This window comes from Streptomyces beihaiensis, from assembly GCF_026274175.1.
Lineage (GTDB): Bacteria > Actinomycetota > Actinomycetes > Streptomycetales > Streptomycetaceae > Streptomyces > Streptomyces beihaiensis.
On the sequence record NZ_JAPHNL010000271.1, the window covers coordinates 1 to 44,091 of the forward strand.

The 44,091-nt window shown below is 70.5% G+C and carries 30 protein-coding genes and 5 pseudogenes; 11 read left to right on the forward strand and 24 right to left on the reverse strand.

Annotated elements, in window-relative coordinates:
* Positions 1 to 62: 62 nt before the first annotated feature.
* The 14 genes and pseudogenes from OFY01_RS21955 to OFY01_RS22020 all read right to left on the reverse strand — a co-directional run.
* Positions 63 to 227: pseudogene (locus tag OFY01_RS21955) on the reverse strand (pilus assembly protein TadG-related protein); the annotation flags it as partial.
* 8 nt (positions 228 to 235) lie between these two features.
* The gene (locus OFY01_RS21960; RefSeq protein WP_266602565.1) at positions 236 to 466 is read right to left on the reverse strand and encodes a hypothetical protein; all 231 of its coding nucleotides are present in this window, start codon (positions 464 to 466) and stop codon (positions 236 to 238) included.
* Positions 467 to 843: 377 nt separating this feature from the next.
* Entirely contained in the window at positions 844 to 1,746 is a 903-nt protein-coding gene (locus OFY01_RS21965; protein ID WP_266602567.1) for a DUF5936 domain-containing protein, read from the reverse strand.
* 5 nt (positions 1,747 to 1,751) lie between these two features.
* Positions 1,752 to 2,717, reverse strand: a complete 966-nt coding sequence (locus OFY01_RS21970; RefSeq protein ID WP_407700400.1) for a type II secretion system F family protein — start codon at positions 2,715 to 2,717, stop codon at positions 1,752 to 1,754.
* Between the two features lie 14 nt (positions 2,718 to 2,731).
* A complete protein-coding gene (locus OFY01_RS21975; protein ID WP_266602569.1) occupies positions 2,732 to 4,135 on the reverse strand; it encodes a CpaF family protein in 1,404 nt (467 codons plus the stop codon).
* A 10-nt stretch (positions 4,136 to 4,145) separates the two neighbouring features.
* On the reverse strand, positions 4,146 to 4,472 hold the full coding sequence (locus tag OFY01_RS21980) for a TadE/TadG family type IV pilus assembly protein (RefSeq protein ID WP_266602571.1): 327 nt from the start codon (positions 4,470 to 4,472) through the stop codon (positions 4,146 to 4,148).
* A gap of 233 nt (positions 4,473 to 4,705) precedes the next feature.
* Entirely contained in the window at positions 4,706 to 6,343 is a 1,638-nt protein-coding gene (locus OFY01_RS21985) for an AAA family ATPase (protein WP_266602573.1), read from the reverse strand.
* A 130-nt stretch (positions 6,344 to 6,473) separates the two neighbouring features.
* The gene (gene cpaB / locus OFY01_RS21990) at positions 6,474 to 7,202 is read right to left on the reverse strand and encodes a Flp pilus assembly protein CpaB (RefSeq protein ID WP_266602575.1); all 729 of its coding nucleotides are present in this window, start codon (positions 7,200 to 7,202) and stop codon (positions 6,474 to 6,476) included.
* Positions 7,199 to 8,185 (reverse strand): hypothetical protein, encoded by a 987-nt coding sequence (locus OFY01_RS21995; protein ID WP_266602577.1) that lies wholly within the window; start codon positions 8,183 to 8,185, stop codon positions 7,199 to 7,201. Before OFY01_RS21995 ends, cpaB begins: the two co-directional genes overlap by 4 nt.
* Before the next feature lie 573 nt (positions 8,186 to 8,758).
* A complete protein-coding gene (locus OFY01_RS22000; protein WP_266602579.1) occupies positions 8,759 to 9,310 on the reverse strand; it encodes a hypothetical protein in 552 nt (183 codons plus the stop codon).
* Positions 9,311 to 9,489: 179 nt separating this feature from the next.
* The gene (locus OFY01_RS22005) at positions 9,490 to 9,672 is read right to left on the reverse strand and encodes a Scr1 family TA system antitoxin-like transcriptional regulator (RefSeq protein WP_323135540.1); all 183 of its coding nucleotides are present in this window, start codon (positions 9,670 to 9,672) and stop codon (positions 9,490 to 9,492) included.
* 111 nt (positions 9,673 to 9,783) lie between these two features.
* Positions 9,784 to 10,194 carry a RidA family protein gene (locus OFY01_RS22010; protein WP_266602581.1) on the reverse strand — a complete coding sequence of 137 codons (411 nt, stop codon included), beginning with the start codon at positions 10,192 to 10,194 and terminating at the stop codon, positions 9,784 to 9,786.
* The gene (locus OFY01_RS22015) at positions 10,191 to 11,012 is read right to left on the reverse strand and encodes an IclR family transcriptional regulator (protein WP_266602583.1); all 822 of its coding nucleotides are present in this window, start codon (positions 11,010 to 11,012) and stop codon (positions 10,191 to 10,193) included. Before OFY01_RS22015 ends, OFY01_RS22010 begins: the two co-directional genes overlap by 4 nt.
* Positions 11,009 to 12,169, reverse strand: a complete 1,161-nt coding sequence (locus tag OFY01_RS22020) for a sugar kinase (protein ID WP_266602585.1) — start codon at positions 12,167 to 12,169, stop codon at positions 11,009 to 11,011. Before OFY01_RS22020 ends, OFY01_RS22015 begins: the two co-directional genes overlap by 4 nt.
* 125 nt (positions 12,170 to 12,294) lie before the next feature.
* Here OFY01_RS22020 and OFY01_RS22025 point away from each other — a divergent pair, with 125 nt between their 5' ends.
* Positions 12,295 to 13,599, forward strand: coding sequence for an amino acid deaminase (locus OFY01_RS22025; RefSeq protein WP_266602587.1), 1,305 nt, complete (start codon positions 12,295 to 12,297; stop codon positions 13,597 to 13,599).
* A gap of 59 nt (positions 13,600 to 13,658) precedes the next feature.
* Positions 13,659 to 15,281 carry an N-acyl-D-amino-acid deacylase family protein gene (locus OFY01_RS22030; protein WP_266602589.1) on the forward strand — a complete coding sequence of 541 codons (1,623 nt, stop codon included), beginning with the start codon at positions 13,659 to 13,661 and terminating at the stop codon, positions 15,279 to 15,281.
* 12 nt (positions 15,282 to 15,293) lie between these two features.
* On the opposite strand, the gene OFY01_RS22035 is transcribed toward OFY01_RS22030, so the two are convergent.
* Positions 15,294 to 17,942, reverse strand: coding sequence for a WD40/YVTN/BNR-like repeat-containing protein (locus OFY01_RS22035; RefSeq protein WP_266602591.1), 2,649 nt, complete (start codon positions 17,940 to 17,942; stop codon positions 15,294 to 15,296).
* Between the two features lie 158 nt (positions 17,943 to 18,100).
* On the reverse strand, positions 18,101 to 18,904 hold the full coding sequence (locus OFY01_RS22040) for a hypothetical protein (RefSeq protein ID WP_266602593.1): 804 nt from the start codon (positions 18,902 to 18,904) through the stop codon (positions 18,101 to 18,103).
* A 124-nt stretch (positions 18,905 to 19,028) separates the two neighbouring features.
* On the opposite strand from OFY01_RS22040, the gene OFY01_RS22045 reads away from it, so the two are divergent.
* Positions 19,029 to 20,240: a pyridoxal phosphate-dependent aminotransferase gene (locus tag OFY01_RS22045; RefSeq protein ID WP_266602595.1), complete on the forward strand. Its 1,212-nt coding sequence runs from the start codon at positions 19,029 to 19,031 to the stop codon at positions 20,238 to 20,240.
* 72 nt (positions 20,241 to 20,312) lie between these two features.
* A complete protein-coding gene (locus OFY01_RS22050; RefSeq protein ID WP_266602597.1) occupies positions 20,313 to 20,750 on the forward strand; it encodes an SCO4983 family protein in 438 nt (145 codons plus the stop codon).
* Here the strand turns inward: OFY01_RS22050 and OFY01_RS22055 are convergent.
* Positions 20,740 to 22,470 carry a WD40 repeat domain-containing protein gene (locus tag OFY01_RS22055; protein WP_266602599.1) on the reverse strand — a complete coding sequence of 577 codons (1,731 nt, stop codon included), beginning with the start codon at positions 22,468 to 22,470 and terminating at the stop codon, positions 20,740 to 20,742. The genes OFY01_RS22050 and OFY01_RS22055 overlap by 11 nt on opposite strands.
* A 215-nt stretch (positions 22,471 to 22,685) precedes the next feature.
* A complete protein-coding gene (locus OFY01_RS22060) occupies positions 22,686 to 24,554 on the reverse strand; it encodes a phosphoenolpyruvate carboxykinase (GTP) (RefSeq protein WP_266602601.1) in 1,869 nt (622 codons plus the stop codon).
* Positions 24,555 to 24,816: 262 nt separating this feature from the next.
* Between OFY01_RS22060 and trhA the strand changes: the two genes are divergently transcribed.
* Positions 24,817 to 25,512, forward strand: coding sequence for a PAQR family membrane homeostasis protein TrhA (gene trhA / locus OFY01_RS22065; RefSeq protein WP_266602603.1), 696 nt, complete (start codon positions 24,817 to 24,819; stop codon positions 25,510 to 25,512).
* A 4-nt stretch (positions 25,513 to 25,516) separates the two neighbouring features.
* Positions 25,517 to 26,125, forward strand: coding sequence for a TetR/AcrR family transcriptional regulator (locus OFY01_RS22070; protein ID WP_266602604.1), 609 nt, complete (start codon positions 25,517 to 25,519; stop codon positions 26,123 to 26,125).
* Positions 26,126 to 26,543: 418 nt separating this feature from the next.
* Here the strand turns inward: OFY01_RS22070 and OFY01_RS22075 are convergent, their stop codons facing one another.
* Complete coding sequence (locus tag OFY01_RS22075) at positions 26,544 to 26,813, reverse strand: hypothetical protein (RefSeq protein ID WP_266602605.1); 270 nt, start codon at positions 26,811 to 26,813, stop codon at positions 26,544 to 26,546.
* 95 nt (positions 26,814 to 26,908) lie between these two features.
* Between OFY01_RS22075 and OFY01_RS22080 the strand changes: the two are divergent.
* Positions 26,909 to 27,121, forward strand: a pseudogene (locus OFY01_RS22080) (site-specific integrase); the annotation flags it as partial.
* A 90-nt stretch (positions 27,122 to 27,211) separates the two neighbouring features.
* Here OFY01_RS22080 and OFY01_RS22085 read toward each other — a convergent pair.
* Together OFY01_RS22085 and OFY01_RS22090 are read right to left on the reverse strand one after the other, a co-directional pair.
* On the reverse strand, positions 27,212 to 27,697 hold the full coding sequence (locus OFY01_RS22085; RefSeq protein ID WP_266602607.1) for a DUF4265 domain-containing protein: 486 nt from the start codon (positions 27,695 to 27,697) through the stop codon (positions 27,212 to 27,214).
* 156 nt (positions 27,698 to 27,853) lie between these two features.
* A complete protein-coding gene (locus OFY01_RS22090; RefSeq protein ID WP_266602609.1) occupies positions 27,854 to 35,593 on the reverse strand; it encodes a ricin-type beta-trefoil lectin domain protein in 7,740 nt (2,579 codons plus the stop codon).
* Between the two features lie 575 nt (positions 35,594 to 36,168).
* On the opposite strand from OFY01_RS22090, the gene OFY01_RS22095 reads away from it, so the two are divergent.
* The gene (locus OFY01_RS22095) at positions 36,169 to 39,387 is read left to right on the forward strand and encodes a DNRLRE domain-containing protein (RefSeq protein ID WP_266602619.1); all 3,219 of its coding nucleotides are present in this window, start codon (positions 36,169 to 36,171) and stop codon (positions 39,385 to 39,387) included.
* 77 nt (positions 39,388 to 39,464) lie between these two features.
* On the opposite strand, the gene OFY01_RS22100 is transcribed toward OFY01_RS22095, so the two are convergent.
* Complete coding sequence (locus tag OFY01_RS22100) at positions 39,465 to 41,507, reverse strand: thioredoxin domain-containing protein (RefSeq protein WP_266602611.1); 2,043 nt, start codon at positions 41,505 to 41,507, stop codon at positions 39,465 to 39,467.
* Between the two features lie 87 nt (positions 41,508 to 41,594).
* Between OFY01_RS22100 and OFY01_RS22105 the strand changes: the two are divergent.
* Positions 41,595 to 41,696 (forward strand): annotated as a pseudogene (locus OFY01_RS22105) (Uma2 family endonuclease); the annotation flags it as partial.
* A 357-nt stretch (positions 41,697 to 42,053) separates the two neighbouring features.
* Here the strand turns inward: OFY01_RS22105 and OFY01_RS22110 are convergent.
* Positions 42,054 to 42,296 carry a hypothetical protein gene (locus tag OFY01_RS22110; RefSeq protein ID WP_266602613.1) on the reverse strand — a complete coding sequence of 81 codons (243 nt, stop codon included), beginning with the start codon at positions 42,294 to 42,296 and terminating at the stop codon, positions 42,054 to 42,056.
* 524 nt (positions 42,297 to 42,820) lie between these two features.
* Between OFY01_RS22110 and OFY01_RS22115 the strand changes: the two are divergent.
* Both OFY01_RS22115 and OFY01_RS22120 read left to right on the forward strand, forming a co-directional pair.
* Positions 42,821 to 43,037 (forward strand): annotated as a pseudogene (locus tag OFY01_RS22115) (IS1380 family transposase); the annotation flags it as partial.
* A 40-nt stretch (positions 43,038 to 43,077) separates the two neighbouring features.
* Positions 43,078 to 43,353: pseudogene (locus tag OFY01_RS22120) on the forward strand (FAD-binding domain-containing protein); the annotation flags it as partial.
* Positions 43,354 to 43,388: 35 nt separating this feature from the next.
* On the opposite strand, the gene OFY01_RS22125 reads toward OFY01_RS22120, so the two are convergent.
* A partial coding sequence (locus OFY01_RS22125; protein ID WP_323135541.1) for a zinc ribbon domain-containing protein occupies positions 43,389 to 44,091 on the reverse strand: 703 nt, incomplete at its 5' end.

Sequence of the window (44,091 nt, forward strand, 5' to 3'; positions counted from 1 at the left end):
CTCCGGGTCGTCCTCGAACGCAAGGTCGGCGCCCTTCAACTGCCGCAGGGCGTGAGAATCGTGGCGGCGGCCAGCGCGGCGGCGTCGGCGGCGGTCTGGGCGCCGTTGCGGGCGGAGGCGGCCTGCGCGAAGGCGAAGAACGCGAACGCGGCGAAGAGGAGGATTCCGGTCAGCCAGATGTAAAGGGGCAGGGTCGACCCCCGGTCGCCGCGCAGCGCTCTCCGCACCGTGGTTCTCAGCCGCCGGTCACCTGGGTCACGGCGTTGCGGATGGCCCCGGAGATCAGGCCGTCCAGACCGATCTGGTCGATCAGCGTGAAGATCCCGGCGATGAGGATCATCAGCCCGGCGTACTCCACGAATCCGGCGCCCGCGTCGCGCCGGTCCCCGCGAACCCGCTCCGCCACGGCACTCGTCCACGTCACCCACGCCCCGAGCAGTCGGTCCTTGACACGGTCCTTGGTCATGGGCCCACCCTTCCTCCACGGCCATCGAGCCACTACACGCAACGTACGGGAAGAGCGACCCTGAGCACACGGTTTCGGCGATTAACGGTCGCCGCTTGACCGGAAGTTGGCTCCGTGTCGTCCCGCGCGCCATCCCGCCCCCGCCACCGCGTTCGCAGCTGCCAACCCTGGTGCGGGATCACTGTAGCCATACCGGCCGCGCGCCAGAAGACCTCCGTCGCATGTCGGCCCACCAGCCCACCGGTCCACCCGCTCACCGGACCGCCCGCCCACCGACCCCCACCGACCCCCACCAGCCCACCAACTCACCAACTCACCAACTCACCAACTCACCAACTCAGCGGCTCACCGGCTCACCGGCTCACCGGCTCACCGGCTCACCGCCCCAGGATCGACGTGAAGTCCGTGCCGGAGCCGAGGAACATGCCTGTCGCGATCAGGATCATTGTCGCGGGCAGCATGAAGACCAGGGTCACCATCGTCGCCTTCGGGATCGTCTTCGCCGCGCGGCGCCGGGAGTTCTGGGCGTCCGTGCGGCGCATGTCGGTGGCGAGCTGGATCAGGGTGTCGGCGATGGGGGCGCCGAGTTCCTCGCCCTGTTGCAGCGCCGAGACGAACTGGGCCACCTGCTCGGAGGCGTTGCGGCGGCGGAGGTCGGCGAATGCCTGACGGCGAGGGACGCCCATGTCCATCTGGCGCAGGGTGATGCGCAGTTCGTCGGACCAGGGGCCCTCGTAGCGTTCCGCGACCCTGTCCAGGGCCTGGCGGAAGCCGAGGCCCGCCGAGACGACCACCGCCAGCACGTCCAGGAAGTCGGGAAGGGTGCGGTCGATGACCTCCTTGCGTTCCCGCGTCGCCTGCCAGATGTGCGCGTCGGCCGCCAGCGCGCCGAACGCCAGGGTCAGCAGGGCGAGCAGCAGCGCGCCGTTGGTGAGGAAGATCAGGGCCATCAGTACGCCGAAGGCGCCGTAGACCGCCCTGCGGGCCGCGTAGCGGTCGATGGTCAGACCGTCCGGGTTGCCCGCCATGTCGATCTTCCGGCGCTTGGCCGCCACGCGACGGCGGCCCATCAGGCGCAGTACCAGGGGCGCGAAGCGCATGCCCAGGCGGTCGACGGCCGAGCCCGCCACCGAGACGCGGGTCGCGCCGACCTCCAGGGCCAGCGCCAGGTCGCTGGGGACCTTCGCCTCCGCCCGGTACATGCGGATGCCCACCGCGGCTCCGAACACCGCCAGCGCCGCCAGTGCCGCGAGCAGCAGTGCCACCTGCGTCGTCGCCATCCCGCTCACACCTCGATCTTGCCCAGGCGGCGGATCACGAAGAAGCCGATCGCGTACAGGCCGAGGGCCACCAGGACGAGGGTCTGGCCCAGCGGGGACGCCGTCACGCGGGCCAGGGCGCCGTCGTTCGCCGTGTTGACCAGGAGCAGGGAGCCGACGCCGAGCAGCGGTACCGTGAACGCCGTCGCGTTGACCTCCGACAGCATCGTGCGGATCTCGCGGCGCGTCTCCTTCCGGTCCTCCAGCGTGCGGGTCAGGTTGCGCAGCGACGACACCACCGAGCCGCCCGCCTTGTTCGACAGGATCAGGGTCGTCACCAGGACCACCAGCTCGCGCGACGGCAGGCGTTCCGCCAGTTCGCCCAGCGCGTCCTCCACCGTGTGGCCCAGCGACAACTGGTCGGCCACCCGGGAGAGTTCCTCGCCCGCCGGGGCCTCCAGCTCCTCCGCCGCCATCGCCAGTGACGTGCGCAGGGCCAGGCCGGCCGCCGTGGCGTTGGCCAGGAGGCGCGCCACGTCGGGGAGTTGGGCGATGAACGCCTCGATGCGCTTCTGCCGCTGCCAGTTGAGAAAGATCGTCGCTGCCCACACCGCTACCACGCCCGCGATCGGGCCGAAGAACGGGGCCAGGGTCGTCGCCGCGAGGGCCCACAGGACGACCACCGTCACCGCCGCGTACACGCAGAACTCGCCCGCCGTCACGTCCAGGCCCGTCGCCGACAGGCGCAGGTGGACGGTGCGGCCGAGGCGGGTGCGGCGTACGCGGCGGTCGAGGGACACGAACCGGCGGGTTCTTCCCCGGGCCCCGCCGCGTTCTTCCCGTGCCGCGCCGCCGCCCGGAGCGTACGCGTCGAGGCTGTTTTCGAGCGCGCGCCGGCGCGCCCGGCCCGACGCGTAGACCTGCACGGCCACGATCGCCGCGACGCATGCCGCGGCCGTGCCGCCCAGGGCGATGAGCAGGGCGGGGGTCACCGGGGACATCGCGCTCATCCGGTCGCCTCTCTCGTGTTGCGTACGTCGACGGCCTCCACGACGCCGAACGCCGGGGGGACCGCCTCCCCCGCCACGTACAGCCGGTCGGCCACGCGGCGCGGCAGGGGCAGGTGTTCGTAGGAGCCGTGGACGCGTCGGTCCTGGTCGGCCGCCGCCCCCGACACGTACGGCCGCGCCACGAAGCGGGTCACCGTGGCGATGGTGAACTGCTCGCGGCCGTGCGAGACCAGCAGGGCGATCTCGCTGACGCGACGGGAGCCGTCGGCGTGCCGGGTCAGCTGGACGAGGACGTCCACCGCCGAGTTGATCTGGTCGCGCAGCGCCTCGAAGGGGACGTCCACCTCCGACATCGAGCCGAGCGTCTGGAGGCGGGTCAGGGCGTCCTCCGCCGTGTTGGCGTGGACGGTGGCGAGAGAGCCGTCGTGGCCCGTCGACATCGCCTGGAGCATGTCGAGCGTCTCGCCGCCGCGGACCTCGCCGACGATGATGCGGTCGGGGCGCATGCGCAGGCTGTTGCGGACCAGGTCGCGGATGGTGACCTGCCCCTTGCCCTCGACGTTCGGGGGGCGTGACTCCAGGCGGATCACGTGGTCCTGCTGGAGCTGGAGTTCCGCCGAGTCCTCGATCGTGATGATGCGTTCCGTGGGCGGGATCAGGGCCGACAGGGCGTTGAGGAGGGTGGTCTTGCCGGAGCCGGTGCCTCCGCTCACGATGATGTTGAAGCGGGCTCGGACGCACGCCGCGAGCAGCATCACCATGTGTTCGTCGAGCGAGCCGAGGCCGATCAGCTCGTTGAGCGTGTACGCGCGCGGGAAGCGGCGGATGGTGAGTGTCGCGCCGGTGAGGGCCAGTGGCGGGAGGATCACGTTGACGCGTTCACCGCTGGGCAGGCGGGCGTCGACCATCGGGTTCGACTCGTCGACCCTGCGGTTGACCGTCGAGACGATCCGTTCGATGGTCTGCATGAGCTGGTCGTGGGAGGCGAAGCGGAGCGGGAGCTGTTCGACCCTGCCCGCTCGTTCCACGAAAATGGCGTCCGGGCCGTTGACCATGATCTCGGTGATCGACGCGTCCGCGAGGAGCGGCTCCAGGATGCCGAGTCCGAGCGCCTCGTCGACGACGCGGCGGATCAGCTGGGTGCGTTCGGAGGAGGAGAGGACGGGGCCCTCGCGGCTGATGATGTGGCCCAGGACCCGTTCGAGGCGGACGCGGCGGTCCCCGGCCGTCAGCGAGGACATCTCCGCCAGGTCGATCTCCTCCAGGAGTTTGGCCCGGTAGACGGCCACCAGGCCCTCGTCGCGGGCCGGTGCGGGGGTACCCGTGCCTGTGCCCGTACCCGTGCCTGTGCCGGCGGCCTGCGGGTCTCGGGTGGCTGCGACTCGGGAGCGTAGGCTCATCGTCTCCTCCTCAACTCCCCAGAGCTGTACGGTCGTTGGGCATGGTCGCCGTGCGGCGCAGGTCCCAGCCGCCGAAGAGCGGGATGATCGCCGGTACGTGGACCGTGACCGTCGCGGTCACCGTGTCGCCCGTGCCGGTCGACGCGGCCGGGTGGAGCCAGGCGCTCGCCGCGTCGGACGCCGCGGCCTGGGCGGTGCCGGGGGTGAGGGATTCGGCTCGGGCCGCCGCGCGTGCGGCGCTGCCGGCCTGGTTCGCCGCGTAGCCCACCAGGCCGAGTTGGATCGTGGCCAGGCCGATCAGGAGGAGGAACGGCAGGAAGCCGGCGAACTCCAGCATGGAGACACCCGCGTCCGCCGTCCGGCGCTTCTGGCGGTTTCGGCCGCTTCGGTCGTTTCGGTCGCTGCGGTCGCTGCGGTCGCTGCGGTCGTTTCGGCGGATGTCTGCGGTGCGCCCAGGCGCCGTCGGGTGTCGCCGTGTCCGTCGCGCGTGCGCGCGTTCCCCCATTGCTCGCGCCCCGCGGCGGAGCCGCACATCGACACAGCCCCGCGCCCCTTTGCCGCGCCTCCCCCTCACCGGACCGGACCTGTCTGGGACTCCGTACCTGTCCGGGATTCCGTCGCCGCGCCCGCCTCGCCCGTCACCGTCCAGCCCGGGTCGACCCCCGGGAAGAACAGGGGGACGTCCACCCGGACCGTCGCCTTCGTGACCGTGCCGTCGTCCGAACAGCCGATCTGCGCGTCCTGCCACGCGCCCGGCAGGTGCCGTCGGCCCGCCGCGACGCAGGCGCCCTGGCCGTCGCCGCCGATGGCGTACGCGGCGGTGGCGGCGCGGGCCGCCTCGTCCGCGGCGTTTCCGGCGAGCGAGTACGTGTAGCCGTAGAGCACGCACTGCCACATCAGGGCGAGGACGGTGAGGACGATCGGGAACATCGCCGCGAATTCGAGGGTGACCGAGCCTCGGTCGCCGCCCCGGCGACGGGCCCTGCGGCCACCGTGACCGGCGCCCGAACCCGCGGAGTCCGGGGCCGGCGTGGCGACCAGGCCGAGCTCGCCCGCCAGGGCCCACAGGGCCTGCTTGACGGTGGAGCGGTTGTCGAGGTCCTGCATGCGCCCCGCGTCGACGGCCGCCCCCAGCTCCTTGTACGCGGCCGGGACCGATGTACGGGCCGTGCGCGTGCCGGTGACCCTTTCCACCAGCGGCGGCTGGATCTCCGCTGCGCGGGAGTGGCGGTTGACGACGGTCAGCGTCTCCTCCGCCTTGCGGATCTGGAGGCGGTCCCACAGGCGCACCATGCGCTTGGCGCCGCGGACCGCGATCACGTCCGGGGTGACCAGGAGGACGGCCTGGTCGGCGAGTTCGACGGCCGCCGCGTTGGCCGTGCTCATCTGTGTGCCGCAATCGACGACGACCGCGTCGTAGCGGGCGCGCAGCGTCTGGAGGACCTGGCGGGCCACGCGGTCCGTGACCTCCTCGCCGCGTTCGCCGTCGCCCGGGGCGAGGAGGAGGTCGACGCCGGTCTCGTGCGTGAAGACGGCGTCCTGGAGGACGCGGGGCGTGATGTCGCGGATCGCGGCGAGGTCGGCGACGGACCGGCGGAACTGTACGTCGAGGTAGGACGCCACGTCGCCGGACTGGAGGTCCAGGTCGAGCAGGGCGACCGTGCGGCCCGAGGCGTGGGCGGCCAGGGCCAGCTGGACGGCGGTGACGGTGGTGCCGACGCCGCCCTTGGCGCCGGCGACCGCGACGACGTGGCCGCCGCCGCCCGCCGGGGCGAGTTCGGCGCCGGCACCGCCCGCGAGGTGGCGGCGCATGCCGGTCGACCAGGAGGCGGCGGCCTGCACGCGTTCGGCGAGCGCGTCGTAGCCGAGCGGGAAGGCGACGATGCCGCGTGCCCCGCTGTCCATGGCGGCGGTGAGCAGGGCCGGGCTGGTGTCGGCGGTGACCAGGACGACGCCGACGGCCGGGAAGCGCAGGACGAGGTCGCGGATCAGGTCCAGCGGCGGTACCGGTCCGATGCGTTCGTGGACCAGGACGACTTCGGGCAGTTCGTCGAGCGACTCGGCGGCCAGCCGCGCGAGGGTGTCGAGCAGTTCGGTCGAGTCGGTGACGGGCGGAGCGGGCTCGGCGTCGGGCAGTTGGGAGAGGAGGGTGACCAGGGCGCGGGCGGCGTCCGGGTCGCCGACGGCCGGGAGAATGCGGAGGGTCATGCGGCGGCCGCCTTTCCGGGGTGCCGGTTACCGCGATCATTTCGGTCGGCCGGCGGCAAGGGCCCGGGGCTCCGCCCCACAAGCCGCCCCGCGGTCGCCGGAGAAGCTTGATCTTCCGCCTGGTTCGCCGTCACTTGTCCCCGTCCAGCGTGTACGTGCGGTCGGCAGGCGCCACCGTGGCGTCGCTGCCGGGCGCGACGAGGGCGAGACGCACATGGGTCGCGAACGACTCCGCGTACGCGACCCGTTGGGCGTCCTTGGTGTCGAGCGCGAAGGTGATCGGCACGGCCTCGCTCGCGCGGCGCGCGGCGTCGGCGCTGTTGCCGGAGCCGCCGGCGCCCTGCTGGTCGATCGGGGTGAGCTTGCCGACGGCGAGGACCTGGGCGTTCTCCACGATCAGCTTCGACTGGTCGTGTTCCTTCTGATTCTGCGCCTTGAAGGTGGCGTAGATGTTGACCTTCGCGCCCGGGGCGATCTTCCCGGCGACGCCGGTCTCCGCGTCGATCATGATGGCGATCTCCTGCTGGCCCGCCTTCAGCCGCGGGCGGTCCACGATCATGTCGGACTGGAGCAGCGACCCCTTTTCGAGGTGGGTCACGGCGATCTTGCCGCGGATCTGGTCGAGGCTGCGCACCGCGGTGGACGGCCGCCACCGCTTCGGCATCTCCACCTTCTCGAACTGCGCGCTCGTGAGCTCCTTGTACGGTGCCACGTTCTGTTTGAGCCGGTACGCGGTCACCTCCGGCCCCACCTTGGAGTTCACATTGCGTATCACCGCGAGCACACCGGCGAACGCGGCGATCGCGCACAGGGCCGACACGGCAAGGAGGATGACGCCGCGGCGCTGACGTGAGTTCATGGGGCGGGGAACCTCGTGGAGGACGGCAGGGCGGGGGTGAGGGCAGTGAGGGCCTTGCGGGCGGGCGCCGGTCCGACCGGGGACGACCGGGCGGAGGCGGCGGCCGGGGGCGGCGGTTCGGCGGGCAGCGGCGCCGTACAGAATCCGCAGCGGTCACCGATGAGTTCGAGTCCGCACCAGTGGCAGGTGTCACGGCGTACGGACGTCACGAGCTGGTAGAGGACGGACAGGTCGGGGATGGCCGCGGCGAACTCCACGATCCTGCCGGGCCCGCCGCCCCGCCCGGCCAGGCCGACCCGCCCCGTCGCCCACCAGCGCGGCGACTCTGCGGGCAGCGGCACCTCCGTGACGCCCTGCACGCGCCAGGCCGGGGCGAGGGTGCCGGTGACCCAGTCGGGGGGCTGCTGCCCGGCCGCGTAGAACATCCTCGTGCCGAAGGCGGGCCCGGTCGGTGTCTCGCCGTCGTCCGTGAGGCGCTGGAGCTGCGGCTGCGGGGTGGCCACCACCGCGAACTGGGCGTTCGGCGACCACGACTTGGCGTGGGCGGTGAGCGGGACGGGGACACGGTCCAGTTTGGCGAGGGAGCCGAGCACGGCGCCCGCGTGGATGTAGTGGGCGAGCAGCCGGGCGGCCGAGGCGAGCACGCCGGGGCTGATGTCACAGACCGACAGCTGCCGCAGCTGCAACGCGAGCACGGCGAGGGCGAGCGGCGGCAGTTCGGGCCGCAGAATGGCGATCCGGTCGCTTTCGAGCACGGAACGGATCGCGTACAGCCGGTGGACGACCGAATCCGGCGCCGACTGCGGACACAGGGCGATCACATACCCGTGCTGCTCGATCATCGCGTGCACGTCGCCGATCGCGCGGTCCAGCGGATACGTGTCGGGCGGCGCGCCCACGGGCAGCACGGCGGCGGTAGGTGTGTGCCGGTCGGACGAGGTCAGCACCAGGTCGGGGTCGGTGACGGCTATCGCGGTCGGCACGCGTGAACCCCCCTGGTCGCGGTGTGCTCCTCCAGACACCGCGGTGGCTCCGGCACCGCGGTGGTCCCTGCGTGAGCACCATATCCACGCGGGCGCCCGGCAACACCCCACTTCGCACTGTTCACGAAGTGGTGGGGCGGGCGGGGCGGGTACGGGCGGAGCGGTGCGGGCGGAGGTGGGCAGGGCCGGGTTGGGCTGGGCTGGGCGATTCCCTGGCGCTCGCGCGACGCGGACGAGAGGCACAGCGGGCGGCCGCCTGGATCGGCGACCAGCCGCACGTCAGCTTCGTACTGGCGGCGCTTGCGGAAGGAACCGGACCAGCCGTTGCGCGTCACCGACGGCGAGCGTGCCGTTCAGCGGAGGAAGTTCCCGAAGGACCGGCGCGACCTCCATGGCCGGCCGGTGCAACCGTTGACACTGCCGAGATCGGCCACTCCCTCGTAATGGGCGCGGATCGAACCGTTACTCCCGAACCGGACGCCGAGACGTGGAGGCTGGTTGCGAGACCACCGTGAAGTGATCCACGCGACCGCCTGGAAGTTCGGTCGGCAGAGCGAGTTACCCGGTCTTGGGTCAGTCCTCGAAGTACGCGTCCAGGGCCTTGTCGATGGCCTCCGCCCACTCCTGGGCCTGGGCCTTGTCCCGCGCCTCGACGTCGTTGGGGTACCAGCGGCTGTTGGGGGTGTGCACGGTGACCGTGAGGCGCTTGCGGGACGTGCCGACCTCGACCGCGCTGATCTCGTCCCAGGTGAACTCGGCCTCCTGGTCGTCGAGCGTGAAGCGGACGCCGGACGCGTCGACGACGATCGAGCCGCGGCGGTCCCTGGCCTCGACGGCCGGGGCGTCTTCGCTGTCCTTGGCGTCGTCGCTCTTCTCGGCGTCTTCGCTGTCCTTGGCGTCGTCGCTCTTCTCGGCGTCCTTGGCGTCCTCGGACTCGGCCTCCTCGGCTGCGTCCGCCTCGCCCCGAGACTCGGGTTCGGGCTCTGCCTCGGACTCGGACTCGGTCTGCTTCACCTCCTCCGACGTCTCCTCGTCCGCCGAAGACGCGACGGGAGGCGTCAGGCCGGGTACGTACGCCGGGTCGAATCCGGCGCCGGTGACGGGTGTGACTTTCTCAGTGTCCATACGCTGCTCCACGGGGCGAAGTATGGCGGACAAGGCTGTGTCCGGGAGTGGCAGGGCTCACTCCGTCGCCCGTACGGCCTCGATCAGGGCGGCGAGCTGCCGGGGGCCGGTGGTGAGGATCACGTCCGGCTCGCCGGTCTCCCGGAGGTGCAAGGTGCGCGGGGGTCCGGTGGACGCGGCTATGTAGACGCAGGCCGGCGCAGGGCGGCCTCATGAATGATCGCCGTGTACGTAAGAGGCTGCTCGCGGTGGAGGACCGCCTGGCGCTTGATCCGGTGGGAGATCCGGTACTCGATCTCGTGCGGGCGCAGCGTCGGCACCACCTCCCGGAAGAGCGACCGGGCATGCTCCGGGGTGTGCAAGAGGCCGGGGACGTTGATGACCTGTGCTGGGGCGGGGAGGGAAACTGCTCTGGTGCGAGCCGGGGCGGCACGCCGCGCAAGGGGCGGCCGCGTGAGTCGGGCCAGGACCGCTCAGTCCAGCACGGCGAGCGCGTCGATCTCGATGAGCACACCCGACGGAAGGCCGACGTAGACCGTGGTGCGCGCGGCGGGGGGCTGGGTGAGGCCCTGCTCCTCGAAGTACGCGTTGTAGATCTCGTTCATCTCGGCGAAGTGGTCGACGTCGGTGAGGTAGACGCGGATCATCATCGCGTCGTCCCAGGTGGCGCCGCCCTCTTCGAGGATCGCCTGGACGTTGGCGAATGCCTGCAGGGTCTGCTCGCGCAGGGTGGGGCCCGCCAGGGCGCGGGCGCGGCCGTCGACGGCCGGGAGGAAGCCGACCTGGCCGGCGGTCTGGAGGATGTTGCCCTTCTTGACGCCGTGCGAGAACTTCGCGGGCGGGGTGGTGTGGGTGGCGGGCGTGAGCGCGGTCTTGTCGGTCATCGTGGTCCAGTCTCTTCCGTATTCGTATTCGTATTCGTATGCGTATGCGTATGCGTATGCGTATGCGTATGCGTATGCGTAGTGCCTGAGTAGTCCCGGCTGACGGCTTCCGCCGTGCGGCGCACCAGCGGGAGCAGCGTGAGGAGTTCGTCGGCGGTGACGACGACGTTCGGCGCGGAGAGGGACACGGCGGCGGCGACGCGGCCGTCCGTACCGCGGACCGGGGCCGCGACGCAGTTGATGGACTCCTCGTGGCCACCGAGGTCGGTGGCCCAGCCCTGTTCGCGTACCGTCGCCAACTCCCTTAGGAGCGCTCGGGCGTTGGGCGTCGAACGGGGCGTGTACGTAGGGTAGTCGAGCTTCTCCGCCACGGCGCGGCGCTCGGCCTCCGGCAGGTCGGCCAGGAGGAGTTTCGCGACAGCGGCGACCGTGATGGCGACGGGTTTGCCGATGCGCGAGTACATGCGGACCGGGTAGCGGCTCTCGACCTTGTCGATGTAGAGGACCTCGCCGTCCTCGTACACGGCGAGGTGGACGGTGTGCCCGCACTGCTCGTTGAGCTCGACGAGGTGGGGGTGGGCGATCTCCCGTACGTCAAGGTTCTCCACGGCCTCCTGGGCGAGCGCGAAGAGGCGGGCGCCGAGGCGGTAGCGCTGGTCGGACTGGCGGTAGACCAGGCCGTGCTCGTTCAGGGTGCGCAGGAGGCGCAGGGCCGTGGACTTGTGGACGCCGAGGCGGTCGGCGACCTGGCCGAGGTCGGCTGGGCCCTCGGCGAGCAGCGGCAGAATGCTGAGTGCGCGGTCGACGGTCTGGCTCATGGCGTACGTACCTCCTCGGCGGCCCCTGCCTCGGTGCCGGTCCACCCGGGGCCGAGGTGCAGTGTCTCCCACGCGGCCGGGTCGAGAGCGGCCAAGCGGTCGGCGTGGGCGCGGCTCGGCGGCGTGGCGAGGTCGCCGGGCGCGGTGAGGGTGGCGGCGGCCCAGAGGTGGCCGGTGCGCAGGCGCTGCGCGGCGGGCAGCCCGCGCAGGGTGGCGGAGAGGAAACCGGCGGCGAAGGCGTCGCCCGCGCCGACAGCCGCGACGACGTCCACGCGCGGGGCGGGGACGAAGGTGACGGTGTCGTCGGCCTCGCCCCGCAGAGCGGCCCCGCCCGGCAAAGCGGCCTCGCCCCGCAGAGCGGCCTCGCCCTGCAAGGTGGCCCCGCCCGGCAAGGCGGCCTCCCGCAAGGTGGCCTCCCGCACGGCGGCTTGCGGTGTGCGCTCGAAGAGCGTCGCCCCGGTCTCGCCCTGCTTGACGACGAGTACGGCGGGCTCGGGCACGGCGTCGCGGATCGCCCGCGGCCCGCGCAGGCCCCAGACCGCTTCGGCCTCGTCCTCGCCGACGAAGACGAGGTCGGCGCCGCGCGCCAGGCCGAGCAGAACCTGGGCGGCTTCGTCGGGGCGGGACCACAGACCCGGGCGGTGGTTGACGTCGAAGGAGACGACCGGCGGCCGACCGGGGCGCGGCGCCGTGAGCTCGTGCAGCAGGTGGCGGCAGCCGTCGGACAGGGCGGCGGTGATCCCCGTCAGATGGAGGATACGGCCGCCGCGCGCGACCGCCGTATCCACCGTCGCGGTGGACATGGCGGAGGCGGCGGAGCCGGCACGGTAGTAGGCGACTTCGTGGGCGGCGGTGACCCGGTCCCCCGCCGTGCGGAAGTAGACGCCGGTGGGGCGGTGCGGGTCGCGCCGTACGGCGGTGACGTCGACGCCGTACGCGCCGACGGCCTCGACGAGGTGGTCGCCGAACCCGTCGGCGCCGACCCGGCCGACCCAGCGGGTGCGGTGGCCCGCCGCGGCGAGCCCGCACGCCACGTTCGACTCGGCGCCGCCGATGCCGCGCTCGAAGGCCGTCACCTCGGCGAGGCGCCCCGGCACGGCGGGCCGGAACGTGACCATGGACTCGCCGAGCGCGACGACGTCGAATGAGGTGGTCACGGTGGTGCTCGCCTCCTTCGTTGACCCGGCGTTGGCCCGGATGCTAGACAGCGCTGAGCACCAGACGCAATGGGTGTTGCAGATGATGCAACAGCCTTTCGCAGGACGCCCCGAGGAGGCTCTCCATGACCGCCGAGCACGCCGAGATCGCCGTCGAGCGCCTGAAGCGACTGGACGACGAGCGGGTGGACTTCCGGTTCAAGGGGCTGCCGCCGCAGGCGGACGGGCTGACGGTCGGCGAGCTCGCTGCCCGCCGCCTCAACCTGTTCACGGACGGCTTCACCACCCCGGTCCTGGCCCTGTCCGCCGAGCGCCTGGAGCACAACCTGGCGCTGATGGAGACGTACGCGGCCCGGCACGGGCTAGCCTTCGCGCCGCACGGCAAGACGTCGATGGCGCCAAGGCTCTTCCAGCGGCAGATCGAGCACGGGGCGTGGGGCATCACGCTGGCCGTGCCCCACCAGGTGCGGGTGGCACGGCACTTCGGCTTCGAGCGGATCTTCCTGGCCAACGAGCTGGTCGACCCGGCGGCGCTGCGCTGGCTCGCGGGTGAGCTGGACGCCTCGGACGACTTCCGCTTCGTCTGTTACGTCGACTCGGTCGCGGGCGTGCGCCGCATGGACGCCGCCCTCACGGAGGCGGGCGCCCGGCGCCGGGTGGACGTGGTGGTCGAGCTGGGGGCGGGGGACGGCGCGCGTACGGGGGTGCGTACGGAGGCGGAGTGCGCGGCGGTGGCGGACGCGGTGGCGGCCACGTCGACGCTGCGGCTCGTCGGCGTGGCCGGGTACGAGGGCGAGGTGCCGGAGGCCGACGGTGAGCGGGTGCGGGCGTTTGTGCGGCGGCTCGTCGCGCTGGCGGTGGAGTTCGACGCGGCGGGGCGGTTCGCGGGGCTCGACGAGATCGTGGTGAGCGCGGGCGGCTCCGCGTGGTTCGACGCGGTGGCGGACGTGTTCGCGCGGGTCCCCGAACTGAGCGGTCCGGTGCTGAAGTTGCTGCGGTCCGGTGCGTACGTGTCGCACGACGACGGGCGCTATCGGCGGGTGACCCCGTTCAACCGGGTCCCGGAGGAGGGCGCGCTGCGACCCGCCTTCCGGCTGTGGGCGCAGGTCGTCTCCAGGCCGGAGCCGGGGCGGGCCTTCACGAACGCGGGCAAGCGGGACGCCGCGTACGACCTCGATCTGCCCGAGGCGCAGGTCGTGCGCGAGTGGCGGTCGGGTTCGGTGCGGGCGGCGGACGGCGTGACGGTGACCGGCCTCTCGGACCAGCACGGGTGGCTGCGGCTCGCGGACGGGACCGGGGCCGGGGTCGAGGTGGGCGACTGGGTCGGGATGGGGCTTTCGCATCCGTGCACGTCGTTCGACAAGTGGCAGTTGATTCCGGTGGTGGAGGATGACGGGACGGTCGTGGAGTACGTGCGGACGTTCTTCTAGACGCGTAGACGCGTAGACGCGGTTCAGGGGGCCGGGCACGACGAAAGGAGCGGCCGGACATGGACCTGGTCGTCAAGGACGCCCGTGTGGTCGACGGCACCGGCGGTGCCTCCTACCGTGCCGACGTCAGGCTCGTCGGGGGCCGGATCGCCGAGATCCATCGGGAGGGCCGTACCCCCGGCCCCCGGCCGTCCGCCCGACGGGTCGTCGAGGCCGACGGCCTCGCCCTCTCCCCCGGCTTCATCGACATGCACGCCCACAGCGACCTCGCCCTGCTCCGCGACCCGGACCACGGCGCGAAGGCCGCGCAGGGCGTCACCCTGGAGGTCCTCGGCCAGGACGGCCTCTCCTACGCCCCGGTCGACGACCGCACCCTCGCCGACGTCCGCCAGGTCATCGCCGGCTGGAACGGCGGCGGCCCCGACGACACCTCCGTCGACTTCGACTGGCGCACCGTCGGCGAGTATCTCGACCGGCTCGACCGCGGCGTCGCCGTCAACGCCGCGTATCTCGTCCCCCAGGGCACCGTCCGCATGTACGCCGTCGGCTGGGAGGACCGGGGCGCCACCCCCGCCGAACTCGATCTCATGAAGCGGCTCGTCGCGCAGGGCATGGAGGACGGGGCCGTGGGGATGTCGTCGGGGCTGACCTACACGCCCGGCATGTACGCCGAGGACGCCGAGCTCACCGGACTGTGCCGCGTCGTCGCCGCGTACGGCGGCTACTACTGCCCGCACCACCGCAGTTACGGCGCGGGCGCCCTCGACGCGTACCGGGAGATGGTCGCGCTCACCCGCGATGCCCGCTGCGCGCTCCATCTCGCCCACGCCACCATGAACTTCGGGATCAACGAAGGCAAGGCGGACGAGCTGCTCGCCGTTGTCGACGACGCCGTCGCGACCGGCGCCGACATCAGTCTCGACAGCTACCCGTACACCCCCGGTTCCACCACCCTCGTCGCGCTGCTGCCCAGTTGGGCGGGTGAGGGCGGGCCGGAGGCGACCCTCGCGCGGCTCCGCGACGACGCCACCGCCGCGCGCATCCGGCATCACGTCGAGGAGCTCGGCTCGGACGGGTGTCACGGGGTGCCGGTCGAGTGGGACACCGTCGAGGTGTCGGGCGTCTGCCACACCTCCGCCCCCGGGCTTGCCGCCTGCGTCGGCAAGACCGTCGCCCGGGTCGCCGAGGAGCGCGGCGAGGCCCCCTGGGCCACCGCCCGGCGGCTGCTCCTCGCCGACCGGCTCGGCACGACGATCCTCCAGCACGTCGGCCACGAGGAGAACGTGCGGGCCATCATGCGGCACCCCGCGCACACCGGCGGCAGCGACGGCATTCTGCGGGGTGTCAAGCCGCATCCGCGCGCGTACGGCACGTTCCCGCGCTATCTCGGGCACTACGCGCGCGACCTCGGGGTGATGTCCCTGGAGGAGATGGTCGCGCATCTGACCTCGCGGCCCGCCGCCCGGCTGCGGCTGCCGGACAGGGGGCTGGTGCGCGAGGGACACCGGGCGGATCTGGTGCTCTTCGATCCGGAGACGGTCGCGGCGGGCGCCACCTTCGACGCGCCGCGCACCCCGCCCGTCGGCATTCCGTACGTCCTGATCGACGGGCGGTTCGTGATGAAAGACGGGCGCCGCACGGACGTGCTCGCGGGCAGGTCCGTGCGGCGCCACACCGTATGAGGCGTACGCGCGTTACGGCATCTGCGTCTTCCAGATGCCGCGGCCGTGCGTGGCCACGTACAGGCTCTTGCCGTCCGGGCTCGCGGTCAGGTAGACGGCGGGCGAGGTCGGCAGGTTCGTGCCCAGGCGCTTCCAGTGGCCCTCGGCGCCGGCCGCGCTGGTGAACACGCCCATGTCGGTGGCGACCACGAGGGTGCCGTCCGCCGTGATGTGCAGGGCGTTGGCGGGAGCGTCGGGCAGCGCGTCCGTGGCCGAGGCCGAACCGCTCAGGTCGGTCCAGGTCTTGCCGCCGTCGGTGGTGCGCCACACGTGGCCGTACCCGGCGCCCGCGCCCTCGTTCCAGTGCCGCGAGAAGCCGTTGACCACCGCGTACACCGTGCCGCCGCTCGCGTCCGACGGGTCGATCGCCAGGTCGGAGATGTAGCGGTTCGGGAAGTCGGACGGCAGGGTCACCTGGTGCCAGGTACCGCCGTAGTTGGTGACCATGCCGCGGCCGAACGCCGAGCCCGCGTTGCAGGAGCCGCACCAGGCGCCCCACACCACGTGGCCGGAGCTGGTGACGGCGGTCGTGGCGTGGCCCGCGCCGGTGTCGTACAGCTCGGTCCAGTCGGCGCCGCTGGTCGAGGCCCACGTCTTGCTGTTGCCCCAGATGTACTGGCCGCCCGCGACCCAGTAGCCGGAGTCCTTGACGTCGGCGCTGAACGGGGCGATGAAGCGGCCGCCGGTCGGGTCGGCGGGCGCGATGTCGGTGACCACGTCCTCCGCGCCGTCGTCGCTGGCCGTGTAGCCGCAGTTGCGGGTGATCTGGAGGGCGAGGTAGACGTACTCGCCGACCGTCTCGCAGCCGTTGGCCGGGTTGACGAGCTGGTCGCCGCCGTCACCGCCGTACGGGGAGACCATCTGGCCGTCGGGGTTGAGGTCCTGGCCCTGGTACGTGGCGCCCTTCGGGGCGAGCAGCGAGACGCCGTTGTCCTGGAGGCCGCCCCAGACCGCGTCGCCGCTGCCGTCCTGCATCGCGCCCGCGCCGACCGAGTAGTACTGGAGGTTGCGCAGCGTGCCGGACTCGTTGAGGTTGCGCCAGCCGTCCTTCGTCTGGCTCACCGGGCGGGCGTAGGCGCCGCCGTCGTTGCCGACGTACAGCTCGGGGCTGCTGCCCTTCCACTGCGAGAACGCGAGGGCGTGCTGGTCGGAGTGCATCACGTTGCCGTCGCAGGTGTTCTGCGAGGGCTCGTACGAGAAGCACGGCATGCCGAAGTTCCAGTAGCGGCCGATGGAGTTCCAGTTGCTGCCGCCGTCGCGGGTCTCGAACATCTCCTCCAGGCCGAGGTAGACGTGCTGCGGGTCGGCCGGGTCGACCTTGATGACCTGGTCGTACCAGGCCTGGGAGCCGGGCTGGTAGCCGGAGCCGATCTCGCTGATCTTCATGGCGGAGCCGGAGGCGGAGAGCTGCGCCGGGGTCGCGATCTGGTCGAACGGTCCTGTCGGGTCGCCGCTCTTGCTCACGAACACGCCGCCGAGGACCGAGTAGACCCCGGATCCCGACGTCTTGTTGAGGAGTTTGGGGGACTCCAGTGAGACGTAGAGGCGGGAGCCGTCGGCGGCGTAGGCGAAGGACGCGTTGCCGATGTCGTCGGGGTTGATCGCCCCGCTCGGCCGCTGCCGCTTCCAGGTGGTGCCCGCGTCGTTCGAGTAGTAGAAGCCGTTGTAGTCGGCTCCGCTGCGCCAGGCGACGTTGGCGATCAGTTGCTTGCCGTCGGTGCCGGGGCGGACCGCGATGTCGTTGGCGATGTCCGCGAAGTAGGAGCTGGTGCCGCAGGTGATGCCGGTGACACCGACTCCGGCGCACGGTGCGAGCACCTTCTGCCAGGCCGACGACCGGTCCGCGCCGAGCGAGCGGCGGAAGACACCGTGCGAGGTCGCGGCGAAGGCGTACCCGGCGGCCTTGTCGAAGGTCAGGGTGTGGATGGAGGTCCCGTCGAGCCCGGCGCCGCCGACCTTGTCGGACGGTGAGAAGGTGCCGGTGGTCGGGTCCGCGAGCCGGTAGACGCCGCTGCCCAGGTAGTTGTCGGAGGCGGTCGTGGCCTCACCCGTGGCCAGCCAGAGCGAGCCGTCGGGCGCGGTGGCCAGGGCGCCGACCGAGAGGGCGGGCAGGTGATCGGCTATCGGCGTCCACGTCTTGCCGTCGTCGGTGGAGCGGAAGACGCCGCCGCCCGCGGCGCCCGCGTAGACCACGCCCTTGTGGGTCGGGTCGGTGGCCAGGGCGGCTATGCGGCCCGCCGAGTGCCCGGCGCCGCCGCCGGAGTTGGAGGCGGACTGGTCGCGGTAGTGCAGGGCGTCCTCGTTGTACGGGGACGTGGTGACCTCGCTCCAGTTAGAGCCGGCCACCGGCATGTCGTTCACGTGGGCCCACGCGTCGGCGTAGGCGCCGGAACCGATCTGGCCGCTCGGGGAGAGCCGCGGCTCGTTGAACGACGCGATGGATTCCATCAGTTCGTGGGACTCGTCGCCCGCCACGTCGTGGCGGCCGTGCCCACCGTCACCCTCCGCACTGGCGCCGGTGACGGATCCCGTTCCGGCTATGAGGAGGGCTGCCGCGCCGACGACGAGAGCCGATCGGGCTCCCCTTCGTCTGCGCGTACGGTTCGCGGAAAGCAAGGGCATAGGTGCCTCCGGATCCTCGGCGGGAGCGGCGTCCGCCCCAAACGGACGCGCATGTTCTCCTGGGCCGAGCGCCGGAACCGTACAACTGTGCCAGGCGTCAACTCCCGTTGTTCACGAGCATGTTTACAAGCCCTTTACCTCGTGGTGGCCGAAACTCTTCAACCGGGGTTCTTGGTCCTGCCATGACCGGGCTTATCGCCGGAATTGCCCGGTCCGCTCTGCGTCTTGGTCGCGGTGGCGGTGGCGGACGCGGCGGCGGTGGGCGCGGGGCCCGCCGTCGGCCTGCCGCTCGTGGCCGTGCGGGAGGCGGGGGCGGACGGGGTCGCCGACGCGTCCGCGCGCCTGCCCGACGTCTTGCTCCCGTCGCCGCTCGCGGACGGCGAGGCGGAGGAGGTGGCGGTCGCGGCCCCCGACGACGCGGCGCCGCTCGGGCGGGGCGAGGTGCCGCGGGACGCCGAGACGGAGGGCGTGGCGCTCGTCGCGCCACCGCCAAGGCCGCCGCCCGCGGGGTCGGTGCCGGACGAGTCGGGCGCGAAGAACCACGCCCCGAGCGCGACGACCACGCCGATCACCGCGACGCCGCACACGACCAGCAGCAGATCGGCGCGCCGCTTGGGACGGCTCCTGCGGCGGCTGCCACGACGTGGCGACCGCTCGGCGTCGTACGGGGTGGGGCCGTGGCCCGGACGGCGGTTCGGACCGTGGTCCGTGCCCATGCCCGGTCCCGCGCCCGCGCCCGGTCCCACGACGGCACCCACGCCCACCTCCGGGCCCGCCCCGGGGTACGGCTCCGATTCCGGCTCGGGCCCCGGCCACGGCGGCGACTGCGGCTCGTCCTGCCAGCCGTGGACAGCGGCCGGATCGGCGTAGCCGTCGTACGCGCCGGCGGACTGCTGCGGGTCGTACACGACGCCGGGGACCGGGTCCGTGTCGCGCGGTTGCGGGTGGTGCTGCCAGGACATGACCGCGCATTGTAAGGAGGGGTGGGGCCCGGGAACCAGCGGTCACCGATATGCGGGCAAACAGCGCGGCCCGCGTGGCCAGTACCACAACCCGCGGCGCCCGGCGGGGCCGTAGGGTTTGGCCATGCAGCTCATCCAGTCGACCAAGCTCTCCAACGTCTGCTACGAGATCCGCGGCCCGGTTCTCGAGGAGGCGATGCGCCTTGAGTCGGCGGGCCATCGCATCCTGAAGCTCAACACGGGCAATCCGGCGGCGTTCGGCTTCGAGTGCCCGCCGGAGATCCTTGAGGACATGCTCCGCAACCTCGGCGACGCGCACGGCTACGGCGACGCCAAGGGGCTGCTCGCGGCCCGCCGCGCGGTGATGATGCACTACCAGACGCTGGGCGTGGAGACCGACGTCGAGCACGTCTTCATCGGCAACGGCGTCTCGGAACTCATCGTCATGGCCATGCAGGGCCTGCTCGACGACGGCGACGAGGTGCTGGTCCCCGCCCCCGACTACCCGCTGTGGACCGCGGCCGTCTCCCTCTCCGGCGGCACCGCCGTGCACTACCGCTGCGACGAGCAGTCGGACTGGATGCCGGACCTGGCCGACATCGAGCGCAAGGTGACCGACCGCACCAAGGCGATCGTCATCATCAACCCCAACAACCCCACCGGCGCCGTCTACAGCGACGAGGTGCTGCGCGGCCTCACCGACATCGCCCGCCGCCACAACCTCCTGGTCTGCTCCGACGAGATCTACGACAAGATCCTCTACGACGACGCCACCCACACCCCGACCGCCGCCCTGGCGCCCGACCTGATGACGCTGACCTTCAACGGCATGTCGAAGGCGTACCGGGTGGCCGGCTACCGGGTCGGCTGGATGGCGATCTCGGGGCCGCGCGCGCACGCGGAGTCGTACATCGAGGGCCTGACGATCCTGGCCAACATGCGCCTGTGCGCCAACATGCCGGGCCAGCACGGTGTCGTCGCGGCCCTGACCGGGCGCCAGAGCATCGAGGACCTGGTGCTGCCGGGCGGGCGGCTCAAGGAGCAGCGGGACGTGGCGTACGAGCTGCTGACGCGGATCCCGGGCGTCACGTGCGTCAAGCCGAAGGGCGCGCTGTATCTCTTCCCCCGGCTCGACCCGGACGTCTACAAGATCAAGGACGACCGGCAGCTGGTGCTCGACCTGCTGCGCAAGGAGAAGATCATGGTCGTCCAGGGCACCGGCTTCAACTGGCCGGACCCCGACCACTTCCGTGTCGTCACGCTGCCCACGACCCGCCAGCTGACCGAGGCGGTGACCCGGATCGGGCGGTTCCTCGACGGGTACCGGCAGGCTTAGTTTGGACAAGTTCTAAATTAGACAGTTTCCAAGGTACGATGGGGACCAAGTGTCTGTCCGCCTGGAGGCCCCATGTACGAGCCGATCCGCACGCCTTCACGTCGGTCCGTCCACTCGACGGCGGCCGACCCCGACACCGACGGCTTCCCGCGCCGCACGCGCGAGGAGGAGCTGGACATCCAGCTCGCCGGGCACCTCGCCGCGCTCCTCGCCCTCACCGACGAGCTGCGGCAGGCCCTGCCGGACGGCGGACAGGACCTGGCCGGCGCGGCCGACGCGCTGACCGAGCAGGTGGCCCGGCTGCGTGGCGGCCACCCGCCGGTCCGGGCCGAGGCCGCCGCGGCGGCGCCGGACGTCACCGCCCTGCACCGCCGCGCCCACGCCGTCGCGGGCCGCGCGCTCGTCGTGGCGGCGTCCCGGGCGGACACCGCCGCGGCGATCCTCGCGGCGCAGCGGATGGAAGCCCACGCGGCGGGGGCCGAGGCCGCCGCGGTGGCACTCACTTCGTGACGTACACCGTCGCCGAGGCCGACGATCCCTCGTGCAGGTCGTCGCCCGGCCAGCTGACCGTGTAGGTGACGTCCTTGCGTTCACGCGGCAGGTCCTTGATCGTGAACGTGCCGTCGGCGGCGACGGTCACCGACGTCAGGGCGCCGCTGCCGAGCTTGTCGGTGCGCTCCACGGAGAGCGTGGCCGGCTGTGCCAGGGCCTTGCCCTGAGCCGTGAACGTGCCGGTGATCTGCACCCCCGTCGCCTGGCTCGCCTCCGCGGGCGCCGTGAGCGTGATCGAGGTCGGCGCCTTGGCCACCGTGAGCGTGGTGGCGACGTCCTTGGCGGGCAGATGCGTCAGATCACCCAGGAACGACACCGTGTACGTGGCGTCGCCGACCAGATCGGGCTCGTCGAGCACGGTGAACGTGCCGTCGGAGGCGACCGTGGCCGTCCCCAGGTCGTGGGTGCCGTTCGCGTCGGTCCTGGTCGCCGACACCTTCAGCGGCTCGGTGGGCGTCGGGCCGTCGTAGGCCAGCGTGCCGTGCAGCGCGAGCGGCTCGCCCGCCACCGCCTGGGAGGGGCTGTGGGTGAGGCTTTCGGAGAAGCGGGTGGCGTACTGGGCGGCCGGCGGCTGGATGACGTGCAGCCAGTACTGGTTGCCGGTCGCGTTGGTGGTCACCGCGAAGAGCCGGGAACCGTCGGCCGTCCACTCCAGGCCGCGCGGCGCCACCCGGTCGCCGTCGAGGCTGCCCTCGAAGACGAACTCCAGCGGCGGCGTCGCGTCGCTCGGGTCGGCGGGCGAGAGCAGCAGGTCGGGCGTGGAGCCGGTGGCCGCGGCGCCGCGCGCCAGGTACTTGCCGTCGCCGCTGTACGCCACGGCCGAGGAGACCGCGCCTGCGGGCAGCGCCGGGTAGCCGACGGAGGCGTCGGACAGGTCGGAGGTGTTGAGCAGGCGGGTGCCGTAGGACGCGTCGGCGACGGCGACCTTGCCACCGTCGACGGAGAACGCCATGTCCTTGAGGTTCAGCGCCCCCGTGCCGTCGCTCGCGGCGAACCGGCGTTCGGCGCCGCGGACCAGGGTGCTGCCGCTGGTGTCGAAGACGGCGAGGTAGGGGTCGGTCGCGTCCGCGTTGCGCGGCTGGCCCATCAGCATCCGGTCGCCGGGCCCGGCCGCCAGCTTGAGCAGCCCGTAGTCGTTCCAGCCGGTGCGGGCGTACGCGCCGTCCGCGACGTCGTCGAGCTCGGTCCGGGCGGTGTCGCACCCGGACGCGGACAACGCGACCGGCGAGGTCATGTACACCCGGCCGCTGGAGGAGACGAGATCGCGGCCGCAGTAGTCGGCGCCGATCGCGACGGCGGCGACCGGCTGGTAGGTGGTGGTGGAGAACTCCTGGAGAGCGGTCCGTTCGCCGACGTAGAGAGTGGAACTGTCCGGGCTGAGCGCGAGCCCGGAGACGTAATGGTCGGTGCTGATGGTGCTGACGCGGTCACCGGCGAAGCTGTACACGACGACGGTGCCGGTGTAGTAGGTGCTGCCGACGTGCCTGTCGGCGACGTACACCCGCTGGTGCACGGAGTCGACGGCCATCGCGGAGTACGACGAGATCGGCAGCTTGGCCACGACGTCGGACGCGGCGGCGCTCGCCACGGGCGCGACGGCGACGCTGAGACCGGTCCCGGCGAGCGCGACGGCCAGCGCGGTGGCGGCGAGGCGTCCGGGACGGTGTGCGATATTCAACTGTGCCCCCCACAGGCTGTGTTGGGCCCGCCCGGCCGATGAAAGCGGCGGACCCGTCGTGGCTCCCATGTAACAGCCGTGAAGATCCCGTGGACAAGAGGCGCGACAACCGTCAGCGGCCCGACGACCGTCACCGACACCTCACCACCGCTACGGCACCCGGGCCCCGCACGCCGTTGTGCGGGGCCCGGGTGCCGTACGGGCGTCGGGTCGGGTCAGCCCAGGCGCTCCACCAGGGCGCGGTACTGGTCCCACAGCGCCTTCGGCGTGTGGTCGCCGAACTTCTCCAGGTGCTCGGGGATCAGCGCCGCCTCCTGGCGCCACACGTCCTTGTCGACCGTGAGCAGGAACTCCAGGTCGGCGTCGGACAGTTCGAGCCCGTCGGTGTCCAGGGCGTCGGGCGTCGGCAGGATGCCGATCGGCGTCTCGACCCCTTCCGCGCGGCCGTCGATACGGTCCACGATCCACTTCAGGACCCGGGAGTTCTCGCCGAAGCCGGGCCACACGAACCGACCGTCCGCGTCCTTGCGGAACCAGTTCACGTAGTAGATCTTCGGCAGTTTCGCCTGGTCCTTGTCGGCGCCGACCTCGATCCAGTGGCCCATGTAGTCGCCCATGTTGTAGCCGCAGAACGGCAGCATGGCGAACGGGTCCCGGCGCAGCTCGCCGACCTTGCCCTCGGCGGCGGCGGTCTTCTCGCTCGCCACGTTGGCGCCGAGGAACACCCCGTGGTTCCAGTCGAAGGACTCGGTGACCAGCGGGACGGCGCTGGCGCGGCGGCCCCCGAAGAGGATCGCCGAGATCGGCACGCCCTTGGGGTCCTCCCACTCGGGCGCGATGATCGGGCACTGCGCGGCCGGGGTGGTGAAGCGGGCGTTGGGGTGGGCGGCGGGGGTGTCGGACTCCGGGGTCCAGTCGTCGCCCCGCCAGTCGGTCAGGTGGGCCGGGGGCTCCTTGGTCATGCCCTCCCACCACACGTCGCCGTCGTCGGTGAGGGCGACGTTGGTGAAGACGGAGTTGCCCCACAGCGTCTTCATCGCGTTGGCGTTGGTGTCCTCGCCGGTGCCGGGCGCGACGCCGAAGAAGCCCGCCTCCGGGTTGATCGCGTAGAGGCGGCCGTCCTCACCGAACCGCATCCAGGCGATGTCGTCGCCGATGGTCTCGACGGTCCAGCCGCGGACGGTCGGCTCCAGCATGGCGAGGTTGGTCTTGCCGCACGCGGACGGGAAGGCGGCGGCGACGTACTTGGCCTCTCCCTGCGGCGGCGTCAGCTTGAGGATGAGCATGTGCTCGGCGAGCCAGCCCTCGTCGCGCGCCATGACGGAGGCGATGCGCAGGGCGTAGCACTTCTTGCCGAGCAGCGCGTTGCCGCCGTAGCCGGAGCCGTACGACCAGATCTCGCGGTCCTCGGGGAAGTGCGAGATGTACTTGGTGCTGTTGCACGGCCACGGCACGTCGGCCTGACCGGGCTCCAGCGGGGCGCCGACGGTGTGCACGGCCTTCACGAAGAAGCCGTCCTCGCCCAGCTCGTCCAGGACCGGCTGCCCCATCCTGGTCATGGTGCGCATGGAGACGGCGACGTACGCGGAGTCGGTGATCTCGACGCCGATCGCGGACAGCGGCGAGCCGAGCGGCCCCATGCAGAACGGGACGACGTACATGGTCCGGCCGCGCATCGAGCCGCGGAAGACGCCTCCCTTGCCGTCCTTGGCGCCGCCGGTGCCCCGGAAGATCTCCCGCATCTCGGCGGGGTCCTTCCAGTTGTTGGTCGGGCCCGCGTCCTCCTCCTTGGCGGAGCAGATGAACGTACGGTCCTCGACCCGGGCGACGTCGGTCGGGTCGGACGCGGCGTAGTAGGAGTTGGGCCGCTTGATCGGGTCGAGCTTCTTGAACGTTCCCTTGGCCACGAGCTCCTCGGCCAGACGCTCGTACTCGGCCTCGGAACCGTCGCACCAGACGACGCTGTCCGGCTGCGTCAGTTCGGCGATCTCATTGACCCACGAGATCAGATCCTTGTGCTGGGTCGGGAGGGTGTCCGGTGCTGCGCTCCCCTGGGAGGGGGGAGCGGCGATGTCGCTCGCCACGAATCGCTCCTAAATGAAAGCGGATGAGGGATTTTGAGATGTGTGCCCCGTGGGGGCCGCGACCCGGACGCTGCGCCTCCCTTTCCACTGAATTGCAGTGAGCGCTCATCCGGTGCCGACCGCACTCATTTGATCATCCGACCCTGACGCCCATCTGTCCAGAGGGCCTCACACTTGAGCGACGTGACCAACCCCACTTACCCCCACCTTGAGCCGAACCTCCCTATCCGTTACCTACGATCGCGTAGGTACGATGCCCGCCATGAGCGTCGCCGCGAAGCAGCCCGAGCCCGCCGAGGCAGAGCCGACAGCACAGCAGACCCCGCTGAAGCCGAGACTGCGCGGCTGGCTGCACGCGGGCATGTTCCCCGCCGTGCTGATCTCGGGGCTCTTCCTCACGGCGCTCGCCGACTCGACGCGCGGGCGCGTGGCCTGCGGCATCTACGTACTGACGGCGTGCCTGCTGTTCGGTATCAGCGCGCTCTACCACCGGGGCAACTGGGGACCGCGCGCGGGCGGCGTACTGCGCCGCCTCGACCACGCCAACATCTTCCTGATCATCGCCGGCACGTACACGCCCCTGACGATGCTGCTCCTGCCGGGCGCCAAGGGCGAGTGGCTGCTGTGGGGCATCTGGGGCGCGGCCGCGGCGGGCATCGTCTTCCGCGTCTTCTGGGTCGGCGCCCCGCGCTGGCTCTACACGCCGTGCTACATCGCGATGGGCTGGGCGGCGGTCTTCTTCCTCCCGGACTTCCTGCGCGCGGGTGGCATCGCGGTGCTCGTCCTGGTGATCGTGGGCGGCCTGCTCTACAGCGCGGGCGGCGTCATCTACGGGATCAAGCGCCCGAACCCGTCGCCGCGCTGGTTCGGCTTCCACGAGGTCTTCCACTCGTTCACGCTCGCGGCGTTCGTCGTGCACTACGTCGGGATCTCGCTGGTGGCGTATCAGCACGGGTGACTTCATGGCCGGCCGAGCACAGCCCTCACAGCCCCGGATCGGGCTCCGGGAGCGGAAGAAGATCAAGACACGGACGGCGATCCGTGACGCGACGTACCGGTTGATCATGGACCAGGGGTACGACGCGACGACGGTCGAGCAGATCGCCGAGGCCGCCGAGGTGTCGCCGTCCACGGTCTTCCGCTACTTCCCCGCCAAAGAGGACATCGTCATCATCGACGAGTTCGACCCGATCCTGGAGCGCGAGCTGCGCGCCCGCCCCTCGGACGAGTCACTCGTCGACTCGCTCCGGTACGTGATCGAGCACAGCCTCCACCTCGCGCTCGCCGCCGAGGACCCCGAAGTCTCCCTGCTGCGCGTGCGACTCCAGGCCGAGGTGCCCGCGGTGCGGTCGCGGATGGTGGAGTCGATGTCGGTCACCGGCCGGATGATCTGCCGGGTCCTCGCCGACCGCACCGGCCGCGACGCCGCTTCCCTGGAGGTCAGGATCTACGCGATGTCGCTGGTCGGCGCGCTGATGGAAGCCATGCGGTACTGGGCCGAACACGACCACGAGGACGACCTCCACGACGTGGTGATGCGCGCCCTGGACGCTGTCCAGAACGGGCTGTAGGCGGCCCGATTCCCAGGTCAGCCGCGACGGCCTTGTCGCAGCCCTGGCCTTCTCGATCAGGCAGAAACCCTCCGCCGCGCGGAGCCTGTCGAGATCCTCATCGATCAGCATGAGCGCCTCGAACGCGTAGGCCGCCGGCCTGCGATGCGCCTTGCATCACCTGTGCGTACAGAACCCGTCAACGACGTCCCCCAGACCCTGCCCCTAGTCAACGGCATCTCTCCCGTCGCCGGAAGGCCGGGCCGACCGCGCAGGCGCCGGACGCGTTTCTAGACGACAAGAGCGACGACAGCAACCCCAACCGGCGGAAGTTGCGCACCCGCCGCACCCTGCCGGTGATCTCCCGCAGGGGGCACCCTGGCATCAAGGGCCTGGGCAATCTCCGCTACGCCGTTGAGCGGAAACCGGTACTCAGTCGTCATGAAGCATCCTCGTGAGCGATGGCGCGGTTCCAGGCCACTTCGAACTCGGACACGGTGATGCAGTCCTCCTCGTCGAACTCGCCAGGCTGCAGTGGCTGGTCTGTCAGGAGTGGGCCGACGTCTTCGTCGTGGTCGCGCCGCGAGGACAGCCAGCGCTCGCCCACATGGGTGACCTGTCGAGTTAGTGTGCCGTCGATGAACTCGATGTACGCCGTTCCGTCGTGATAACGCCAGGTCTCGATCTGGATCTTGAAGTACTCAGGCATCAGAACGGTGTCTTCCCTGAGCGGACGATCCGGCCCGCACCGTAGCTGACAGTTGGCTGAACAAGGAGACGCCACCCAGGCCACGACGCCACGCGGTCCTGGAGCAAGGAGTGGAACTCGTTTTGATCAAGGAGTTGTTGGGCCACGCCCACATAGGCGTCACCGCCACCGTCTACGCCCACGTCCGGCTCCGCCTCCAGCGCGACGCCATCAACCTCCTCGGCCACGCCCTCCGCAACCCCGCCGAATCCGCCAAGTGGCCCGATAGCGGCAACGAACCACCTCCCTGCGCGGTCCCCGTCCGCTGACGTCGCCGTCAACTACTGCCGTCAGACACCACTACGGCCCCACCAGGCACATCCGGTGGGGCCGAATTGATTTCGCGCACAAGTAGAAATCTACACCTCGCCCGATGAGAACGAAACAGCATCAGCCCATTCCCAAAAAGCCCGAGATTCGGCCTCTTCTCGTTCGAAAAGGCAGATTAGGCTTGCAACGTCGGCGCCAATCGGAACGTCGATTGCCGCATGCCTACCACCGCTCCATTCACTCAATAGACCGAGCCGCGAAATCTCAGCATCAAACTCTCTCGCCACGCTTGAAAAGTCCGGTGTTTCCAACAGGAAAATCCGCAATACTCTCCGCCCCGACTTCCGGACCAATCGGGCAACTGTGGTGCCATCCTTAGAAAGAGCGACAATATCACCGAGAGAAATACCATAAGCCCGGAAAGGAATGCAGCACAGCTCAAGCGAACCATCTTCAAGCCTCTTAAGCCAAAGCTGTTCCACCTCCCCCTCCAAACCGAACGGCGCGAGATCAGCCCGTGCAATGTAGTCGCTGTCGCCCCGGCGAACCGGGCTCTCATGGACGATGAACTTCATGCGACGCTCCAGGTCAAAGCCAGATGGAAGGTGCCTACCGTCCTATGCAGTCTAGGCGGTCGGGCCAGGCAGCAACGACGCTCCCCACTAGCGAGGCGGCCCGCGCCGGCTGATCTTCCTATCAGCCGGCGCGGGCCACCTCTCACCTACTCACCCCTAGGGCGGTGTCATCCTCGAAGGCCACCATGGCGGCGGCCAGGAGCCGGTGTAATTGGGCGGGGGATTCATTGGCGCCAATCGATCCCTCTTCGAGCTATTGCAGAATGTGCAAGCCGGTGTGGTGTTTGCATCGGTTAGGTCACCGCCGCCAATCCTAGGCTCAACGTGGTCGATTGCCGTGGCCGGGTTCGTGCGGCAATACGAACACAGTGGGGTGATCGTCCCAGGAGCCGCATTCTTCCCGACATCGTAATCCTTGAGGAGGCTCGGCGGAATCCTCTTCCCAGCCCCAGCACCACCACTCGAACCAGCGGGGATGTCATAAATCGGCTCACCATTCACGCCGCAACCAATCGGAGAATTGGCGTTATGGACGAGAACAGGCGTGGTGCCAGCGAGCACATAGTACGTGTGGACGTCACTGACGGTGAGGTTGTGGACGGTGGTGTCCAGCACCGTCCACCGCTCGACCTTGCTGATCTGGACGTGGGTGCCCGCGCTCGTCCGCAGCCATTCGCCCGCCCTGAGGTCGGTGGCCTTGATCCACCGGCCCAGTTCGGGGACCCAGAAGGGGTGGCCGTCGGTCGCGGTGACCTGGGCGGTCTTGGTGCCCTTCTTGCCGTCGACGTCGATGGTGACCGTGACGAGGCGCTTCAGGCCCTGGCCCTTGATCTCGGCGGTGACCTTCTCGATCCGGGTCTCGCCCGTCCTCGGGTCGGTGGCCACCACCTTGTCGCCGGCCTTGACCTGCTCGATCGGCTTGGTGGTGCCGTCCGCCATCAAAACCTTGGTGCCCTTGGCGAAGCTGTTTACCGGGCAACTCCCGGCGCTCTCGCCGCTTCCGTCACTCGCGTGCTCGCCGGACTTGCCCTCGCCCCCGCTGCCGCTCGATCCGCCCTTGCTCCTGGACGAGGCGCCGGACTTGCCGCCCGGTTCTGAGCTGCCGCCGGACTTGTGGCCCGAGTGCTGCGACGAGGATTTCGGGGCCGCCTCGGACTGGGCCCGCTTCTGGCGGGGGTTACCGGTCTTCTTCGTGTGACTGACGGCCTCGTCGGATATGCGTTTGGCTTCCTCCGCCGCCTTCTTCTCGGCTCTTTGCGCGGCCTTCTTCTTGGCTCTCTCGATCACCAGTTTCTTGGCTCTCAAGGCCAGCTTCTCGGCCGCCTTGGCCAGCCGCAGGACGCGTGACGCCTCCTTCTCGGCCTTGCGGAACGCCTTGATCGCCGAGATGGTGCGTTTGACGGCCTTGATGATCTTCGGGAGTTTCCCGAGCTTGTACCAGGGGATCGCGTTGGCCACGACCGAGACACACGACCACATGTCACCGCCGAAGCAGGACAACGCGTCGTTGATACCGATGAAGTCCTTCAGCGTGTCCCAGGCCACGGCCAGGATGACCGACGTGAGCGACTTGCCCTGCATCGCCTGCGCCTGGGCGACCTGCGCCTCCGACAGACCCGCGCCCAACAGCGCCGCCGCCCGCTCCGAAGCGGACAGCGAGATGGCCAGACCCGACGGGTCCGACATCGTCACCGGGTTGTTGTCGGCGTAGGCGTAGCCGTTGGACTGCAGGACGTCGTTGAGGTCGAGGACCGGGTCCGCGGACAGGAAGCGTCCCACCGAAGGGTCGTACAGGCGCGCGCCCAGGCCGACGAACCCGGAGGCGTCGTCCCGTGTCGCGCCCAGGAACCCGGTGTGGTTCTGCTGGTTGCCGCCGATCGTGCCCGTGCCCCGCTGGTTGCCGAACGGATCCTGCTTGCGCATCCGCACCGGCATCTGGTCGCGCAGGCCGACCTCCACGAAGGCACTGCCCTGGTGGTCGCCGGCCAGAGCGACCAGGTGGTCCTCGCCGTTGCCGTAGGCGTAGCGCACGACCGAGCCGCCAGGGGCCGAATAGGTACGCTGCGTGTTGATCAGGACGCCGCCGGGCGCCACCGTCACCTCGGTGTCACCCAGGTTCAGCGTGGCCTGCTTGCCCTTGACGGTCAGCAGGGTCGAGCCGTCGGGACCGTAGATGTAGCGGGTGTCGTTCTGCGCCGCCCACTGCTGCTCCGCCTTCGTGCTGTCACACGTGGCCAGCACGATCGGGGTGGCGTTCGCCGAGTCGGCGCCCTTGACCGCCAGGCACAGGCCCGAGGCGACGTGCGTCAGCTGGCCGGAGGCGTTGCGCTTGAGCTGCTGGGCCGCCGAACCGTCGCACTTCTGGAGCTGGACGGCCGATCCGGCCGTCGTACCGGCCGGCTGCACGCACCAGTCGTCGTAGACGTTGAGCGTGCCGAGGTCAGGGTCGGTCTGGGTGGCGCCCGGGGCCGGGCTGAAGCGCCAGCTCTGCGCCACGGTGGAGTTGCAGGCGTAGAGCTGGATCGGCTGACCGGCGGCCGCCTTGCCGCTCTGGAGGTCCAGGCACTTGTCGGCCAGGCCGACGTACGGGGTCTTGCCGCCCGCGCCCGCGCCCTTGATCCGCTCGATCTTGCCGTCGTAGGTCCAGGTCAGGTCCTGCTTGTCGCCGTTCTGGACGGAGGTGACGGACTTGGTGTTGCCGGTCAGGTCGTACAGGCGCTCCGCCTCGGCCGTCACCTGCGCGCCGGCCGGGGTGGTGTAGTGCTTCGACACCTTGGTCAGCGTGCGTGGCTGGGTGCCGTCGGACTTGCCGTACGAGTAGGTGGTGACGGCGTCCTTGGCGGTGTTCCCCGTGAGGTCCTTCTCGGTGAGCTGGGTGCGGTTGCCCAGCAGGTCGTACTTGTACTCCTGCCAGTAGCCCGAGTTGTCGGCTCCGGCCGCCACGTTGAGCGTGCCGTCACTGAGCTTCGGGGTGGTACAGGAGGTCTGGTCCTTGGCGGTCCAGGCCGTCTTCAGCTCGCCCAGCGGGTCGTAGGTGAAGCACTGCCGTTCCGCGACCCCGGTGGCGTGTTCCCGGATCGAGGTGACGTTGCCGGCCGGGTCGTAGGTGTACGAGCGGTGGGAGACCAGATTGCCGCCGACGACGCTCTTGTCGCCGGTCTGCTCGCGGTAGACGGACCGGTCCTTGAGCTCACCGGTGGACTCGTCGTACGAGTTCTGCGTCCAGACGCGGTAGGGCTGTGCGCCCAGAGTGGAGCGCAGGACCTGCCCGTAGGGGTCATAGACCGTCTCGGCTCCGTACCAGTCCTTGCCGGAGACGGAGAGCGGCTTGCCGTCCTTGTTGTAGCGGACGACGACCTTCTCGGAGCCGAAGGCGCCCGCCGCCGGGAGCTGGGTCTCGGTCGGCATGCCCTGGTCGTTGTACTGGTAGTCGTACGTGTACGACGACTTCAGGCCCCAGGTGCTCGCCAGCGTCGACGGGAGGGTCAGCGTGGTGGAGGTCGGCTGGTAGTCCTTGGTGTAGCCGTCGACCTGCTGGGTGTACGCCTCGCCGTCGGTGTAGCGGATGGCGCTGGCCGGCATGCCCTTTCCGCCGGGGGCGGTGTCGTAGGTGAACCGGGCCAGCGGTGTGCCGGTGGAGTTGTCCAGGCGCTGCTCGGTCGGCCGGGACAGGGCGTCGTAGCCGTTCCAGACCGTGATGCCGCGGGCGTTGGTCGTGGTGAGCGGGCGGTCGAGGGTGTCGTAGGTGGTCTTCGTGGTGCCCGTGTCGGGGTCGGTGGACGTGATCTGGTGGCCGCGGTGGTCGTAGGACCAGGTCCACGGGTGGGTGGGGTCGACGGAGTTGGTGGCCTTCACCAGCTGGCCGGCCTTGTCGTACGCGTAGCGCGTGGACGTGTAGCCGTCCGGGGCGGCCGGGTTGAAGGTGTCGGTGCGCACGGTGCGGCCGAGGGCGTCGGTCCACACGCGGTAGGAGGAGGCTCCTTCCGGCTGGATGACCTTGGACCAGTCGCTGCCGTACTCGTAGCGGGTCGCCTTCTCCGGGACCTCCTGCGAGACGGTCTCGCCCGTCGTGGGGTCCTTGACCTTCAGGACCGGCGTCTCCTGCAGGACGCGGCCCTGGCCGTCGTAGGTGTAGCGGGTGATGTTCGGGACGGCGGTGTCCGCGAGCGGCGTGAACAGCTTGCCCGGGGTGACGTCGTCGGCCAGGTAGGCGTTGTTGGTCTGCCAGACCTCACCGGAGCTGTTGTACAGCGTGTCGGTGATCAGCCAGCCGCCGCCGTCGGCCTGCTCCTGTGTCTGCCGCTGCCGGCCGAGGCCGTCGTAGAGGGTGACGGAGGTGTCGAGATGATTGTCGAAGCCGCGGGCGTACGTGGTCACGTACGGGGGCTTGTGGTCGGTCTTGGACGGGTCGTTCGGGTCGTACTGCGGCACCGTGTACACGGCGCGGAAGTCCGGCACGGACGAGGATGACGGGGTGCGGCCCGGCGCCCAGGCCTCGCTGAGCCGGCCCAGCGGGTCGTACGTCGCCTGGCTGACGTTGCCGTTGGCGTCGGTGGTCTTCAGGGTCGTCGAGCGGCCCGGTTCCAGTTCCTGCTTCTGTGTCTGGCCGAGCGCGTTGGTGGTGGTGACGCTGAAGACCTGGCCCACGGACGGCGAGTAGGCGATCGTGCCGGAGTGGCCCTGCGGGTCGGTCGCCTTGACGACGCGGCCGACGGGGTCGAACTCGTGGGTGCCGTTGGACTGGAAGCCGGTACCCGCGCTGTTCAGCGACCAGGACTCGGTGGCCTCGCCCTGGGTGCCGGAGCCGAGGGCGGTGCCGTAGGCCTGGCCGTCGTAGGCGGTGCGGATGGCTCCGGTCAGTGTGGACAGGTCGGAGAAGTTGGCGGCCGCGCAGGTGGTCGGGGAGACCAGGGCCTGCTTGGTCAGGCCGATGATGTTCTTGTCGGGCCGGTTCAGGTATTCCAGCTTGGTGCAGGACTCGTCGCCGGACTTGCCGGTGTCGCCGAGGGACTCCACCTGGACGGGCAGGCCGTACGTCGAGTCATAGGTGGTATGGGTCTTGACGATCCGCTCGGTGCGGGTGTCGTCGCCGGTTCCGGAGGACCTGGTGTAGGCGATCTCGTCCGGTTCGGTGACCCGCCAGGCGATCAGCGGGCTCAGTCCGTCGTCCCGGTCCCGGTGGGCCAGTTCCGTGGCGGCGGGGACCGAGACGCTGCGGGAGAGCCAGTCGGTGTCCACGTCGTCGGCGCTGGAGTAGACGAGTTCCTCGGCGATGCGTCCGGCGAACGGCTTGCGGTCCTTGGCTATCTCGGTTCCGGTGATGTCCTTGACCGAGACCGTGTCTCCCATGCCGCGGAAGAAGCGGGTCACGGCCTTGGAGCGCTTGGAGCCGATGTTCTGGTCGTCGGCGCCGGTGATCACCGTGGTCTGCTCGAACCCGGCGAACGTCGAGTACGTGCGGGTGGACTTCTTGGTGAACTCCGACCCGGACAGCTTCCAGCCGGGGTTCTTGTACGCGTACGTCGTCTTCGTGCCGAGCTCACCGTCGACGTCGGGCAGTTCCTCGATGGAGTCGACGACGTACTTGTGGAACCAGTCGATGTCCTCGTCCTGCGGGTCGGGACTCCAGAACATCGGGTAGCACAGGCGGGTGTTGTTCTTCAGGCCCGCGGTGTCGGTCTTGTCGGGCAGGTTGGTGCCGGTCGCGCAGTCGCCCGTGGGCGTCTTGTACGTGACGACGGTCTCGCCGCCGTACTCGTTGATGACGCGGGCGACGCGCAGTCGGGAGAAGCCCGGACGCGGGTCGTTGGGCCGCATCACGCGGTTGGGCATGTCCTCGGCGTTCGGCTCGAACCGCACGGGGTTGAGGGTGACGCTGGCATCGGTGGAGCCGTTGCGGGCGTAGCCGGTGCGCTGGACCGACTCCAGCCACAGCGCCGTGTTGGGGCCGGTCTTCAGGACCGGGAAGCTCTGCTTGAGCGCGTACCGGTCCACCACCTGGCGGGCGGTGGTGTCGGTGCGACGCTGCGCCGAGGTCTGGATCTGCACCAGACGCTTACGGGTCCAGAAGGACGGGCCCGCGTTCCAGCACTTACGGGTGTAGGTGGAGGTGACCTGCTTGCAGTTCAGATCGGCCGGAGTGTCGTACCAGATGCGGTACTTGCCCGGGTCCTTGTCCTCGAAGTTGGCGTCCGAGCAGGTCACGCCGCCCTCGTCGAAGCAGCGTTCGGCGACGGTGAAGCCGACCCGCGCCGGGGCGGTCTCGGTGAAGAGGGTGTCCTTGCGCTGGCCGTAGTCGATGTGGCTCAGGTAGCCGCCGCGGTCGTAGACGACCGGAGCCTTGAAGTTGAAGTTGCGGGCGTAGTAGTTCTTCTCCTTCTTCCACCACAGCGACATGGCGTTGCCGTGGACGTCCTCGACGTAGTCGAGGTTCCACCGCCAGCCCTGGGTGCACCAGGAGTTGGCCCAGTCGCCGTCCTTGTAGCAGGGCTCGCCGGGGTGGTTGCCGTACACCGGCACCGTCAGCACCGAGTCGGTGACGGGCTGCCCGTCGCTCCAGCCGGGCAGCCGGTTCTTGCCGAAGTAGTACTTCGTACCGTCGCGCGTGGTGACGACCCAGTACTCGCCGTCCTTGGCACCGTTGGCGGTGTTCGGGTCCTTGATCTGTTCCACCTCGGCGCCGTCGCCGTTGGCGGTGAACCACTTGTTCTGGTCCTTGTCCCAGACCAGTTGGGTGGTCATGCCGCCCAGGGACAGGGTGGCGTTGTTCGAACCCCAGCACAGGTCGGCGGTGCGGTGGGTGGCGTTGTTCGCGCCGGGCTTCTTGGAGTCCTGGCGGCAGTTGGCGTAGGTCCGGGAGATCGAGCCCGGGTTGTAGTCCCAGCCGTCGCCGATCCACGAGGCCTGGTTGTTGGTCGCGGAGGTGCGCCCGTCGACCGACTGGGAGGAGTAGCTCAGTGACACCTTCGGCATCACGCCACCGGCCGTCTGAGGCACCTGGACGTCGTACGAGTACGTGAACGCGCCGGAGGACGATCCGGCCGCCCAGGATCCGGAGGACAGCAGCGGGGTGGCGGTGTAGTCGCCGGAGGTGGAGGCACCGGTGTCCATCGCGCCGATCACCTGCGGCCCGGAGGCGTCCACCGCGGGCAGCACGTCGCCGCTGTCACGGAAGGAGGCGGTGCGCACCGAGGTCTTCGAGGCCGACGTGTGGGACGCGCGGGACGCGTTCGGGCCGAGCAGGTTCCTGACCGGCACCGAGCCAGTCAGGATCTTCCGGGTACGTGCCTTCTTCGCCAGCTTGGACTTGGTGGGCGCCTTCTTCGCCGGGACCTCGGTGACCTTGCTGGGAAGCGGCTTCGCCTTCGGGTCGGGCCTGCCGGACATCGTGGTGGTGCCGCCGGCCGCGCAGTCCCCGCTGTCGGGGGCGTTCATCACGCAGTCGGGGAGGAGTTCGAGGCCGAAGCGGTCGGCGGCCTGCGGGCCGTAGAGGTCGGCGAAGCCCGTGGTGTCGACGGCCAGCGAGACCTGTGCGGTCGGGTCGGCGTCCGCCGGGGGCGTGACCTCCATGATCAGGCCCGAGACACCGGAGTCCTGAGAGGTCGTCGGCGCGGCGAGCTGCACGCTCCAGTCGCCGTCGATGGCCGTCGGGTCGGTGCCCGCGGGCACTCCCACGGCCACCGGCAGCCCGTTGGACACCGGGACGGTCGTGCCGGGTGCGGTGGTCGCATCGATCGTCGCGGTGCCCGTGCTCTGTGCCCAGGGGGTCACGGCCACCGGCGCGTAGGGGTCCACCGGCACCTCGGGCGCGGTGGTGAGGTTCTGGTCCGCCTCCGCGTCCCGGCCGACGGGTGTGCGGGTCGGCAGCGCGGGGAGCTTGACGTCCCCGCGGCTCATGCCTGGACCGGGTACCGCCCATGACTCGGCGCTCAGGCCGGTCGTCGTCAGCGCCGACACCAGGACAAGGACGGTCGCCGTACGGCTGCGCCGCCGTCGCCGTCGTTGCGACTCCGTCCTGGCGAGGCGCCCCCGCCCCAGCCATGACAGCGAACCTTGAACACGCATACGCGTCGTCGACTCCCACCCCAGGAAAATGAAAAAGCACAGGTCAACGGGCACCCTCTGTCAGGACCGTGACAGAGAGCAAGGTCGCCGACCGCAGACCGGGGGGCCTCACCGTGAGATGCCTCACTGGCTATTCGCGTACGGGTTCGCCCGCAGGGCTACAAAACTGAAGTGACCGGACATAGCCCGCGGTTCACGCAATTCGAGCCAGCAAAAGGCACGAGGCCGACATCTTCACAGGCGAACCACAGGACCGACATGGAATGATCACAACTTTATTAATCCTTCACACATGGACAGTCTTGATCAAAGCGTGTGAGCGTGTGCGCCCACGTCCTGAATCCATCTGGCCCCTACGGGAGTAGACCGCCGCCGTGTCCGTGTTGCCTCGTCTTCTCAGCCCGTTGGTGCGCACACGCACCCGGCTGACACTCACGCTCGGCCTGGTCCTGGCCGCCCTGACCGCCTCTCTCCTGCCCTGGTGGCACTCCGACGACTCACCAACTCCCCCGGGCGGCCCGGCCACCCGGGCGCGCGAGGCCGCCACGGGTCCTCGCGACGAAGCCGCGGCACAAGCCGAAGCCAGGCGCACCGGCAAGGAAGTGGCCGTCGACACCAGGACCACGCCCACGTCCATGACATGGGCCCGGCCGGACGGGCAGCTGCACACCACGATCAACGCGGTTCCCGTACGGGCCAGGAACGACAAGGGCCGATGGGCCCCGATCGACACCCGGCTGCGCCGGACGGGCCACGCGGCCGACGGGCTCGGCATCCGTCCGGTCAACGCGCCGACGCCCGTCCGCTTCTCCAGCGGAACGGCCGACGCCGACGCGAAGTCAGCTCAGCACACCGCCGACGCCCACGCCGACCGCTCGCTCAGGCGCCCTCTCCTTACGGCCGGGCAGGGGCCGAGTGGGACCGAGCAGGTCACGGCGGCTGACGGCACACCGGACGCACGGCCGAGCACCCTGGCCGAGGTGGACGTCGACGGTCACACCATCGACTACACCTGGCCGGGCCCGCTGCCCGAGCCGGTGCTCGACGGGCCGCGCGCCCTCTACCCCGAGGTGCTGCCGGGCGTCGACCTGCTCCTGGTCGCCCGCGAGCAGGGCGGCTTCGCCCAGCTGCTGATCGTCAAGACCGAGAAGGCCGCGCAGAGCGAGGCCCTGCGCACCGTGTCGTACGGGCTGCGCTCGAAGACCGCCACCTTCCGTTACGAGGACGGCGCCCAGCATGTGCTGATGGTCGGAAAGGACGGGCAGGAGATCGGCTCGGTCCCCACGCCGTACGCCTGGGACTCCAGTGGCCGTGACCGCGAGGACGGCACGGAAGGCGGCACCGCGCCGCGCACCTCGGTCGCCACTTCGGCCGACGTGCTGCGGCTGTCCGGGCTCAGCGGTATCGAGCCGGGCGCGCACAGCGCTCCGCTCCCGATGCGCCTGGTCGGTGACAGGACCGGGCAGGCCCGCATCGACCTGGATGTCGCCAAGAGTGGACTGCTCACCGACAAGAACGCACGGTTCCCGCTGTTCATCGACCCGACCGAGCACACCGGCGAGACCGCGTGGACCACGGCGTACAAGCCGCACCCGAACACCAGCTACTGGAACGGCACCAACTTCAACTCCGGTACCTCCTACGCCCGTGTGGGACACGAGAGCGAGACCGGCGGCACCGCCCGCTCCTTCTGGCGCATGGCCTTCGACACCAGCACCAAGGGCGCGACCGTCTCGTCGGCGAGCTTCAAGGTGTACAACAATTACTCCTGGTCCTGCTCGACTCGTGAGATGCAGTTCTGGCTGACCGGCTCCATCTCCTCCGGCACCACCTGGAACAAGCAGCCGAGTTGGTCGACGCTGTTGCAGAAGAAGTCCTTCGCGCACGGCTTTTCCACGTCCTGCCCCGGCGACTACGAATCGTTCGACGTCAAGGCCGCCGCCCAGAAGGGCGCCGACAACGGCTGGTCCAACATCACCTTCGGGATGCGCGCGACGACCGAGACCTCGACGTACACCTGGCACAAGTTCAAGGCCTCGTCGGCTCAGCTGTCCTTCACCTACAACCGCAAGCCGGACGAGCCCACCGACGGCAAGTCCACTCCCGGCGGCGACTGCTCGGCCGGTGGTACGGGCGTGACCGTCGGCAAGACCAACATCGTGCTCTCGGCCAAGGGCCACGACCCCGACGGCAACCTCAGCAAACTGCACTTCCGGTTCTGGGTGACCGGGGACTACACCAACACCCACAAGGACTACCTGATCACCCCGACGTCGACCGGCACCGCCACGGTCACCGTGCCCTCGACCTTCCCGCTGACCGACAAGACCCTCTACTCGTGGGACGTCCGGTCCGAGGACTCCGGCGGCCTGGTCTCGACGTTCTTCCCGCCGGGCAGCGACCCCTGCCGGATCACCATCGACGCCAGCGGCCCGCCGCAGCCCGCCATCGAGAGCACGGACTTCCCGAAGGCCACCGCCGACGGCCAGACCTGGGCCCACGTCGCGTTCGGCTCGGCCGGCTCGGTCACGTTCTCCTCGCCGGGCGCGGCGAAGTTCGAGTACGCCTTCGGGACCGTCGGCTACACGGCGATCGCCGCCGACAGCACCGGCACGGCCACCGTCACCGCCCTCAAGCCGCCGCACGCCGGCCCCACCTATCTGAACGTGTACGCGTACGACCAGTACGGCAACGAGAGCGCCCGCACCGACTACGAGTTCTACGTGCCGCCGCGCGACAAGGCCGACAGCCCCGGTGACACCGGCGGCGACGGCATACCCGACCTGCTGGTCGTCAAGTCCGACGGCAATCTCTACAACTGCCCCGGCGCTCCGGGGGGCGAGTTGTACGCGTGCATGCACGCGTCCTACACCTCGGACAAGAAGCTGGACCCGGCGGGCTACTGGTACGACGCCAATACCGGCAAGGCCGCGCTGATCACCCACTACGACGACGCCTACCCCGGCGACGGAAGCACCGACCTGTTCGCGGTCGGCCCCGACGGAAAGTTCTGGCTGTACCCCGGTGACGGCTACGGCAGCTTCAACGTCGACCAGCGGCTGCGGATCCGCCTGCCGGACAACGCCCCCGACCCGTCGACCTGGACCCAGATCAAGGCCGTCGGCGACATCACCGGCGACAAGCGCCCGGACCTGGTACTGCGGGCCGGAACCGCGTTCTGGACGCTGTCCGGCTACACCGGTGCCACGTTCCGGACGGCCACGCTGATGAACTCCGACGCCTGGGGGCGCCGGGAGATCGTCAACATCGCCGACATCAACGGCGACAGCACACCCGACCTGCTCTGGCGCAACCTGGACAACGGCAACATGTACGTCCGCCACGGCAAGCCCGGCTCCGTCAGCGGCAGCGTCGACCTCGACTCGCTCAAGCTCGCGGCGAACTCACTGGACGGGGACGTCGCCTACGGCACCGGCTGGACCGACACCGCCGTGCCGACGGCGCTCGGCATCCCGGACGTCAACGGGGACGGCATCCCGGACATGTGGGTGCGCAAGTCCTCCGACGGATACACCCGGATCTACTATCCGTCCCGTACGAACACCAACGCCGAGGTGAAGATCGTCCTGCACGCCGACTGGAACACCGCCAAGGCCTTCGGCTGACGCGGCGGACCACTCGCCTTCCGGGCCCGGCCCTCCTCGGAGGCCGGGCCCGGACGTGCGTTCGGCGGCACGGCGGATCAGCCGCGCCCCTCCCCCGCCCCCAGCGTCCGCCTCAGCCCCTCCGGATCGGTCTCCGGGGTGTCGCACACGAAGTGGTGGCACACGTACGCCGTGTCCTCGCCGTCGACGCGCGGCCGGTCGGCGAGCAGCGGCAGCTCGGCCGTGGCCGGGGAGCCCTCAGGGCCCGCCGCGACGACGGCGCCGGGCGCGGTGCCGGTGAGCGCGGCATGGTGCATGCGGCCGCCCACCTCCCCCACCACGGCGACCTCGCGCGGCCCGTCGAGCAGCGCCTCGGCGACCGCGAGCCCGTTGCCGATGAAGCGGGGGGCGCGGGGGCCGAGTGCCGTGACGACCCCGAGGGCGCGTTCGGCGGCCGTGCGGTGCGGCTCGGAACCGGTGTGCGCGGCGTACGTCAGGAGCGCGCCCGCGGCGGCCGTCCAGCCGGACGGTGCGGCGTTGTCGGTCGGGTCCTGCGGGCGGCGGATCAGCCGTTCGGCGTCGGACGCGGTGTCGTACAGGGCGCCGCTCTCTCGGTCCACGAACCGGTCGAGGACATGGTCGAGCAGGAATCCGGCGAACTCCAGCCAGACGCCCTCGCCGGTCACGGAGGCCAGGGTGAGGAACCCCTCGGCGACGTCGGCGTAGTCCTCGAGGACCCCCGCGTTCTGCCCGGCGTGCCCGTCCTTGCTGGTGCGCGTCAGGCGCGCGAGTTCGTCCATGTGCAGCCGGACGAGCAGGTCACCCGCGCCGACGGCCGCGTCCACGAGGTCCTGCCGTCCGAAGTAGGCGCCGGTCTCGGCGAGCGCCGCGACGGCGAGCCCGTTCCAGGCGGCGACGACCTTGTCGTCCCGGCCGGGCGCGGGCCGCCGGGCGCGAGCGGCCTGGAGGCTCAGCCGGATGCGGTCGGTCTGTTCGGCGTCGAACACCTCCTCGCCCCGCGGCAGCCGCAGCACGGAGGCGCCCTTCTCGAAGGTCCCCTCCTCGGTGACACCGAAGTACCGGGCGGCCACCGCCGCGTCCGCCTCGCCGAGCGCCCGCGTCAACTGCTCGGGCGTCCACACGTAGTAGGCGCCCTCGACGTGCTCGCCGGTGTCCGGGTCCTCGCTGTCCGCGTCGAGCGCGGAGGCGAACCCGCCCTCGTTCGTGCGCAGCTCGCGCACCATGAACTCGGCGGTCTCCAGGGCGATCCGCTTGGCGAGCGCGCTGCCGGTGGCCCGCCACAGATGCGCGTACGCACGGCACAGGAGCGCGTTGTCGTACAGCATCTTCTCGAAGTGCGGGACGGTGAACTCGCGGTCGACGGAGTACCGCGCGAAGCCCCCGCCGAGCTGATCGTAGATGCCGCCGCGGGCCATCCGCTCGCACGTTTCGGCGGCCATCTGCAGCGCGCCCTCGGCGCCCGTGCGGGCATGGTGGCGCAGCAGGAACTCGACGACCATGGACGGTGGAAATTTGGGCGCGCCACCGAAACCGCCGTACGTGGCGTCGTACTCGCGGGTCAGCCCGAGCAGCGCCTGGGCGAGCTCGCTCTCGCCGGGCGGTCGCGCGTCCCCGTACCGCAGCTCGCGCCCCGCCAGATCCGAGGTGATCTTCGAGGCGACCTCGGTGACCTCGCCGCGCCGGTCCGCCCAGGCGCTGCGCACACCTTCGAGGAGCTGGCGGAAGGACGGCATGCCGTGCTTCGGCTCGGGCGGGAAGTAAGTGCCGAAGTAGAACGGGTCGGCGTCCGGGGTGAGGAAGACCGTCATGGGCCAGCCGCCCTGCCCGGTGGCGGCCTGCACGGCCTCCATGTAGACGGCGTCGATGTCGGGGCGCTCCTCGCGGTCGACCTTGACGCAGACGAAGTGCTCGTTCATGACGGCGGCGGTGGCCTCGTCCTCGAAGGACTCGTGGGCCATGACGTGGCACCAGTGGCACGCGGAGTATCCGACCGACAGCAGAACGGGTACATCGCGCCGTTTCGCTTCCTCGAACGCCCCGGGTCCCCACGGCCACCAGTCGACCGGGTTGTCGGCATGCTGAAGCAGATAAGGCGAGGTCGTACCAGCCAACCGGTTCATACGGCCCAGCCTCTCACGCCGACGCGGCCCTGCCGGTTCGGCCCGCAAGCCCCCGCCCCACTTGGCCGATTCGCACTCGTGCGCCATCAGTGCGGCGGGATCGAGGTCGCGGACGGGATGGTCGTCGTGAGCCCGAGCGCCTCCAAGGGGCTGGGCCGGCTGGCTCGGCTCCTGGCCAATGCCCTGAATGTTGTCGAGGTCGTGTCACCCGGTTCCGAGGCCACCGCACCCTTCTCTCTCATTGTCGATCTCGGCCCCGCAGGGGCGCCGAGAGGCCGTGCACTGTCGATGCTTGACCGTCAGCCCACGCGTCGTGATGCTTCGCGGGGCGGGAGCGTGCTGCTGGTCGAGACCGTCCGCAAGACCGGCTTGGACAGGGCGATATCAGCGGCGCTTGAGCCGGGGCGGAAGGCTCGGGCGGTGCACGATCTGACATCCTCGCCGTTCGGGCCCGAACCTTCGGCTTCGTCCTCGTGGACGAGAGCTTTCCCGGACGCTCAGGAGTCGTGGATCTCGCCTGCCCCGCCGGGACGTGCCAAGAGAGGGTCAGTTGGCGTAGTAGGGGGTCAGCTTCCAGGAGTTGCCGCCTTCGTCCTCCATACAGGCGAAGCCCACGATCACCCCATGGGCCTGCAGGGCGTTGCCCCAGTTGGTGCACTCCTGGAGGGGGCCCTTGCCCGGGATGTCCGCACCCTGCCGCACCGACGCCTGAGCCATTCCGGTGGCGATGCCGGAGAACGCCAGGACGCCGGCACCGACGATTGCTGCCTTCTTGAGGTTCTTGCGCATTCTTCGCTCCAATTCCGTCTGCGGGCGCGTGGGCCGAATGGGCACATGGCCGCTGGGCAGGGGTCACGAGCTGTCACGCGACCCGCCTCGCGCCCGGCGCGGTCACGTTTCCGCGACCGCACAACACACTGGTGCGCTGCGGGCGTTACCCGAGGCATCTGTAGTTGATCACACCGGAACCCTCCTGCCCCAGCAGCCACAAGGGCTTGTTACACACCCCTGACAAGCTGCGGGAGGACAACACCTCAGGCCCGGGGTCGAGTTACCGGAGCCGGGGCATGCGCACGCTTCCGTTCTCGTGGTCGGCGATGGCGGGGCACATTTCCCCGCGCCACTCACTCCTCATCCACGGCGCTGTCTCTCAGTGGCTGTCCGGCCGGCGGTCAGGCGACCGAAGAGCTCCTCTGACCAGCGGCAATGAGGATCGCTGAGGTCCTTGTTCCCGGGCCTGTGGGAGACGCTTTCCAGGTGAAGCAGCCACCGGCTCCTACCCGCATGCTCGTGTCCGGGACGACGGCCGAGCGGTGGTCTCGCAGGCCGGTTCGGTCCTGCTGGTCGAAACCACCCGCAAGATCGGCCGTGACCGGGTCGTCTGCGCGGCACTCGCTCCCTGGCGCGAACCCTCGGGCCGTCCACGACCTGGGGAAGGTCCTCTCGGACCTCGCGCCGGCAGTCGCGCTCGGCGGAGACCGCCTCGCCGACATCGCACTGCCTCGTCACCGAGCCGAGGGGCGGGGCCCTGCGCGCGCGTGGTTCGGAGGGGCTGGCCGCGGGCGGGGACAACTGGCAGTGGATGGCCGGGACCGGCACGGACAGCCGCCCCAACCGGGTGCTCAACCCCGTGCTCCAGGGCAAGCGGTACGACCCCGAGGGCGACTACGTGCGCCGCTGGGTGCCCGAGCTGACCGGCATCGCCGGGGCGGCCGTGCACGAACCGTGGAGACTGCCGGGTTCGGAGCGGGCCCGGTACGACTATCCCGATCCGGTGGTCACGCTCTCCGAAGGGCGGGACCGTTTCCAGCGGGCCCGCGACCGGGCCGGGCGAGCGCGCTCCTGACAGGCGAGCGCTCTCCTGTCAGGGGCGCCGCTGGGTCAGGACCTCTGGAAGAACTCCACCTCCGCCAGGGCCAGATGGCGGCCCTTCGTCAGGCCGGTGGCCGAGCGCAGAACCATGCGTACGGTCTTCACGTCGCTGATGCCCGTGGTCACGGTCTGCGGGCCCGGCTTGTCGCTGAGGGATACCCGTCTGTCGTGCCGTTCGCCGTCCGCGGTCGTCACCTGAAGGTCGATCGTGAGCGCGCGTCCCTCGCGGGCGTAGGAGCTCGGGTCCTTGGACGCGCCGTTGGTGACGATCAGGTCGACCAGGCGGAACGGCTTGCCGAACGTGTACGTCACCGAGGCGCCCGGCGCGGGCGCCCCCCAGTAGCGGTTGCTCAGCCCGTCCGTGGTGTTCCTCGCCGGATGCCCCGGGACCTCCGCGCTCGCGCTGACCCGCACCGGGGTCACGGGCTTGGGGTCGGACAGCTTGTCCCGGGTGTCCTCGAACAGGGCGCGTCCGGCGGGCAGCAGCAGGAACGCGCCCGCGCACAGCGCCAGCAGCACGACGAGGATCACCAGGAGCCGCACGCCCCGCCCCGAACTAGCCCGCACCCGGCGGCGCAGCGGCCACACGGTTCGCCACCAGGGCAGCGGGGCGGGCTTGGCCGCGGGCCTCAGCTCGGCCGCGCAGCGCCGGCAGAACCGGCGCCCTGGCTGGTTGGGCGTACCGCAGGAAGGGCAGGGCACCCCGACCACC

What these genes read in the sequence shown, in the direction of transcription:
- OFY01_RS21960 (WP_266602565.1), bottom strand. Translation starts at nt 466, where the DNA reads ATGACCAAGGACCGTGTCAAGGACCGACTGCTCGGGGCGTGGGTGACG.
- OFY01_RS21965 (WP_266602567.1), bottom strand. Translation starts at nt 1,746, where the DNA reads ATGGCGACGACGCAGGTGGCACTGCTGCTCGCGGCACTGGCGGCGCTG.
- OFY01_RS21975 (WP_266602569.1), bottom strand. Translation starts at nt 4,135, where the DNA reads ATGAGCCTACGCTCCCGAGTCGCAGCCACCCGAGACCCGCAGGCCGCC.
- OFY01_RS21980 (WP_266602571.1), bottom strand. Translation starts at nt 4,472, where the DNA reads ATGCTGGAGTTCGCCGGCTTCCTGCCGTTCCTCCTCCTGATCGGCCTG.
- OFY01_RS21985 (WP_266602573.1), bottom strand. Translation starts at nt 6,343, where the DNA reads ATGACCCTCCGCATTCTCCCGGCCGTCGGCGACCCGGACGCCGCCCGC.
- cpaB (WP_266602575.1), bottom strand. Translation starts at nt 7,202, where the DNA reads ATGAACTCACGTCAGCGCCGCGGCGTCATCCTCCTTGCCGTGTCGGCC.
- OFY01_RS22000 (WP_266602579.1), bottom strand. Translation starts at nt 9,310, where the DNA reads ATGGACACTGAGAAAGTCACACCCGTCACCGGCGCCGGATTCGACCCG.
- OFY01_RS22010 (WP_266602581.1), bottom strand. Translation starts at nt 10,194, where the DNA reads ATGACCGACAAGACCGCGCTCACGCCCGCCACCCACACCACCCCGCCC.
- OFY01_RS22015 (WP_266602583.1), bottom strand. Translation starts at nt 11,012, where the DNA reads ATGAGCCAGACCGTCGACCGCGCACTCAGCATTCTGCCGCTGCTCGCC.
- OFY01_RS22025 (WP_266602587.1), top strand. Translation starts at nt 12,295, where the DNA reads ATGACCGCCGAGCACGCCGAGATCGCCGTCGAGCGCCTGAAGCGACTG.
- OFY01_RS22030 (WP_266602589.1), top strand. Translation starts at nt 13,659, where the DNA reads ATGGACCTGGTCGTCAAGGACGCCCGTGTGGTCGACGGCACCGGCGGT.
- OFY01_RS22035 (WP_266602591.1), bottom strand. Translation starts at nt 17,942, where the DNA reads ATGCCCTTGCTTTCCGCGAACCGTACGCGCAGACGAAGGGGAGCCCGA.
- OFY01_RS22040 (WP_266602593.1), bottom strand. Translation starts at nt 18,904, where the DNA reads ATGTCCTGGCAGCACCACCCGCAACCGCGCGACACGGACCCGGTCCCC.
- OFY01_RS22045 (WP_266602595.1), top strand. Translation starts at nt 19,029, where the DNA reads ATGCAGCTCATCCAGTCGACCAAGCTCTCCAACGTCTGCTACGAGATC.
- OFY01_RS22050 (WP_266602597.1), top strand. Translation starts at nt 20,313, where the DNA reads ATGTACGAGCCGATCCGCACGCCTTCACGTCGGTCCGTCCACTCGACG.
- trhA (WP_266602603.1), top strand. Translation starts at nt 24,817, where the DNA reads ATGAGCGTCGCCGCGAAGCAGCCCGAGCCCGCCGAGGCAGAGCCGACA.
- OFY01_RS22070 (WP_266602604.1), top strand. Translation starts at nt 25,517, where the DNA reads ATGGCCGGCCGAGCACAGCCCTCACAGCCCCGGATCGGGCTCCGGGAG.
- OFY01_RS22075 (WP_266602605.1), bottom strand. Translation starts at nt 26,813, where the DNA reads ATGCCTGAGTACTTCAAGATCCAGATCGAGACCTGGCGTTATCACGAC.
- OFY01_RS22085 (WP_266602607.1), bottom strand. Translation starts at nt 27,697, where the DNA reads ATGAAGTTCATCGTCCATGAGAGCCCGGTTCGCCGGGGCGACAGCGAC.
- OFY01_RS22090 (WP_266602609.1), bottom strand. Translation starts at nt 35,593, where the DNA reads ATGAGCCGCGGGGACGTCAAGCTCCCCGCGCTGCCGACCCGCACACCC.
- OFY01_RS22100 (WP_266602611.1), bottom strand. Translation starts at nt 41,507, where the DNA reads ATGAACCGGTTGGCTGGTACGACCTCGCCTTATCTGCTTCAGCATGCC.
- OFY01_RS22110 (WP_266602613.1), bottom strand. Translation starts at nt 42,296, where the DNA reads ATGCGCAAGAACCTCAAGAAGGCAGCAATCGTCGGTGCCGGCGTCCTG.